Raw genomic sequence first — 57671 nt, forward strand, 5'->3', positions numbered from 1 at the left:
ATGGATGCCTGGTCACGTAGTCTCGAGCGACTCGAGGCGGAGTTCCCGCCCGAGGATGTTCACACCTGGTTGAAGCCGCTGCAGGCAGATCTGCGCGCTGACAGCCTGGTGCTGTATGCACCGAATGCCTTCATTGTCGATCAGGTGCGCGAACTGTACCTGCCGCGGATCCGCGAGCTGGTCACCCACTTTGCCGGTTTCGGCGACGTATTTCTTGAAATCGGCTCGCGTCCGCGGCCCGTGGACGCGCAGATCGCGCCGGTTTCCAGCCATTCGGCGCAGGCGCCAGTGCAGCCGCAGGTTCCCTTTGCCGGCAACCTGGACAACCACTACACCTTCGCCAACTTCGTGGAAGGCCGCAGCAACCAGCTGGGCCTGGCCGCAGCATTCCAGGCGGCGCAGAAGCCGGGCGACCGCGCGCACAATCCGCTGCTGCTGTACGGGGGCACCGGCCTGGGCAAGACCCACCTGATGTTCGCCGCCGGCAACGCGATGCGTCAGGCCAATCCGGCCGCCAAGGTGCTGTACCTGCGTTCGGAACAGTTCTTCAGCGCGATGATCCGGGCCTTGCAGGAAAAGACCATGGATCAGTTCAAGCGCCAGTTCCAGCAGGTCGACGCGCTGCTGATCGATGACATCCAGTTCTTCGCCGGCAAGGATCGCACCCAGGAAGAGTTCTTCCACACCTTCAACGCGTTGTTCGATGGCAAGCAGCAGATCATCCTGACCTGCGACCGCTATCCGCGCGAAGTCGAAGGCCTGGAAGCGCGCCTGAAGTCGCGGCTTGCCTGGGGCCTGTCGGTCGCCATCGAGCCGCCGGACTTCGAGACCCGCGCTGCGATCGTGCTGGCCAAGGCCCGCGAGCGTGGTGCCGAGATTCCCGATGACGTTGCGTTCCTGATTGCCAAGAAGATGCGCTCCAATGTGCGCGACCTCGAGGGTGCGCTGAATACCCTGACCGCCCGCGCCAATTTCACCGGCCGTGCGATCACCACCGAATTCGCCCAGGAAACCCTGCGCGACCTGCTGCGCGCCCAGCAGCAGGCGATCAGCATTCCCAACATCCAGAAAACCGTTGCCGATTACTACGGGCTGCAGATCAAGGATCTGCTGTCCAAGCGTCGGACCCGGTCGCTGGCCCGTCCGCGCCAGGTTGCCATGGCGCTGACCAAGGAACTGACCGAACACAGCTTGCCCGAAATCGGCGACGCCTTTGCCGGTCGCGATCACACCACGGTGCTGCATGCCTGCCGGCAGATCCGCACCCTGATGGAAGCCGACGGCAAGCTCCGCGAGGACTGGGACAAGCTGATCCGGAAGCTGAGCGAATGATGCACGTACGCCGATGAGGCGTCACCGCATAAAACGGTGCAGAATCCGGTAGCAAGCGCGGGACAGGGTGTGGATAAAAATGCCGTTGGATTTCCCGGAAGATTTATCCACAGCTTTCCCCACCCCTTGGGGGCTGGTAATGCAGAGGGTTTCGAAGCCTGAAACCCTTTTGTTTATAAAGACTTAGCTGTGTTTTCCAGCGATTCTGGCTCTACCAGCACCACCAAGCTTTTGATTTATTCCACATTTTTTTAAAGCATAGGGGCACGGAACCACATGCGTTTCACACTGCAGCGCGAAGCCTTTCTCAAGCCGTTGGCACAGGTCGTCAACGTGGTCGAACGCCGCCAGACCCTTCCGGTTCTGGCCAATTTCCTGGTGCAGGTGCAGAACGGCCAGCTGTCGCTGACCGGTACCGACCTGGAAGTGGAGATGGTGTCGCGGATCGCGGTTGAAGATGCCCAGGACGGCGAAACCACCATTCCCGCCCGCAAGCTGTTCGAGATCATCCGCGCCTTGCCTGATGGCAGCCGGATCACCGTCTCGCAGACCGGTGACAAGATCACCGTGCAGGCAGGACGCAGCCGCTTCACCCTGGCCACCCTGCCCTCCAACGACTTCCCGTCGGTGGACGAAGTGGAAGCCACCGAGCGTGTTGCGATCGGCGAAGCAACCCTGAAGGAGCTGATCGAGCGCACTGCGTTCGCGATGGCCCAGCAGGACGTGCGCTATTACCTCAACGGCCTGCTGTTCGACCTGCGCGGTGATGCGCTGCGCACCGTCGCCACCGACGGCCATCGCCTGGCCCTGTGCGAAACCGATCTGGCCAAGCCCAGCGGTTCCAAGCGCCAGATCATCGTGCCGCGCAAGGGCGTGACCGAGTTGCAGCGCCTGCTGGAAAGCGGTGATCGCGAGATCGAACTGGAAGTCGGCCGTAGCCACGTTCGCGTGAAGCGCGACGATGTCACCTTCACTTCGAAGCTGATCGACGGTCGCTTCCCGGACTACGAGGCAGTGATTCCGATTGGTGCCGACCGCGAGGTGAAGGTTGATCGCGAAGCACTGCGTGCCTCGCTGCAGCGTGCTGCGATCCTGTCCAACGAGAAGTACCGCGGCATCCGCGTGGAAGTTTCGCCGGGCAACCTGAAGATCAGCGCGCACAACCCGGAGCAGGAAGAAGCCCAGGAAGAGATCGAGGCCGACACCACGGTCAGCGACCTGGCCATCGGCTTCAACGTGAACTACCTGCTGGATGCCCTCTCCGCCCTGCGCGACGAAGAAGTGATCATCCAGTTGCGCGATTCCAATTCCTCGGCGCTGGTGCGTGAATCGAGCAGCGAGAAGTCGCGTCATGTGGTGATGCCGTTGCGTCTCTGACAGCTTCGCCGTTCCACGTGGAACACATGGACGCCCGGGATCTCCCGGGCGTCTTTTTTTTGTTCCACGTGGAGCATCGTTGCGAATGCTTACCGCCGCCCTTGGCGGCTCCTGCAGATGAGAGCATCCACGTTGCCCTGATGGGTTGTCGGCGCATGGAACCCACGGTCCCGGGAAGCCAGCTGTGGAATCCACATGCTGAGATGACGAGACACGTTGGATATGAGCACGCAGCGGGATCCGAACCAGCGGCTTCCGCCTGCGTGCTGACCTCTCTGTCCACAGGCCTCGTTTGTGGAATTTCGGCGCTTCCCTAGCTTCTAAATCTGGGTATAAATCAAAAGCTTGGTGGTGATGGTAGGGCCAGATTTCATGTAAAAGTAGGCTATGTGTCTGTTTTAAAAAGCTTTTATAGGGTTGAAACCCCCTGTATATAGGCCATCAAGCCTGGGGGGGAACCTGTGGATAGTTTTACAGCCGAGGAAAAGTGCCTTTTTTATCCACAGTTCGCCCACACCTTGTGTATAAGTCATACAGACCCGCTGTGGATTGCGTGGAACTGCCGCTTTGAATTTCTTGAAATCTGTGGAACCTGGCAGGGGCCTTGGTCGCAGATTTCAAGAAATCTGGGGAGCACTGACTGCAATCTCGGTGTGGAGTCAGGCCATGAGCCGGGGAAACCGTCTTCGGAATGGCGAAATCTGGACGCCTTGAGCCTTGGCTTCCTGCCGGATTTGAACGATTTCGGCCACTGTCTCCGGCCGCCTCCATGCCGGCAGGCCTCCGCCACGTGGAACCCGTGTTCTCCAAGGCTGCAACGCCCCGCTGATGCCGGTCCACGTCCGATCCACGCTGGCTGGCTTGACCAATGCAGTAAGCTGGGTGATTCCCCGCCCCTCTACCGCCATGTGCGGATGGTCTGTCGCATCCCATGCAGATTCGTCGTCTTGCCCTCCACCACTTGCGTCGTTTCGATGCGGTGGAGCTGTCGCCCCAGCCAGGGGTGAATCTGCTGACCGGTGACAACGGCGCTGGCAAGACCAGCGTCCTGGAAGCGTTGCATCTGATGGCCTATGGGCGGAGTTTCCGCGGGCGGGTACGCGATGGCCTGGTGCGTCAGGGCCATGAAGCCCTGGAAGTCTTCGTGGAATGGGACGAGCAACGCGGTGATCTGCCCGTGCAGAGGCGAAAAGCCGGGTTGCGGCATAGCGGGCAGGAGTGGAAGGGGCGGCTGGATGGCGAAGACGTCGCCCAACTCGGAAACCTGTGTGCCGCCCTGGCTGTGGTGACCTTTGAACCGGGCAGTCACGCCTTGGTGAGTGGTGGTGGCGAGCCGCGACGGCGCTTTCTGGATTGGGGCCTGTTCCACGTGGAACCAGACTTCCTTTCCTTGTGGCGGCGCTATTCGCGCGCGTTGAAGCAGCGCAATGCCCTGCTCAAGCAGGGCGGGCCGTCGCGGATGCTCGATACCTGGGATCACGAGCTGGCCGAGGCGGGAGAACCGCTGACCAGTCGTCGGCAGCACTACCTGGAGCGGCTGCAGTCCCGAACCATCGCCCTGGCTGAGGCATTGGCTCCGCAACTCGGAATCGTCGGCCTGAATCTGAGTCCCGGCTGGCGCCGGCACGAGGTTCCGCTGGCAGATGCCCTTCTGTTGGCGCGCGATCGCGACCGTCAGGCGGGTTACACCTCGCTGGGCCCACACCGGGCGGACTGGAGCGTGGCGTTCCAGAGCATCCCGGGGCGCGATGCGCTGTCACGCGGCCAGGCCAAGCTCACCGCCCTCGCCTGTCTACTGGCCCAGGCGGAGGATTACGCCGAGCAGCGTGGCGAGTGGCCCGTCATCGCGCTCGACGATCTGGCCTCGGAGCTGGATCGCACACACCAGGCCCGGGTACTGCACCGCCTGTTGGCGGCACCGGCGCAGATATTCATCACTGCAACAGAAACGCCTGCAGCACTGGAGACTCTGAGCAACATCACCCGGTTCCACGTGGAACATGCACAGATCGTGGCTGTGCCATAGTGGACACGGCAAGGCCGCTCAGCCCCGGCTGGTATAATTCAGGCTGCTATCCCTTCATTCTCGGCACATCGCTCAAAGCGGTGTCCGACCTGCGGAGCCTACGGCAAGCGCAATGACCGACGAACAGAACACCCCGGCAAACAACGGCAACTACGACGCCAACAGCATTACGGCCCTGGAAGGCCTGGAGGCTGTCCGCAAGCGCCCAGGTATGTACATCGGCGACGTCCATGACGGCACCGGCCTGCATCACATGGTGTTCGAGGTCGTCGACAACTCGATCGACGAAGCCCTCGCCGGCCATGCCGACCACGTGTCGGTGACGATCCATGCCGACGGCTCGGTCGGAGTGTCCGACAACGGTCGCGGCATTCCGACGGGCAAGCACGAGCAGATGAGCAAGAAGCTCGACCGCGACGTGTCTGCAGCCGAAGTCGTGATGACGGTCCTGCACGCAGGCGGCAAGTTCGACGACAACAGCTACAAGGTTTCCGGCGGCCTGCACGGCGTGGGCGTCAGCGTGGTCAACGCGCTGTCGCAGAAGCTGGTCCTGGATATCTACCAGGGCGGTTTCCACTACCAGCAGGAATACGCCGACGGCGCAGCACTGCATCCGCTCAAGCAGGTCGGTCCCAGCACCAAGCGCGGTACCACCCTGCGCTTCTGGCCGTCAGTAAAGGCTTTCCACGACAACGTGGAATTCCACTACGACATCCTGGCCCGTCGCCTGCGCGAACTGTCCTTCCTCAATTCCGGCGTCAAGATCGTGCTGGTGGACGAGCGTGGTGATGGCCGCCGCGACGACTTCCATTACGAGGGCGGCATCCGCAGCTTCGTGGAGCATCTGGCGCAGTTGAAGACGCCGTTGCACCCGAACGTGATCTCGGTAACCGGCGAATCCAACGGCATCACCGTGGAAGTGGCGCTGCAGTGGACCGACTCCTACCAGGAGACGATGTACTGCTTCACCAACAACATTCCGCAGAAAGACGGCGGTACCCACCTGGCCGGCTTCCGTGGCGCGTTGACCCGCGTGCTCAACAACTACATCGAGCAGAACGGCATCGCCAAGCAGGCCAAGATCAACCTGACCGGCGATGACATGCGCGAAGGCATGATCGCGGTGCTGTCGGTGAAGGTGCCGGACCCGAGCTTCTCCAGCCAGACCAAGGAAAAGCTGGTCAGCTCGGATGTGCGTCCGGCCGTGGAAAGCGCATTCGGCCAGCGCCTGGAAGAGTTCCTGCAGGAAAACCCGAACGAAGCCAAGGCCATCGCCGGCAAGATCGTCGACGCTGCCCGTGCCCGCGAAGCCGCGCGCAAGGCCCGCGACCTGACCCGCCGCAAGGGTGCGCTGGATATCGCCGGCCTGCCGGGCAAGCTGGCCGACTGCCAGGAAAAGGATCCGGCGCTGTCCGAACTGTTCATTGTCGAGGGTGACTCGGCAGGTGGTTCGGCCAAGCAGGGCCGCAACCGCAAGAACCAGGCGGTGCTGCCGCTGCGCGGCAAGATCCTCAACGTGGAACGTGCACGCTTCGACCGCATGCTGGCGTCCGACCAGGTGGGTACGCTGATCACCGCGCTGGGCACCGGCATCGGTCGCGACGAGTACAACCCGGACAAGCTGCGTTACCACAAGATCATCATCATGACCGACGCCGACGTCGACGGCGCGCACATCCGCACCCTGCTGCTGACGTTCTTCTACCGTCAGATGCCGGAGCTGATCGAGCGTGGTTATGTCTATATCGGCCTGCCGCCGTTGTACAAGATCAAGCAGGGCAAGCAGGAGCTGTACCTGAAGGACGATCCGGCGCTGGACAGCTATCTGGCCAGCAGCGCAGTGGAGAACGCGGGGCTGGTGCCGGCCAGCGGCGAGCCGCCGATCGATGGCCTGGCGCTGGAAAAGCTGCTGCTCGCCTACGCTGCCGCGCAGGACACGATCAACCGCAATACCCATCGTTACGACCGCAACCTGCTCGAAGCGCTGGTCGACTTCATGCCGTTGGAGCTGGAAAACCTGCGCAACGCAGGTCCCGGCGAAGGCTTGGACGCGCTGGCCAAGCACCTCAACCAGGGCAACCTCGGCAGCGCCCGTTTCACCCTGGAACTGCAGGAACCCAACGAGCAGCGTCCGGCTGCGGTGCTGGTCACGCGCAGCCACATGGGCGAACAGCACATCCAGGTGCTGCCGCTGTCCGCGCTTGAAAGCGGTGAGCTGCGTGGCATCCACCAGGCAGCGCAGCTGCTGCACGGTCTGGTCCGCGAAGGCGCGGTCATCACCCGTGGCGCCAAGTCGATCGAGGTCGAATCGTTCGCGCAGGCCCGCAACTGGCTGCTGGACGAAGCCAAGCGCGGCCGTCAGATCCAGCGATTCAAGGGTCTGGGCGAAATGAATCCGGAACAGCTGTGGGACACCACCGTCAATCCCGATACCCGTCGCCTGCTGCAGGTGCGTATCGAAGATGCGGTGGCCGCTGACCAGATCTTCAGCACCCTGATGGGTGATGTGGTCGAACCGCGCCGCGACTTTATCGAAGACAACGCGCTGAAGGTCGCCAACCTGGATATCTGACACAATCGGATGGTGGCCGGCGCGCGGGGAGGCGCGCCGGCTTTTGTCCCTTGATCGCAGGTAATCGATGTCCGCTTCCGCCCCGGTTTCCGCTCCGCCGCCGGTTCCACCGGCTACTGTCACGCCCCGCGCCTCCTCGCCGCTGGCGGGCTTCTTCATCGATCTGGGAATCGCGACAGTCGCCTTGTTCGGTCTGAGTGTCGTCTGCGGGGCGATATGGGGGCTCTACCGCAGCCTGCAGATCAGCGCGGCCAATGCGCAAGGCGCTGCCGCCGGTACTATCGCCTCTGTTGGCCAACCCGGTGCGCTGGGGCAGATCCTGATGGCAATGATCGCCACCGGTGGTGCGGCCCTGCTGGTCTACTTCTGGCGTCGCCCTGCCAATGCCGCCGAGCGCCAGCATTCGCGCCAGGCTCTGCAGCGACCTTCCACTTGGGGCTGGACTCTGCTGGTCGCCTTGCTGATCGTGCTGGGAAGCAACGGCATTGCCTTCCTTGCCAAGCAGATGGGCATCGAGCCGGTTCCCACCAATCTCGAACTGATGCAGAACGCGATTGCGCGTTTCCCTGTATTCCTGGCGCTGTTTGCAATCGTGCTGGCACCCGCCTACGAGGAACTGCTGTTCCGTCGCGTCCTGTTCGGGCGCCTCTGGCAGGCCGGGCGTCCATGGCTTGGCATTGTCCTCAGCAGCCTGGCCTTTGCCCTGGTCCATGAAGTGCCCGGGGTCAGCAAGAACTCCCTGCTCGGTACTGCCCAGCTCTGGCTGGTCTATGGCGGCATGGGCGCCGCGTTCTGCTGGCTGTACCGCCGCACCGGCACCTTGTGGGCGGCGATCGCCGCACATGCACTGAACAATGCCGTGGCGCTTGCGGCCCTGGTGTTTTTCGGGGCAACGTAAGGCGCTGTCCGCTTGACGAAAGATTAAGCAGACCCGTTACACACTGGGCTTCTGAACACGGGGGTGGGTCCATGAAACAACTGCTGCTGGCCATCGTCATCACCACTCTGGTCAGCGCCTGCGCGACCACCACTTCACCCACCGGCCGTCGGCAGATGGTGGGCGGTGTGTCGCAGGCGCAGCTGGACCAGCTGGGGGCGCAGGCGTTCGCCGAAACCAAGCAGAAAGAGAAGATCAGCAGCGACGGCCGCCAGAACGGCTACGTGCAATGCGTGGTCAACGCGCTCGTCGCACAGCTGCCGCCTCAGTACCGTGGCGTACGGTGGGAAACGGCGGTGTTCGTCGACAAGGAACCAAACGCCTTCGCCCTGCCCGGCGGCAAGGTCGGGGTCAACACCGGCATCTTCAGCGTTGCCAAGAACCAGGATCAGCTGGCAGCGGTGATCGGCCATGAAATCGGCCACGTGATCGCCCGCCACCACGAAGAACGCATCACCCGGCAGATGGGCGCGCAGACCGGATTGGCGGTGCTGGGGGCGCTGGCCGGCGCCTATGGCGGCGAAGGCGCAGCCAGTACGGTCAACCAGCTGGGCGGGATGGGGGCGCAGACCGCGTTCCTGTTGCCCGGCTCACGCACCCAGGAGAGCGAGGCTGACGTGATCGGTCAGCGGTTGATGGCCGAGGCCGGATTCAACCCCGCCCAGGCCGTCGATCTGTGGCAGAACATGATGGCCGCCAGTGGCGGTCGCAGCCCGCAATGGTTGTCGACCCACCCTGATCCGGCCAATCGGATCAGGGAGTTGCAGCGTGATGTGCCGGCGCTCGGCCCCGTCTACCAGCAGGCGCAGGCGGCCGGACGCCGGCCAAAGTGTGGCTGAGTGCGCAGATTCATGCTGTATTGCAGCACATAAAACGATTTCTCACGCCATCTGTTTCTGATACGTTTGGCGGCTCAGATTTTTCTGACAGTCCGACTTTGCCGCTACCGGCGGTTCGATCGAGGTGAACGATGATTTTCCGTAACCACAAAGCTGTGCTTTCCGTCCTCATCGCCACTGCCCTGACCGGCGCCGTGGTCACCGACGCGTTCGCGCAGTCCTCGCGTTCGTCCGAGCGTGGCAACCGTGGCGGCAAGCAGGCCAAGGCCGAAGTGCTGTTCCCGAACGCGACCCGCCAGGAACCGGCAGCGAAGTCGTCGGCCAAGCTGGGCAGCAAGCTGCAGAAGATGATTGACAGCTACAACAAGGAAAAGTTCCCGGAGACCCGCACGCTGGCCGACGAGATCCTGGCCACCGACGGCGCCAACGAGTACGACAAGTCGCTGGCCGCGCAGCTGGCATCGCAGGCCGCCTATCAGACCGACGACACCGCCGCGGCCATCGCGTACCTGAAGCAGGTGCTGCAGTTCAACGGCCTGGACAACAACGGCCACTTCCAGTCGATGCTGATGCTGGGCCAGCTGCAGATCCAGGAAGACAAGACCGCTGAAGGCCTGGCGACCCTGGACAAGTACTTCGCCGAGAGCAAGTCGACCAAGCCGGAAGAGCTGATCATCAAGGGCCAGGCGCTGTACCAGCTGGAGCGCTACCAGGAAGCGATCCCGGTGCTGAAGCAGGCCATCGCCGGCGCTGCCGAGCCGAAGGACAACTGGAACCAGCTGCTGATGGCCGCACTGTCCGAAGCCGGCCAGACCGGTGAGGCCGTGCAGGCCGCCGAGGCACTGGCGGCCAAGAACCCGAACGACAAGAAAGCGCAGCTGAACCTGGCCAACATGTACATGCAGGCCGACCAGATGCCGAAGGCCGCCGCGGTGATGGACAAGCTGCGCAGCAGCGGCCAGCTCACCGAAGAGCGCGAGTACAAGCAGCTGTACTCGATCTATGCCAACACCGAGAACAAGGAAAAGGACGTCATCGCGGTCATCAACGAAGGGTTGCAGAAGGGCATCCTGAAGCCGGATTACCAGGTCTACCTGGCGCTGGCCCAGTCCTACTACTACTCCGACCAGGTGCCGCAGGCGATCGACGCGTGGCAGAAGGCCGCCCCGCTCTCCAAGGACGGTGAGACCTACCTGAATCTGGCACGTGTTTTGCACAGTGAAGGTCGTGTCCCGGAGGCCAAGCAGGCCGCCCAGCAGGCGCTGGCGAAGGGCGTGAAGAACCAGGCGGATGCCAAGAAAATCATCAACCTGAAGTAAGTAGGAATAACGCCTGAACGCCTGCCCAGTTGATGCGCAAGCGCTCAGGATTGGTATAAGCTTGGAGGTTCCTGCGGTGTCATGCACCGCTGATCAGGGATCCCGCCCCCGGGATTCCGGCCCCACTATTGAGCTCTTGGCGCATGACGGAACAACTAGTCGTTCACCGGTACGAACAACCCGATGACAAGGGGCTGAGCTGGCCTCGCATCGTCGGTATCGCGTTTGTAATCGCCCTGCATCTGGCCGCCTTCATGATGCTCCTGATTCCTGCCGTGGCTCCCAAGGCCGTGGCGGAGAAGGAGCGCAACGTCATGGTGACCATCGTCGACGCACCGCCGCCGCCGCCACCGCCGCCGCCGCCGCCGCCGCCGCAGGACACCCCGCCGCCGCCGGTGAAGAATCTGTCGCCGCCGAAGCCGTCGCCCGTCCCGCCGCCGCCGCAGGCGCCGGTCGTCGACGTGCCGGAACCGCGCCCGAACGATATCGTCACCCCGCCGTCGCCGCCGTCGCCGCCGGCACCGCCGACCTCGATCGAGGCCAGCGTGGACATCTCGTCGAAGGCCATGAATCCGCCGCGCTATCCGCCGGCCGCCTTCCGCGCTGGTATCCAGGGCGAAGTGATCCTGATCATTGATGTCGATGCCAGCGGCAACGTCACCAATGTCACGGTGGAAAAGTCCAGCCGTAACCGCGATCTGGACCGTGCTGCGATGGAAGCTGCCCGCAAGTGGCGTTTCAACGCCGCCGAAGCTGGCGGTAAGAAGGCTGCTGGCCGCGTCCGCGTCCCGGTCAACTTTGCGCTGAACTGATGCGCCCGGGTGGCCGCCTGGCCACCCTCGCCTCCAGTTCGATTGTTTAGCTTAGCTACACCCTTTATCACCACACACAACAAAGGTAAGCGTCATGCTGCAGGAAATTTTCATCGCCGCTGCTGCCGGGGGCAATCCGTCCAACGCCCTGTCGCAGATGGGCTTCGAGCATCTGATCCACGAAATGACCACCAAGCCGGGTGATTTCGCGGTTTCCTGGGTCGTGCTGCTGACCCTGGTCGTCATGTCCGCCATGTCCTGGTACTGGACCGTCATCAACATCTTCCGTGCTACCCGCCTGAAGAGCGCCGCTGATCGCGTCGTCAGCCTGTTCTGGGACACCCCGAACGCGCAGGACGCCATCCGTGCAATGGAAGAGCAGCCGGCTTCGGAGCCGTTCTCGAAGATCGCACTGGACGCTGCACAGGCTGCTGCGCACCACCAGCGTGCTGAAGGCGGCGCTGTCGGCGGCGTGGGTGAGAACCTGAGCCGTTCGGAGTTCGTCGACCGCGCTCTGCGCCAGGCCGTGACCCGCGAAAGCAACAAGCTGCAGTCGGGCATGACCCTGCTGGCCACCGTCGGTGCAACCGCTCCGTTCGTCGGTCTGCTGGGTACCGTGTGGGGCATCTACGGCGCGCTGATCAAGATCGGTGCCACCGGCTCCGCTTCGATCGACGCCGTTGCCGGCCCGGTGGGTGAAGCACTGATCATGACCGCCATCGGTCTGTTCGTCGCGATCCCGGCCGTGTTCGCCTTCAACTTCTTCAGCAAGATCAACAGCGCGACCATCAGCAAGTTCGATACCTTCGCGCACGACCTGCACGACTTCTTCGCCACCGGTTCGCGCGTCCGCTAATTGCGACGCGCTGTACCCGCGAGAACGTAGTCACCAAGATCTAGACGGAGCCCGTTATGGCTTTCAGTAGTGGTAACAGCGGCGGCCCCATGGCCGACATCAACGTTACGCCCCTCGTGGACGTGATGCTGGTGCTGCTGATCATCTTCATCATCACGGCGCCGCTGATGTCCCACAAGGTCAAGGTGGATCTGCCGGAGGCCAATCTGGTCCAGAAGCCGGACGACACCAACGACCGCAAGGGTCCCATCACCCTGGCAGTCAAGGAAGACGGTTCGATCTACTGGAACGACGAAAAGATCGACAAGCAGACTCTCGAGTCGCGCTTGGCGACCGCCGCCCAGCAGACCCCGCAGCCGCCGTTGAACCTGCGTGGTGACCGCACCACCAAGATGCGTGTCATCAACGAGATGACCAAGGTCGCGCAGGAACAGGGCATGCTGGACGTCGGCTTCGTGGCGACCAAAGAGAAGGGGCAATAAGCCATGGCATTCAGTAGTGGTGGTGGCAAGGGCCCCATGGCCGACATCAACGTCACGCCCCTCGTGGACGTGATGCTGGTGCTGCTGATCATCTTCATCGTGACCGCGCCGATCATGACGTACCCGATCGCCGTGGACCTGCCGCAGCGCGTGCTCAACCCACCGCCGCAGCTGGTCGAACCGCCGCCGCCGATCGAGCTGAAGATCGACGCCAGCAACCAGGTCTCGTGGAACAACAGCCCGATCGGTACGCATGAACTGCAGCAGCGGATGGAGCAGGAGGTCCAGCGTGACCCGACCAACCAGCCGGAACTGCGGATCGATGCCAGCCCGGATTCGGAGTACGACGTGATGGCCAAGGTTCTGGCCGCCGCGAAGAATGCTCAGATGAAGAAGATCGGCTTCGTGCAGCAGTAAATCGCTACACCGCAATACATCAGTCATGACGCGACTGCAGACGCCCCTGGAAACGGGGGCGTCTTTTTTTGTGCGTGCGGGCATCTTCCCGGCAACGCCGTTGGCAATGAATGCCTCTGACCGGTGCCTGTCCCCGCTATGATCGGCGGATGCTCGCCCTCTTCGATTCCGTGCGCCATTGGCTTGATGGCATCGCCCACCTGGGAACGATCCTAGCGGTGGCCTACCTGCTGTATCTGCTGGCGTTGACGGGCTGGATCATGCTGCAGAAGCGCGAGCCGGTGGCCACGCTGAGCTGGATCCTGTCGCTGGCGCTGCTGCCCTACCTCGGCCTCTTCATCTACTACCTGCTGGGCCCACAGAAGGTGAAGCGGCAACGGCTGCGGCGCGGTCGCGCGCGCTCGGGCATGGAGCACTACAGCGATGTCTGCCCGCCCGATGCCGACTGCACCGAACTGGCCAAGATCGCGCAGGCGACCACCGGGCTGGCGCCAAGCACGGCCACCGAAGTGACCTGGCTGGTCGACGGCGCGGCCACCTACGCCGCGCTGCTGGAAGCGGTGGCACAGGCGCAGGACCATGTGCATCTGGAGTACTACATCTTCAATCCTGACCACGCCGGCACTGCGTTGCGGGATGCGTTGGTGGAACGGGCCAGCGCCGGCGTGCAGGTGCGGCTGCTGCTGGATGCGGTAGGTTCTTCGGCCGTGCGCCAGCGCTTCCTGCAGCCGCTGTTGAACGCCGGCGCTGAGGTGATCTGGTTCCATCCGCGGCAGTTGCTGAAGCCGTTCAAGCGACCCTGGTTGAACCTGCGTACGCACCGCAAGCTGGTGATCGTAGATGGCCGGCTGGCATTCACCGGCGGCATCAACATCACCGACGACGAAGACGAAAGCCGCAACCCGGATGCTTACCGCGATCTGCACATGCGCCTGCGCGGGCACGTGGTGCGCAGCCTGCAGCTGGTGTTCGCCGAGGACTGGCTGTACGCCAGCGGCCAGGACCACTCGCGGTTCGATATCGCCCGGCTGTGGCCCAGCGACATGCCCCTGCGCGGCGACGGCGCGATCAACGCGCAGGTGCTGGTGTCCGGCCCGGATTCGGGATGGGAGACCATCCATCGCCTGCACGTGGCCGCCATCCAGGAAGCACGTGAGCGGGTCTGGCTGGTCACCCCCTACTTCGTACCCGGCGAAGCGGCGCGGATGGCGCTGACCTCGGCCGCACTCGGTGGCCTGGACGTGCGCCTGCTGGTGCCGAAGATGAGCGACTCCTGGTTCGTGACCCAGGCCGCGCGCTCCTATTTCGACGAGCTGCTGCATGCGGGAGTGAAGATCTACGAGTACGGTCCACGCATGCTGCATACCAAGGCGTTCATCGCCGACGACGATGTCTGCATCGTCGGCAGCGCCAACTTCGATCACCGCAGCTTCCGCCTGAATTTCGAGCTGTCGATGATGATCAGCGACCGTGGCCGGGTGGCGGAACTGTCTACGTTGCTGCAGTCCGAATTCGAGCGTGCCACCCGCGTGCACGACCAGGCAGGACGCTCGCTGTGGCTGCACCGGTTGCCCGAAGCCTTCGCGCGATTGGCCTCGCCGCTGCTGTGAGGCAGCGCTACACTGCGGCGGTGGCCCGGGGAGACTGACAATGTACTGGCTGTACCTGCTGCTGGCGCTGGGCTGCTTCGCCTTTGCGCTGAAAACACCGAACATGGGCCTGATGTCGCTGGCCCTGCTGGGTACCCTCGCCTTCCTGCTGGCATGGGTGCGCGGGAGATACGCCGCACGCTTCGGCGACCTTCAGCGTGATCCGGCGACACTGGTGGACAGCGATGAACTCAGGCGTCTGCGCGAGCAGGCCAAGGTTGCTCCGGCCGACGGCAGCGACCCTCCCTCTCACTCCCCGTAGTCCCGTTCCATGACCCAGCTCAGCGTCAACGTCAACAAGATCGCCGTCCTGCGCAACTCGCGTGGCGGTGCCGAACCGGACGTGGTGCGTGCCGCCCAGGCCTGCCTGGATGCCGGCGCGCATGGCATTACCGTGCACCCGCGGCCCGACCGCCGGCACATCACCGCCGAGGACGTGCTGGCGCTGTCGGCGCTGACCCGTGCCCGTGGCGTGGAGTTCAACATCGAAGGCAACCCGTTCGCGCCGCCGCGTGAGGGCTACCCCGGGCTGCTGCCGCTGTGCGCGCAGACGCGCCCGGCGCAGGCCACGCTGGTTCCCGATGGCGATGGCCAGATCACCTCCGACCATGGCTTCGACTTCGAACGCGATGCGCAGCGGTTGCGCCCGCTGGTGGCCGAGCTGAAAGCGATGGGATGCCGGGTGAGCCTGTTCGTGGATGCCGGCAACCCGCTGCTGGAGCAGGCCGCCGATGTCGGCGCCGACCGCGTCGAGCTGTACACCGGCCCGTATGCCGAGGCCCATGCCGCCGGCGACGCCCGCGCCATGCTGGAACTGTTCGCCACCGCCGCGCGCCGTGCACAGGCCGTCGGCCTCGGTGTGAATGCCGGGCACGATCTGTCGCAGGACAACCTGCGTGACTTCCAGGCCGCCGTGCCGGAGGTGCTGGAGGTGTCGATCGGCCACGCGCTGATCGGCGAGGCGCTGTACGACGGCCTGGATGCCACGGTGAAGGGCTACCTGGCACTGCTTTAGCAGTGCGTGGGACTTCCCCGCTGGGTTGAAGCCCGAAGACGTGCGGCAGGTCCCCGTGTTCCGGCCTGGCAAGCGCCCCTGTAGCCGATGTTCCCATCGCAGCTGCTGAGACACCCGTGGCCCATGCTGGCCTGCCGCGGCGATGGCGCGTGCCCGGTCCCAAGCCATGCAACCCTGTGGACAAGTCTGGGGTCAACGTGCGGTCCCAAGTGCCTGCGCGCCTACAGCTACGTGAATCCTGGCCGCTTGCGCCACCTGTGGTTAGCAATAATACTAATATCCCGTAACGGCCGGAGGGCAACATGCAGCACCCCCCTCGCAACGCCCAGGCCGCCATCAAGGGCCGGGGTTCCACGTCCCATCTTGCGGGGCGTTTTGAAAGCACCGTCAGCGAAGCGGTGGACGACGGCTGGGCAGTGGACGACAGCGAGGAGTTCCTCGCCCCGCGCCTGCGCACGGAAGTACGCGCGGAGACCGCTCGCAGCATCATCAGCCGCAACAACTCCCCGGACGTCGGCTTCAGCCAATCGGTGAATCCGTATCGCGGCTGCGAGCATGGCTGCTCCTACTGCTTCGCCCGCCCTTCGCATGCCTATCTGAACCTGTCGCCTGGCCTGGACTTCGAGACCAAGCTGTTTGCCAAGACCAACGCGCCACAGCTGCTGCGCAAGGAACTGTCGAAGCCGGGCTACGTGCCGCAGCCGATCGCGCTGGGCATCAACACCGACGCCTACCAGCCGATTGAACGCAAGTTCAAGCTAACCCGCCAGCTGATCGAAGTGATGCTGGAGACGAAGCATCCGTTCTCGCTGATCACCAAGAACGCGTTGGTCGAGCGCGACATCGATCTGCTCGCACCACTGGCGGCGGAGAATCTGGTCAGCGTGCATTTCTCGGTGACATCGCTGGATCCGCATCTGTCGGCGAAGCTGGAGCCGCGCGCCTCGGCACCCCATGCGCGGCTGCGTGCGATGAAACGCCTGCACGAAGCGGGCATTCCGGTGGGCGTGATGGTTGCGCCGGTGATTCCGTGGATCAACGACAGCGAACTGGAAGCCGTGCTGGAGGCTGCGCATGATGCCGGCGCCAGCACTGCAGGCTACGTGCTGCTGCGCCTGCCGCTGGAAGTTGCACCGCTGTTCCGCGATTGGCTGGACACCCATCATCCCGATCGCGCCGCGCATGTGATGAGCACCATCCAGCAGCTGCGCGGCGGCAAGGATTACGACAGTCAGTTCGGCACGCGCATGCGCGGCCAGGGTGTTTACGCAGATCTGTTGAACAACCGCTTCAAGCTGGCGCGCAAGCGGCTGGGCTTCAACGCGCAGAACAGCCATTGGCCGAAGCTGGATTGCAGCCGGTTCGAGAAGCCGTTGCCGCCGAAGGTGGATACGCCGCAGGGTTCGCTGTTCTAGAGCACTGGACCGCTGTGCGATCTACCGGCAACAATCTGCACTTGGCCGGAGGGCCTGCAAACCAGGGAAGGGAGCAGATGGGTTACCTACGATCGGCGATGGCGCGATTCGGTCCGCATGGCGACGAATCGATTTGTCCATGAAGCGTCTACCTGCCCTGGGCTGTGGTGCGTTTCTGTTTGCCTGCAACGCCGATGCGGAAGCTGCCCGTGCGTTTGTGGTTGAAGACGCTGCCATGCGTGACCTCGCCTGCCTCGGGGTGGAGCCCCGCCAGCTGCTCTTTTCCTGTCACCAGATCGTTGCCGGCAACAATCGTGTGGTCGGGCTTAGACGATTCCGGTCTTCGTGGCGGATCGACCATTCCACATTCAGCAAGCTCACGATCCAGCTCCCTGCTGATGCGAAGGCAGGAGACCGATTCGCTGCCGCAGGCGATCGAGTACGGATGTTCCATAGCAGCGGTTCCAGCGCATTCGCCGGAAAGACCGGCTGCTACGGAGTACCCGTCGCAGGGCAGATCACCGTGGTCTCCACCGGAGATTTCGGCATCGAGATCCAGATCGACGCAACGTTCCGCGCCACAAGCCCACTGCAATGGCCGGGAGAGTGCGACGCACCGACGACGGTGTCAGAGCGTTTGAGAGCCTTGCCGCTGTCGCTGCAGCATCTTGATGCATGGACGGGAGCGCATGATCCGGACGCATCACCCTTCGATCAGGCACACCCCTCCAATCGCTTGCATGACTGAACTCAGATCAGCAGTTTCTACACGATGAAACGTACTTGCTGCCTTCCGGCCAGCGCTCTCATGCTCTGCCTTATGGCCCTGCAGGCGCAGGCCCGCGACATCCACGAATGCATCGTCGTTCCGCAGGCCGCGATCGTCACTGATATGCCGGGTGGACTGGACGAGTTCGAACAGCGACTGTGGATGGCGAATACAGGTCAGAGGGTGCGCAAGGGCACGGACACCCTCCTCCTGCTGCGCCTCTTCTCGGAGTCGCCGGGCGTGATCGATTCCCAGCAGTACATCAAGATCACGGGCAGCCTGAAGCGATACGCGCCTTCGTCGAAAGGGACGCCGGAGGTGGTGGATGCGCGCTTGACAAGTGGCGGCGCGGGCTTCGCGCACAAGGGAGACTACTGGCTGTCCGATTCAGCGGACGTCGAACTACATCAGCCGCACAAGGGCGATAGTCGGATCGAAGTCAAAGTGACGGCTGTTGGGTGGAACGGCTATCGAAAAGAAGACCGTTCCTTCTATCTCCAGTTCACCTGTCAACTGAAGGAAATCCCTGTCGAGAAGCTCAGTGCCTGGCAAGGAGGAAACGACGATCTCTGGGGATCCTTTGGACCCGCCAGATAGCTGAGCGTCATCAATCTGTACCCAGCAACCACTGCACGCTATGAAACAAACAAGCGCCAGCTACGGGGACTGGAGAGAGGGGAGTTCAGCATCGTGGATGCGGAACAGCTCCGCCTACTGGTTCAAGTCCATTTTTCCGGACCCATAAGCGCATGGCGTGAAGATCATCTACTGGCTCGGCATCGCGTTCCTGTGGATGCTTCCATTGAACGTTCTGCTGCTGACGGCCGGCACGTTGATGTCTGGCGACGCGATTGGAGAACAGGAATTCGTCGGCCTGGGTGTGGCCGTGTTCGGTGCCGTGGCGGGCGTGATTCTCTATTGCCACCGCCCGCGGTAGCGTCGAGTTGCTCCACCCCGCTCCAGATTCAGTCCAGCAAGCTCGACTTTACCGGGCAAGCGATATCGTCGGTCAGGCTCGACGATCACCCCCCAAACAACTTCTGCGCGCTCTGGAACAGGATCCAGCTGGTGGCGATGAACTTGTCGCCGCCCTGCGGCCGGTTGCCGCGATGGGTATGGGTGAACGCAGTCGGCGCGATCAGCAGGCTGCCGGTGCGCGGTGCGATCTTCCGGCCCTGGAACAGGAACTCGGTTTCGCCTTCGTCGAAGTCGTCGTTGAGGTAAAGCGTCCACAGCACATGCCGGTGCAGCGTCTCGGCCTGCGCGTCCTTCGGGTACAGCTCGCAGTGCCAGTACGGGTAGCCGCCCTCGCCCGCCGCATACCACTGCAGGTTGATCGCGCCCGGGCGCAGGCAGGTGCGCGCCAGATCCGCCAGCTGCTCCGGCGCCATGTCGGGGAAATCCTCGGCCGACAGGCGTCGCGGCTGGCCGTTGCTGTCCTGGATCTGCAACATCAACGGCGCGATCAATGCCTGTGGATAACGGCGTAGATAAGTCTGCAGACCCGCAAATACCGCCTGTTGCAGCTGCTGGTCCACATCCTGCCAGCCATCCACGCCGCTGATCCGCAGATCCTTGCTGTGCTTGAGTTCCGGGAACACACCGCTGCCCACTGCGCCGGGTTTCAGGCCCTGGCTTGCACGCATGCGCGCGACGATCGCAGCGCACACGTCGCTGGGGACGGCGTTGTGGATGACCTCGATGAAATCGACCGGGCCCGGCTCGTGCATGCGTGCATTCCTTCGACGGCAAGGGCTTGATGGTGCCGTTTGCAGCTGCTGCTGTCACCCTGCGGTCATGTCATCAATCTGCCATGACCGCTGTAGGGATGGCCGCTGTCAGACGCTCTTTGCGTCATGCTCCTGGTGATAACGCACGGCCTCGGCGACCTCTTCGCGCGAACCGAGGAACACCGGCACGCGCTGGTGCAGCTGGTCGGGTTGCACATCGATGATGCGCTCGCGACCGGTCCAGGCAGCGCCGCCCGCCTGCTCCACCAGCAGGCCCATCGGGTTGGCTTCGTACATCAGGCGCAGCTTGCCGGCCTTGCCCGGTTCCTTCTTGTCCCACGGGTAGATGAAGATGCCGCCGCGGGTCAGGATGCGATGCACGTCGGCGACCATGCTGGCGATCCAGCGCATGTTGAAGTTCTTGCCGCGCGGGCCTTCCTTGCCGGCCAGCAGATCTTCCACGTAGGCCTGCATCGGCGCTTCCCAGTGCCGCTGGTTGGACATGTTGATGGCGAACTCCTGGGTGGCCGCCGGGATCTGCATGTTCTCGGTGGTCAGCACGAACTCACCGGTTTCGCGGTCGAGGGTGAAGGCGTGGGTACCGTGGCCGACGGTCAGCACCAGCTGCGTGCTGGGCCCGTAGATGCAGTAGCCGGCGGCGATCTGCTTGCTGCCTGGCTGCAGGAAGGCGTCATCGCCGGGCAGTTCGACGTTGGTCGGGCAACGCAGCACCGAGAAGATGGTGCCGACGGAGACGTTGACGTCGATGTTGGAGCTGCCATCGAGGGGATCGAACAGCAGCAGGAAATCGCCACGCGGGTAGATGTCCGGCACCGGCTGGCTGTGGTCCATCTCCTCCGATGCGCAGGCGGCGAGGTGGCCACCCCAGGCGTTGGCCTCCAGCAGGATCTCGTTGCTGATGACATCCAGCTTCTTCTGCGCTTCGCCCTGCACGTTGCCGGTACCGGCCTCGCCGAGCACGCCACCGAGGGCGCCCTTGCTGACGGCGATGGAGATGCTGGTGCAGGCGCGGGCGACGACCGCGATCAGCTGGCGCAGGTCGGCGTTGATGCGGCCGGCGTGCTGCTGCTGGATCAGGAAGCGGGTCAACGAGGTACGGGACATGGGCGGGCAGGTCTCGGCAACGGGAAAACGCCTATTGTCGCTGGTCTGACTTGCGCGTGGGTGAGCGGGGGGAGGCGTAATCGTTTCCAGAGGCGTTGCGGTCGTGGCGCCTTCCCTTCGTCGAGGCGCGCGGGAGGGGGAGACAATGCAGGACACGCTGCAAGTACGTCCATGTAAGCTCGATGGCGCCTTGCTCGTGTGCGCTGTCCTGCGCACACGGCAAGACCGGGGTTGGGCATCCTGCCCAACCCGCCCGAGGCATGCCTCGCGCCCATGGCGCCAACGGTCCTGCATTGCCTCCCCCTCCCGCGCGCTTCAGGGTTGGCCGCGAGCGCGAAGGGTGTGGCAAGGCAGGAGCAAAAACAAAGGCGCCTTTCGGCGCCTTTGTTTTCACAGCTTGCTGGAGCGGTCGATCAGCCCTTGGCGACGGTGGCCACGGCCTTGGCGACGTATTCCAGGTTGTTCTGGTTCAGCGCGGCCACGCAGATGCGGCCGGTGCCGACGGCGTAGATGCCGAACTCGTCGCGCAGGCGCTCGACCTGTTCGCGGCTCAGGCCGGAGTACGAGAACATGCCCGCCTGTTCGTTGATGAAGCCGAACTGCGGGGCGCCAGCGGCGGCCAGCTTCTCAACCAGGCCCTGGCGCAGGGCGTGGATGCGCTCGCGCATCTCGGTCAGCTCCTGCTCCCACATCGCGCGCAGTTCCGGATTGGTCAGCACACCGGCAACCAGTGCTGCACCGTGGGTGGACGGGCTGGAGTAGATCGTGCGGATCACGCGCTTGACCTGCGACTGCACGGCCTTGGCGTCAGCGGCGGTCGGCGCGACCATCGACAGCGCACCCACGCGCTCGCCATACAGCGAGAACGACTTGGAGTACGAGTTGGCGACGATGAAGCTGTCGATGCCGGCCTCGGCGATGATGCGCACCGCGGCACCGTCCTGCTCGATGCCCTTGTCGAAGCCCTGATAGGCCATGTCGATGAAGGGGAACAGCTGGCGGTCCTTCAGCAGCTGTGCGACCTGCTTCCACTGGCTGACGGTGAGGTCGGCGCCGGTGGGGTTGTGGCAGCAGGCGTGCAGCAGCACCACAGTGCCCGCTTCCAGCTTGCCCAGGTCGGCCAGCAGGCCGTCGAAGTTGACGCCATGGGTGGTCGGGTCGAAGTAGGTGTAATCGACCACCTCGAAACCAGCGGCGCTGAACACGGCGCGGTGGTTTTCCCAGCTCGGGTTGCTGAGTGCGACGGTGGCGTGCGGCAGCAGCTTCTTCAGCACGTCGGCGCCGACGCGCAGCGCACCGCTGCCACCGACGGTCTGGGCGGTGGTGACACGGCCGGCGGCCAGCAGCGGCGAGTCCTTGCCGAACACCAGCTCACGGGTGGCCTGGGTGTACGCCGGCAGGCCATCGATCGGCAGGTAGCCGCGCGGTTTGGCTTCGTTGGCGAGCTGCTGCTCGATCTGCTTGACGGCGCGCAGCAGCGGAATGCGGCCGCTCTCGTCGTAGTAGATGCCCACACCCAGGTTGACCTTGGTCGGGCGGCTGTCGGCGTTGTACGCCTCGGTCAGGCCCAGGATCGGGTCGCCTGGGACCAGTTCCACGTTTGCAAAGAAGGACACGGCGGTACTCGTTCGGTAGACGGAAAGGGGGAGGAATTGCGCCACGCGGCTTGCGGCCTGTCGGCCGAAACCGACCCATCGTAACAAAGCCTGCCGGGGCTGGCCGCCGCCATCGTCATCCGCCTGCCCGTACCATGGCGTGCGTTGCCGCCCGATCCATCAACCTGAATCATGAATCCCAGCGCACGACGCCAATGCCTGCCGCTTTCCACCCTGCTGCTGCTGCCTTTGACGGTGACGGCCGAGCCATTGCCGACCGCCCTGCCGACGGTGCAGGTGCAGGCCGCGCGGGTGCCCGGCGTCGACCCCTTCGCTCTGCCCGCCAGCCTGGATACGGTGTGGATCGACGCCGACCGTACCGGCCCGGGCACGCAGCTGTCCGAGGCGCTGGGCGGAGTGCCTGGCCTGCTGGCCCGGGACCGGCAGAACTTCGCGCAGGACACCCAGCTGTCGATCCGTGGCTTCGGCGCTCGTTCGACCTTTGGCGTGCGCGGGGTGCGGGTGCTGATCGATGGGGTGCCGGCGACCATGCCCGATGGTCAGGGCCAGCTGTCGCACGCCAGCCTGCTCGGTGCCGAGCGCATCGAGGTGCTGCGCGGGCCGTTCTCGGCCCTGTATGGAAATTCGTCCGGGGGCGTGCTGCAGGTGTGGAGCGCGCAGGGCCAGGCCGGTGACCCGTGGCGGCTGCGGGTGAATGCCGGTGCCGACAACACGCTCAGCGTCGGCGCGCAGCTGCGCGGGGCGGGCTCTGGCGTCGACTACAACGTGGCCGCCAACCATTTCAGCACCGATGGCTGGCGTGACCACAGCCGCGCGCGGCGTGAATCGCTCAACGCGCGCCTTGGCACCGAGCTCGCTGGCGGCCGCCTGGAGTTGCTGCTCAATGCGCTGCACGCGCCCAACGCGCAGGACCCGCTGGGCCTGACCCGCGCGCAGGTGGCGGCCGATCCACGCCAGGCCACGGCGGTGGCTGAGCAGTACAACACCCGCAAATCGGTGCGCCAGCAGCAGGCAGGCCTGCGCTGGACCCGTGAAGCCGGTGCGCAGCGCTGGCAGCTGATGGGCTATGCCGGGCAGCGCGCGGTGACCCAGTACCTGCCGATTCCGCCGGGACCGCAGGCCAACCCATTGCATGCCGGTGGCGTGATCGACCTGGACGGCGGTCATGGCGGGTTGGACGCGCGCTGGGGCTGGAACGGCGATCTGTGGGGGCGCCCGCTGGACCTGGTGGTGGGCGTGAATGCCGATCGCCAGCGCCAGCACCGCACCGGCTACGAGAACTTCGTCGGCACCACCGTGGGGGTACGCGGCCGCCTGCGTCGCGACCAGATCGACATCGTGCAGAACGTGGACCAGTTCGCCCAGGCGTGGTGGCAATGGAGCCCGCGCTGGTCGCTGCTGGCCGGGGTGCGCCACAGCGCGGTGCGCTTCGAATCGGATGATCGCTACATCGTCGGGCGCAACCCGGACGACAGTGGCCGCCGTCGCTACCAGGCCACCACGCCAGTGGCGGGTGTCAGCTTCGAGGCAAGCCCGCAGTGGCGCCTGCACGCGGCGATCGGGCGTGGCTTTGAAACCCCGACGTTCAACGAGCTGGGCTACCGCGCCGACGGCCAGGCCGGGCTGGCGCTGGATCTGGCGGCCGCCCGCAGCCGCAGCGTGGAAGTGGGCAGCAAATGGCATGCGCAGGATGGAAGACAGCTCGATATCAGCCTGTTCCGTGCAGATACCGACGATGAGCTGGCCGTTGCCAGCAACACCAACGGCCGCAGCACGTACCGCAACATCGGCCGTACCCGCCGCCAGGGTGTGGAGCTGCAGTACCGGCAGCCGTTGGCCGAGCAGCTGGAGCTGCAGCTGGCCTGGACCTGGCTGCAGGCGCAGGTGCGTTCGCCCTATCTGGCCTGTGCGGCCAGCAATTGCGCAGTGCCCGACACCGTGGTTGCCGCTGGCAGCCGCCTGCCCGGCGTGCCCCGGCAGCAGGCGTATGCCCGCCTGCAGTGGTCGCCGGGGCAGTGGCAGTGGGGGTTGGAAGCTGCCGCCAGCAGCGATGTGGTGGTGAACGACATCGCCACCGAGCGCGCACCGGGATACGCGCTGCTGAACCTGGAAGCCGGTCGCCGCTGGACGCTGCAGTCGGGTGACCTGCGCGCATTCGCACGTATCGACAACGTGCTGGACCAGCGCTACATCGGCTCGGTGATCGTCAATGACGGTAACGGCCGGTTCTTTGAACCGGGGCCGGACCGCCGCGCCAGCGTTGGCCTGCAGTGGTCATGGCGTTAGGCGGGCCCCGGTAGCGCCGGCCCATGCCCGGCGAGCGCGCAGCGCGGACGTGACGGATCCGCCGGGCATGGCCCGGCGCTACCGCTCAATCCGGGGCCTTGGCGGGCACGAACGGCGAGGTGGGATCGCTGGCCGGGAAGGTCTCTTCCAGCGCCTCGTCCTGGTTGTCGCTGGCGTGCTGCTTGCGCTCGCGCCGCTTCAGCGGACTTTCCTGGCCACCGCGATTGCGGTCACCGCAGTCCTTGCGGTCCTGTGCGGCCTGTTCAGGCCGGCGCACGACGGGCAGTACGCCCTCGTCCGGTGTCGACATGCCGGCGCCACGGTCCTCGGCGTCGGCCAGATCGTGTTTGCCGCGCTGCTCGCCCGGCTCGGGGGTGTGGTTCTCACGCAGGGGGTCACGGGTGGTGGTCATGGGGCGTTCCTCCGGTAGGCCTCCACTAGAGCGCGGACGAAGTAAAGCCACTGCGAACCTGGCGTCATGAACATCTTTGTCACGACTGGATAACGGCGGCGCGCGTATTCCTGCCCACCCGCCCTGCTGCAGGAGCCGGCCATGCCCCGTCTTGAACGCCCCGCCCCGTCCGTGTTCAACGCCCTGCTGGATCCGCTTGGCCAGCGCAGCACGCAGCGCCGGACGCGCCGCCTGGAGGATCCGCAGGCGGTGGCGCAGGATTACCTGCAGTACATGCTGAGCGACTACGAGGAACGCCGCGGGCAGGGGCATCGCAACTGGCGCGATCTGTGCCCGGTGTACGCCTTCGCGCTGACCACCCATGCCGCTGACTGGCCGCGTGGCGGTGAGGCCGATACCAGTGGCGAACTGGCCGAGCACTGGGACCAGATGCGCGGACAGTCGCGCCTGAACTGGGCGCAGGCGCAGCCGGTGGTGGAAGATGCCTGGCGCGCGCTGGACCATATCCCCGCCGCTGCGGTGAGGCCGCTGCTGCAATAGTGCCGGTCGCTGGCAGGCATCGCCAGGATTCAAGGAGCTGCCGGCCAGCGGCCGGCACTACCGCATGGTCTGCACGTGGCCGACACAGTTGTTTCACGGTAGCCGGCTGAAGCTGGCTACCCCTGCTGAAACACAGGTGCGCATCATGGCCCGCCCGATCTGGACTGGTACGCTTTCCTTCGGCCTGCTCAACGTACCGGTCTCGCTGATGTCCGGCGAGCGCAAGGTCGACCTGCACTTCCGCATGCTGGATTCGCGCGATCGCAAACCGATCCGCTTCGAACGGGTCAACGCCGACACCGGCGAGGAAGTGCCGTGGAAGGACATCGTCAAAGCCTACGAGTACGACAAGGGCAGCTACGTCGTGCTGGAGGAAGACGATATCCGTTCGGCGGCGCCGGAAAGCCATGAAACGGTGGAGGTGGAAACCTTTGTCGACGCCAGCCAGATCGACCCGCGATACTACGAGAAGCCCTATCTGCTGGTGCCGGGTAAAAAGGCCGAGAAGGGCTACGTGCTGCTGCGGGAAACGCTGCGCAGCACTGGCAAGGTCGGTATCGCCCGGGTGGTGGTGCGCACGCGCGAGTACCTGTGCGCGGTGATGCCCAACGATGACGCGCTGGTGCTGATGATCCTGCGCTATCCGCAGGAACTGGTCGAGCCTGACGACTACAAGCTGCCCAGTGGAAAGCTTGCCGATTACCGCATCACCAGCAAGGAAACGGCGATGGCCGAGCAGTTGATCGAGTCGATGGCCGGTGACTGGGATCCTTCGCAGTACCACGATGAATTCCGCGAACGCCTGCAGCAGGTGCTGAACAAGCGCATCAAGTCCAAGGGCGGCACCACCCAGGTGGAGGACGAGCCGGCACCGCGCGAGGACGCAACCACCAACGTGGTGGACTTCATGGCGCTGCTGCAGAAGAGCCTGGATGCCAACAAGCGCACGCCGGCGAAGAAGGCGGCCGCGCGCAAGGCTCCAGCCAAGAAGGCAGCGGCGAAGAAGGCACCGGCAAAAAAGGCCGCAAAGAAGGCCGCCAGGAAGACCCCTGCGCGACGCAAGGCAGGTTGAGCCATGTCGTTGCATCAGTACCGCCGCAAGCGTCGGCTGGGCGGGGGGAGTGGACAGACCCCGGAGCCGGACGATGCACCGGCACGAGGCAATCCGAAGCGGCGGCCGGTCTTCGTGGTCCAACTGCACCACGCCAGCAGCCGCCACTACGATTTCCGCCTGGAAATGGATGGCGTGCTGAAAAGCTGGGCGGTGCCGAAGGGGCCGTCGCTGCGAGTGGGTGAGAAGCGCCTGGCGGTGGAGGTGGAAGACCATCCCCTGTCCTATGCCGGCTTCGAAGGTGATATTCCGCAAGGCCATTACGGCGCCGGCCACGTCGATGTGTTCGACCACGGCAGCTGGGCCTGCGAAGGTGATCCGTTGCAAGCACTGGCGGCGGGCAAGATCGACTTCGTGCTGCACGGGCAGCGCCTGGCCGGTGGCTGGAAGCTGGTACGCACGGCGATGAAGGGCCGCCAGGTGCAGTGGCTGCTGATCAAGCGCGATGACGCGCAGGCACGGGATGCGGAGGCGGACGATCTGCTGCACACGCCAGCGCTGAAATCCGCGAAGAGGTCCCGGGTTTCAGCGAAGGAGACGGCTCCAGCGCCACGTGCCGCACACCCACGCAAGGCCGATGCACGCTGGCATGCGCGCGCGCTGCAGCTGGACGGAGCGCGCGACAGAAGCTACCCGCACCAGTTCAAGCCACAGCTCACCGATCACCGCGACACCGCGCCCGATGGCGAGCGTTGGCTGCATGAGATCAAGTGGGATGGTTACCGGTTGCTGGCCGATCTGCACGAAGGTGAGGTGACGCTGCGCTCGCGCAATGGCCTGGACTGGACTGCCGATTTTCCCGAAGTGGTGCAGGCGCTGCAGGCGCTGCCGGTGCGCGATGCGCGTCTGGACGGGGAACTGGTGGTGCTGGACGACAACGGCCGCAGCGACTTCGCCGCGCTGCAGCGGGTGATCGACGGCAGCTCGAAGCAACCGCTGCGCTACATCGTGTTCGACCTGCCGGGCGTGGCCGGGGTCGACATCAGCCGTGCGCCGCTGCTGCAACGCAAGGCACTGCTGAAGGAACTGATCGGCGATACAGTTGGCACGCTGGCCTTCAGCGAGCACGTCATCGACCACGGCCCTGCCGTGTTCGAAGCCAGCGGCAAGGCGGGCTTCGAAGGCATCGTCAGCAAGCAGGTCGATGCGCCTTACGTGAACACCCGCGCACGCAGCTGGGTGAAAGTGAAGCATGAGGACACCGATGAATTCCTGATCATCGGCCACACCGCACCCAAAGGCTCGCGGGTGGGATTCGGTTCGCTGCTGCTGGCCACGCCGGACAAGGGCGGCCTGCGCTATGTCGGCCGCGTCGGTACCGGCTTCGACGATGAGGGGCTGCGCGCGCTGGCGGCCACGCTCGCGCCGCTGGCGGTGAAGGAGGCGGTGCTGCCGCTGCCGGCGCACGTGCCGTTGCGTGCGGCGAGCGTGCGCTGGGTCAAGCCGGTGACAGTGGCCGAGGTCGCGTTCCGCGGCTGGGGCAAGGAAGGGTTGCTGCGCCAGGCCAGCTTCAAGCGACTGCGCAGTGACAAGAAGAAGGAGGACCTGGCGATGAGTGCAACACCGGCCGATGACGGCGACGACGTTGCCATCACCCATCCCGAGCGCGTGGTGTTTGCGAAGAAGAAACTCAGCAAGGGTGATGTCGCCGACTACTACCGGCAGATGGCGCGCTGGATCCTGCCGGAAATCAGTGGGCGACCGCTGTCGCTGCTGCGCTGTCCCGACGGCGTAGGCAAGGCGTGTTTCTTCCAGAAGCACCATGGCCAGGGCCTGGGTGATGCGGTGCATGCGGTGCCGCTGCAGCAGAAGAGCGGGCGCGAGGACTACGTCTATATCGATGACGAGCGCGGCCTGCTGCAGCTGGTGCAGATGAACACCCTGGAACTGCATCCATGGGGCGCGACGGTGGCCGATCCCGAACATCCCGACCGGCTGGTGTTCGATCTTGATCCGGGTGAGGGCGTGAGCTGGGCCGACGTGAAGCGCGGCGCGCGCGATGTGCGCGATCGACTGCAGCAAACCGGGCTGCAGAGCTTCGTGCGGCTGTCGGGCGGCAAGGGCGTGCATGTGGTGGTACCCCTGCAACCCGCAGCCGACTGGGACGACGCGAAAGCGTTCTGCGAAGCGTTCGCGCAGGCGATGGCCGAACAGGCGCCGGACCGCTACGTGGCGACGATGAGCAAGGCCAAGCGCAGCGGGGTGATCTTCATCGACTGGCTGCGCAATACACGGGGAGCGACCAGCGTGTGCTCGTGGTCGCTGCGCGCGCGGGAGAGCGCGGGAGTCGCGGTGCCGCTGCGCTGGGAAGAGCTGGCGCGCGTGAGCGCGGCCGATGCGTTTCCGATGGACAAGGCGTTGGCACGGGCGAAGCGTTTGAAGGCGGATCCGTGGCAGGGCATCGACGCGCTGAAGCAGACGCTGCCGACGCTGCAGCGGTAGTGCCGGCCGCTGGCCGGCAACTGCAGGTTTGCTGGGCTTGCCGGCCAGCGGCCGGCACTACCCGTATCCGGAAATCGACGCGTTGAAGCAGCGGTTGCCGATGTTGCCTATGTCTGGACATTCACGGGCTGAAACAGCGACGTTGCAGTGGTAGTGCCGGCCGCTGGCCGGCAACTGCAGGATCATCGAGGTTGCCGGCCAGCGGCCGGCACTACCGGTATCCGCTCAGCGCCGATCGCGCGATGCGCGACGGCCGAACCACCAGCCCAGCAGCAACTGCACCGGCAGCGAGACCAGCAGGCCGATGACGAACCAGTGCGGGAAGTCGCCGCCCATCACCCACAGCCCATAGCCCGCGCCGAGCACCAGCAGTGACCAGATCGAGGTGCCATGCGCGCGTGGCCAGCACGGCGCGTAATACGTGGCGAAGGCAATGGCGGCGATGCCACCCAGCACGGTGAATGCCAGGTCCCAGCCGAGCTGGGCCTCGCTTCCCGGCGTCATGCGCAGCAGCGATGGCAGCCAGCCCGCGGCACTGCTGACCAGGGCCAGCGCGAGCAGCGCGCCGATCAGCGCGAGCAGGGAGAGAAAGACGGTCTTGAGCGTGCCGGGCATGCGTGCATTGTACGGCCGCCGGGGTGCGCGGCGCTGCCGGCAGATCGGCATGGCCGCCGTGCCCGTGGGAGAGGGAAACGGACACGGCGGCCATGCACAGGCGGGTCAGGCAGCGAAGTCGATCACCACGCGGCCTTCGATGGTGCCGGCGTGCATGCGCGCGAACACCTCGTTGACGTTCTCCAGGCGGTCGGTGCTGACCGTGGCGGCAACCTTGCCTTCGGCGGCGAACTGCAGCGATTCCTGCAGGTCCAGGCGGGTGCCGACGATCGAACCGCGTACGGTGACGCCGTTGAGCACCATGCCGAAGATGTCCAGTGGGAAGTTGCCCGGTGGCAGGCCGTTGAGCGAGACCGTGCCGCCGCGACGCACCATGCCCAGCGCCTGTTCGAAGGCCTTGGGCGAAACCGCGGTGACCAGCGCACCATGCGCGCCACCGATCTCCTTCTTCAGGAACGCGGCCGGATCGGTGGTGCGCGCGTTGACGGTGACCTGTGCGCCCAGGCGCCTGGCCAGGGCCAGCTTGGCGTCGTCCACATCCACCGCTGCCACGTTCAGGCCCATCGCGCGGGCATACTGCACGGCCATGTGGCCGAGGCCGCCGATACCGGAAATGGCCACCCAATCACCGGGCTTGGTGTCGGTGACCTTCAGGCCCTTGTACACGGTGACGCCGGCGCACAGCACCGGTGCGATCTCCACAAAGCCCACTTCCTTCGGAAGCAGGCCGACATAGTTGGCATCGGCCAATGCGTACTCGGCGAAGCCGCCGTTGACCGAGTAGCCGGTATTGCGCTGCGTTTCGCACAGCGTTTCCCAGCCACCCAGGCAGTGTTCGCAATGGCCACACGCCGAGTACAACCAGGGGATGCCGACCCTGTCACCTTCCTTGATGTGCCCTACCCCGCCTCCCACGGCCACGACGTGCCCCACGCCCTCGTGGCCGGGGATGAACGGCGGGTTCGGTTTCACCGGCCAGTCGCCCTCGGCGGCGTGCAGGTCGGTGTGGCAGACGCCGCAGGCCTCGATCTTGACCAGCACCTCGCCCGCCCCCGGGCGCGGTACCACGACTTCCTCGATGACCAGCGGCTTGCCGAACTCACGGACGACGGCGGCCTTCATGGTTCTGTTCATGCGTGCTTCTCCGTAGTGCGCTTGCAGACAGGATGGCGCCGGCCCCATGCCCGCGCCTTGATCCCGATCAATCCTCAGAAGAAGCCGAGCTTCTTCGGTGCGTAGCTGACCAGCAGGTTCTTGGTCTGCTGGTAGTGGTCGAGCATCATCCGGTGGTTCTCGCGGCCGATGCCCGACTGCTTGTAGCCGCCGAACGCGGCGTGCGCCGGGTAGGCGTGATAGCAGTTGGTCCATACCCGCCCGGCCTGGATTGCGCGGCCCACCCGGTACAGTCGCGCGGCATCGCGGCTCCAGACGCCGGCACCCAGCCCGTACAGCGTGTCGTTGGCGATCTGCAGCGCTTCTTCTTCGGTCCTGAACGTGGTCACCGACACCACCGGCCCGAAGATCTCCTCCTGGAACACGCGCATGCCGTTGTGGCCCTTGAACACGGTGGGCTGCACATAGAAGCCGCCGGCCAGGTCGCCACCGAGCGCGGCCTTGTCGCCACCAATCAGCACCTCGGCGCCTTCCTCGCGGCCGATGGCGATGTAGGACAGGATCTTCTCCAGCTGTTCGCCCGATGCCTGCGCACCCACCATGGTGTTCGGGTCCAGCGGATTGCCCTGGCGGATCGCCGCCACGCGTTCGAGCGCACGCTCCATGAAGCGTTCGTAGATCGATTCCTGCACCAGTGCGCGCGACGGGCAGGTGCAGACCTCGCCCTGGTTGAAGGCGAACATGACGAAACCTTCCACCGCCTTGTCGAGGAAATCATCGTCCTCGGCCATCACGTCGGCGAAGAACAGGTTCGGCGATTTGCCGCCCAGCTCAAGCGTCACCGGAATCAGGTTCTGGCTGGCGTACTGCATGATCAGGCGGCCGGTGGAGGTCTCGCCGGTGAAGGCGATCTTGGCGATGCGCGGGCTGCTGGCCAGCGGCTTGCCCGCCTCCAGGCCGAAGCCGTTGACCACGTTGAGCACGCCCGGCGGCAGCAGGTCGCCGATCACCTCCATCAGCACCAGGATCGACGCCGGGGTCTGCTCGGCAGGCTTGAGCACCACGCAGTTGCCGGCGGCCAGCGCCGGCGCCAGCTTCCAGGCCGCCATCAGCAGCGGGAAGTTCCACGGGATGATCTGCCCGACCACGCCCAGCGGTTCGTGGAAATGGTAAGCCACGGTGTCGTCGTCGATCTGCGACAGGCTGCCCTCCTGCGCACGCAGGCAACCGGCGAAGTAGCGGAAGTGGTCGGCCATCAACGGCACGTCGGCGTTGAGTGTCTCGCGGATCGGCTTGCCGTTGTCCCAGGTCTCGGCGTGGGCCAGCAGTTCCAGGTTCTGTTCGATGCGATCGGCGATGCGGTTGAGCAGCAGCGCACGGTGGGCGGCCGATGTGCGGCCCCAGGCGTCCTTTGCGGCGTGCGCGGCATCGAGTGCGGCGTCGATGTCCTCGGCGTTGGAGCGGGCAACTTCAGTGAACACCTGGCCGTTCACCGGCGAGATGTTGTCGAAGTACTGGCCGCTGCGCGGGGCGATCCATTCGCCACCGATGTAATTGCCATAGCGCGGCTTGAACAGGGAGCGCGGATCTGTGGCATGCGGGCGGGTGGACGGTACGGCGTTCATGGCGGCTCCTATGGTGGGCATGGTGCATCCACCGGCGCAAAGACGATGCCAACTGTGGCCTGCTGCGCTGCATCACGCCTTCATCGCCCGGCTGTCGGTCATCCTGTCGCGCGCCCTGCGGCAGCGCAGCAGGCGCGGTCGTTGCAGGCCGACGCGGGGTGTGCTGTTAATCGGGACAGGTCCCGCAACAACTGTCGCAATGTGCGACACAGGAGGCTGTCGGTGTCCCCGCTTGCTCCCGATCCCCGCCTGGGAAGTGCCCGGCGCAGTTTCTTCGAGCGCGGCGCTGCGCCCGTCGGCGCGGTGCCCGAGGCGATCCTGCATTCCTGGCAACGCTGCCAACGGCACGGCCTGCTGGTGGATGCGCAGCCGGCCGCCGAACCATTGACCGACAACCGCCTGCGCGAACTGCGCCAGCGCCGCGAGCGCCTGTGGCGACAAGCGCGCCCGGAGCTGGATGGACTGGCTGCGGAAATGACCCACAGCGGCAGCATCGTGCTGCTGACCGATGAAGACGGCTGGATCCTCGACGCCGAAGGCAGTGCCGGTTTCCTCGACAAGGCGGGTCGTGTCGCGCTGATGCCGGGCATGCGCTGGGACGAGGGCACGGTCGGCACCAACGCGATCGGCACCGCGCTGGTGGACGGGCGCGCGCTGCAGGTGCGTGGCGGCGAGCACTACTTCGCCCCGCACGGCATCCTCACCTGTTCGGCCGTGCCGATCCTGGATCCCTACGGGCAATGCCTGGGTGTGCTCGATGTGTCCGGCGACGCGCGGCTGCCACACGTGCACGCGCTGGCGCTGGTGCGGCAGGCGGTAGCGCAGATCGAGCACCGCGGTTTCGCCGACGGCCTGGCCGACTGCGAGCTGCTGCGCCTGCATCATCAACCCGCGCTGCTGGGCAGTGCGCGCGAAGGCGTGCTCGGCTTCCGCGGCGGTCGCCTGGTCGCGGCCAATCTTGTTCGGGCTGGATCGCCAGGACATCGGCCGCACGCCGTACGAAGCGCTGTTCGAACAACCGCTGTCGCGGCTGGCAGATGACGGCGTGCTGCTTGATCGCCAGGGCCGTCGTCTGTACGGCGTGCGCGAGGCCCGTGCGTCGCGACGCAGTGTGGCTACGCCAGAGCCGACCGCGCCGTTGCCGGCGAGTGCGCAGGGCCCACTGTTCGATACCGGGCAGCAACAACAACTGGCCACCGCAGGACGCGTGCTGCAGGCCGGGTTGCCGGTGCTGCTGCAGGGCGAGACCGGCACCGGCAAGGAAGTCTTCGCGCGGGAACTGCACGCACGCAGCACGCGTGCGGGAAAGCCCTTCGTCGCGGTGAACTGCGCGGCGCTGCCGGAAGGCCTGATCGAAGCAGAGCTGTTCGGCTACGAGGAGGGTGCCTTTACCGGTGCGCGCCGGCAGGGCAGCCCGGGCCTGCTGCGGCAGGCCGAGGGCGGTACGTTGTTCCTCGATGAGATCGGCGACATGCCGCTGGCGCTGCAACCGCGCCTGCTGCGCGTGCTGCAGGAACGCGAGCTGTCACCGCTGGGCGGCGGCAAGCCGGTGAAACTGGATTTCGCACTGGTCTGCGCCAGCCACTGCGAACTGCCGCAGGCGGTGGATGCCGATCGCTTCCGTGCGGATCTGTATTACCGCATCGCCGACCACGTGGTGACCCTGGCGCCGTTGCGGCAGAACCCCGATCGCGCTGCCGTGGTGGATGCCCTGTGGCAGCAGCTGGGACAGGGCCATGCGTTGTCGTCGCAGGCCCGCGCGGCGCTGGCCGCCCATGCCTGGCCCGGCAACCTGCGCCAGCTGAGTGCCTGCCTGCGCACGCTGGCCGCACTGGCTGAGCCGGGGCAACCGGTGGGCCCGCAGCTGCTGCCCGCGGACGTACGTGCTGGCACGCCCACCGCGCCAGCAGTGCCTGCCAGCGGGGCATTGGAGGAAATCGCCGAGGCGGCCATGCGCCAGGCGCTGGCCGAGTGCCAGGGCAACGTCAGCGCGGCCGCCAAGCGGCTGGGGATCAACCGCAGCACCCTGTACCGCCGGCTGGGTACGCCACGCGGCTGAGCGGATGCGCTGGCGCCGGGTCTGTGCCCGGCTCCAGCAGGGGCCGAGGGATCAGCCCGCCAACACCGCGGCCTCGCGTGCCAGGCGCTCGACGCTGTCCCAGTCGCGGGTCTGCATCAGCGCGGCGGTGGTCAGCCACGAACCGCCCACGCACAGCACGTTGGGCAGATGCAGGAACTGGCTGGCGGTCTGCGCACTGATGCCGCCGGTCGGGCAGAAGCGCACATCGCCGAACGGGCCGTGCCACGCCGACAGCATCGCCGCACCACCGGCCTGCACCGCCGGGAAGAACTTGAAGGTGTCCAGGCCGTGTTCCAGGCCGACGATCAGCTCCGAACCGGTGGCCACGCCAGGCAGGTAGGGCAGATCGGCATCGCGCGCGGCGGCATACAGCCGTGGGGTCGCCCCGGGCGACACCGCAAAGCGGCCGCCGGCCTGTTTCACCGCCTGCATCTGCGCGGCATCGAGCACGGTGCCGGCACCAATCACCGCATCCGGCACGGCCTCGACCATCGCCTTGATGGCTTCCAGCGCGCGCGGCGTGCGCAGGGTCACCTCGATCACCGGCAGGCCGCCACGGAACAGCGCCTGCGCGACCTGTACCGCATCGTCGATGTCATCGGGGGTGAACACCGGAATCACCGGTGCCAGTTTCAGTACCGCACGAACGCGTGGATCAGCGCCGGACATCGAATCGCTCCTCGCCCACCAGGGCCAACACATCAGCTTCGCTGACGGGATTGAAATCGCCGGGAATGGAATGCTTCAGGCCCCCGGCGGCCAGGCCGAAGCGCACGGTGGCGTCGGCATCGAAGGCCGACAGGATGCCATGCAGGATGCCTGCCGCGAAGGCATCACCGCCGCCGATGCGGTCGACGATGCCCTGCAGCTGGCGTACCGGGGCCTGTGCGCGGGTGCCATCGCGGCCCAGCAGCAGCGCGCCCAGCGCATGGTGGTCCACGCTCAGCGTCTGCCGCTGGGTGCAGGCCATCCACTGCAGCTGCGGGAACGCTTCGAACGCGGCCGCTGCCGCCGCTTCCACACGCGCGACCACGTCGGCCTGTTCGAAACGCTGGCCGAGGATGACTTCGATATCGCGGTAGTCGGCGAAGACGATGTCGGCCTGCGCGAACAGTTCGTGCAGGATCGCCCGCGCATCGCCACCCCAGCGTTGCCACAGCTTCGGCCGGAAGTTGCCATCGAAGGACACGCGCACGCCCAGTGCACGCGCAGCGCGCGCTGCGGCCAGGGTGGCCTGCGCCACGTCCGCGCCCAGCGCCGGGCTGACCCCGGACAGGTGCAGCCACTGCGCGCCCTGCAGCAGTGCGGGCCAGTCGTAGTCGGCGGCGGTGCTGTTGGCGAATGCCGAATCGGCACGGTCGTAGACCACTTCGCTGGCCCGTTGCACCGCGCCGGTGGTCAGGAAATACAGACCCATGCGGCCTTCGGCATCTTCGCGCACGCCGCGCGTATCCACCCCATGCCGGCGCAGTTCGGCCAGCGCATGCGCGCCGAGCGCGTTGCCGGCGACGGTGCTGACCATGGCCACGTCATGTCCAAAGCGGGACAGCGAGACAGCCACGTTCGCCTCGGCGCCGCCGACATGCACCTGCAGCTGCGGCGACTGCAGCAGCAGTTCGCGACCGGGCGCACCCAGGCGCAGCAGCAGTTCCCCGAAACACACGATACGACCCATTTCTGCTCCTTCACGCGTGCCGCCCGCATGTGACACTGGGCGGCGTGGTAGTGGACCACGCGTGGGGCGTGGAATTGGCTAGCGGTGTCATTTCAATCCCGCCCATCCTTGCCCTTAGCCTACCAAACTGTTGGAAGCATTGTCCTGCAAGCGTCTTGGAGACATTTCAGATCTGTTGCGGTGCAAGATGCCGGATCGGGAACGTGCTGTTAACGTCCGGCCTGACCAGCGGTGTCATCCCGCTGAAACAGCCGCGATACCAGACCTTTGGGAGAGGGGAAAGGCATGCATTCTCGGAACCATGAAAAAAAGACACCGGTTACCTTGCTCGCGTTGGCCGTCGCACTGGCCCTGGCAGGCAACGCCGGCGCGCAGCAGCAGAGCGCCAACCCGAACGCCACCGACCTGGATACGGTCACCGTCACCGGCTACCGCGCCAGCGTGGAGAAGGCGCTGGACATCAAGCGCGGCGAAGCCGGCGTGGTCGATGCCATCGTTGCCGAGGACATCGGCAAGTTCCCGGACCTGAACCTGGCCGAGTCGCTGCAGCGCATCCCGGGCGTGGTCATCACCCGCGAGGCCGGCGAAGGCCGCAACATCTCGGTGCGTGGCCTCGGCCCGGAATTCACCCGCGTGCGCATCAATGGCATGGAAGCGCTGACCACGGTCGGCGCCGGTGACCAGAGCGGCGGCACCAACCGCGGCCGTGGCTTCGACTTCAACGTGTTCGCCTCGGACCTGTTCTCGCAGCTGCTGGTGCGCAAGACCGCCTCGGCCGACGTCGAGGAAGGCTCGCTGGGCGCCACCGTCGATCTGCGCACCGCGCGTCCGTTCGACTACGACGGGTTCACCTTCGCCGCCAGTGGCCAGGCCAGCTACAACGCGATGGCCGAGAAGGCCGATCCGCGCATTGCCGCGCTGGTCTCCAACACCTTCGCCGATGGCACCTTCGGCGCGCTGCTGTCGGTGGCCTATTCCGAGCGCCAGGCGCTGGAGGAAGGCTCCAACACCGGTCGCTGGGCCAACGGCCCGAGCAACGGCAACTTCGCCGCGTCCTCGCCGTTCGCCGCCGCGCGTGGCGCCGATGTGTTCCATCCGCGCTTCCCGCGCTACGTGCAGATGGAGCATGAGCAGAAGCGTCTGGGCGTGACCGGTTCGTTGCAGTGGAAGCCGAACGACGCCACCGAGATCTCGCTGGATGCGCTGTACTCGAAGATCGACGCAACGCGTGACGAGCACTACATCGAGGCGATTTCCTTCAGCCGCGGCGCCAATGCGAGCGCACGCCTGTCGGGCAAGCCGACCACCATCGTCAAGAACGGCGAGATCCGCGACAACGCACTGCTCTACGGCGAATTCGACAACGTCGACATCCGCACCGAGAACCGCCACGACGAGTGGAGCACCGAGTTCAAGCAGATCGCGCTGAACGGCCAGCACCGCTTCGGTGATGACTTCACCCTGTCCGGCAAGATCGGCATCTCGCGCTCCAAGCACGAGAACCCGGTGCAGACCACCGTCATCATGGACAAGTACGACGTCGACGGTTACAGCTACGACTACCGTGGCAACAGCCGTGCGCCGATCCTCAACTACGGCATCGACCCGACCAATCCCAACGGCTGGGAACTGGCCGAGATCCGCCTGCGTCCGCAGTACGTGGACAACGACTTCGACACCGGCCAGATCGACTTCAACTGGAACATCAGCCCGGGCTTCCGCCTGAAGGGCGGCGTGCTGGCCAAGGACTACACGTTCAAGACCGTCGAACTGCGCCGCGCCAGCGAACTGGCCGTGCCCAACTTCGCCGGCGGCAACAAGATCGTGCCGGTGAACCTGACCGAGCAGGCCGGACTGAAGGGCATCAACGGCAGTCCGTCGAACTGGGTCGTGCCCGACCTGGATGCGATCGCCGAACAGCTCGACATCTACAGCAACAGCGGCACCTTCGCCGTCGCCCCGCGCGCCAACAACGTGCGCAGCGTCGAAGAGAAGGACCGTGGCGCCTACCTGATGGGCGAGTTCTCCACCGAACTGGGCTCGCTGCCGTTGTCGGGCAATTTCGGTGTGCGCTACGTGCGCACCAAGCAGTCGGCCACCGGGCAGTCGACGCTGGCCAACGGCACCGTCGAAACCACGGTCAGCCGTACCTACGATGACACCCTGCCCTCGTTCAACCTGGTGGCCGAAGTCACCCCGGACTTCCTGATCCGGCTGGGTGCGGCCAAGGTGATGAGCCGTCCGGGGCTGGGCAGCCTGACCCCGGGCGCGACGGTGGCCGTGGCCGGTGGTGCACGCACCATCTCCAGCGGCAACCCGGTGCTGGATCCGATCCGCGCAACCAATGTCGACCTTGGTTTCGAGTGGTACTTCGCCGAGGGCGCAATGGCCGGCATCGGCCTGTTCTACAAGGACATCGAGAGCTTCGTACAGACCACCCGCGAAGTGCGTCCGTACAGTGACAGCGGCCTGCCGGCTTCGCTGCTGGTCGGCACCGGCGCCTCGGCCACCGATGACTTCACCTACAGCAAGCCGGTCAACACCCCGGGCGGCGAACTGCACGGCGTGGAGGCCAACTACACCCAGCCCTTCACCTTCCTGCCGGGCAAGTGGGCCAACCTGGGCATGCAGTTGAACTACACCTGGGTGGAATCGAAGATCCAGTACATCAACGCGGCCGGGCAGCCGGTGATGAAGACCGACCTGACCGGCCTGTCGAAGTCGTCGTGGAACGCTACGCTGTTCTATGAAGGCGAGAAGTTCGCCGGGCGCATCTCGGCCACCAACCGCGATGACTACCTGACCCAGGCACCGGGCCAGGAAACCGGCTTCAACCTCGATGGCTACCACGGAATGACCGGTACCACGGTGTTCGATGCATCCATCCGCTACAAGATCAGCGACCAGCTGGAACTGAGCCTGGAAGGCATCAACCTGACCAACGAAGCGTCCGACGAGTGGGTGTACTCGCCGCTGACCGGGCGCCTGCCGCTGCAGTACACCGAGACCGGCCGCCAGTACCTGCTGGGGCTGCGCTACAAGTTCTGAGCAACGCCGACGGCGTGCCACCCGGCACGCCGTCGTTCGCCACGACCGCTGCTGCGCCGCAAGGTGCCGTCGCGGCGTGGCCTTGCTACGGTCCGGCGGCCCTCGCCGGCCGTCGCCCGTTGAAAGGAAACGCCTGATGCCGCACCGCTCGACCCTGTCCCGCTGCCTGTTGCTGGCGGTGGCCCTGGCTGCCGGCCCCGCGATGGCCGCCGCCGATGCGCCCACGCTGCTGTTCCATGTCGATGCCGGCAAAGGCCTTGAGGCCGTGGTGGCGCAGGGTGAGGCGGTGCCGAACTTCCGCGACAAGGTCGACATCGTCGACGACGGAGCGCGCGGCAAGGCCATCCAGTGGCAGGACGACGGCGTGCTGGCCTGGGATGCACCCGGCAACATCCTCGCCCAGCGGGGCACCCTCGCCTTCGACTGGCGCGCGCGCTACGCGGTGGGCGAAGCACCGTTCGTGATCTTCCGCGTCGGCTATGCCGACCACAGCAGCTGGGACATGGCCTGGCTGCGCATCGACTGGAACGGGCATGGTTTCGATGCGTTCGTCACCGATGCCAACCTCGCCCGCACGCGCGTGTCGTTCCGCATGGACACGCCGCCACGTGCGGACCAGTGGCTGCACCTGGCCTTCGCCTGGGACGAAGACCAGGGTGTACGCCTGTTCGTCGATGGCCGCGAGGTGGCGCGTGTGCAGGCCAGCGGCGATTACGATGCCGCGCTGGACCAGCTCGGCCTGGCCGGGCGGGTGATGGCGCCCTACCAGGTGCAGAGCCGCTACAACTTCCTGCGTGGCAGCGATTTCCAGCACATCCGCGTGTATGACCGCATGCTCGATGCTGCGGCCGTCAGTGCGCTCGCGCGCGGCAAGGCCGCCGAAAGCGCCGTTGCCAGCGCTGCCGATGACCGTGCATGGCTCCATCGCTTCGGCTGGGAAGGCGCGCCGCCACCGCCATTGACCGCAGCCAGCACGCGCATCCGCAAGATCGAATTCGACGATGCCCGCGACCTCAAGGCGTGGATGTGGAAGGCCACCGACGGCATCGCCGAGACCACCTGGCCCGGTGTCTACAACCGCTCGCGCCTGCCCGGCCGCAACGACTACTTCCAGTTGCCGGACTGGAACACGTATGTGGAAAGCGGCCAGCACCTGGACCTGAGCGTGCCGGCCGGCGAGACCGTCAACCGGGTGGAGATCCGCGGCGCGGCCTTCGGCACGCTGGCCCATGGCCGCGATGCCGCGCACGCCACCCAGGTGCTGGCCACGCGTCCGCAGGGTGTGGTGCGCAGCGTGGACGACATCCCGGCACAGACCGGTGGCGTGCTGCGCTTCAGCAACGTTGAACAGGAAACGCCGATCCAGGAGATCTGGGCGTATGGCGTGAGCGAAGGTGCCGAGCCCGATGGCACGGTCAAGCAGACCTATGTCATCGACAGCCAGGCACTGCCGGACTACACCAACCTGGACACACTGCGCCGCTACATCGAAGGCCGCTACCCGGCGGCCGAACGCAGCACGGTGATGGCGCTGCCCAAGGGGGCGGGCTCGCGCCGGCGCCCGGCCGATTCGTTGCCAACGCAGCCCAAGCCCATCGTGCACGTGCTGATTCCTTCCGGCGTGGGCGATGCGCCGGCCAACCAGCCGTTGATCCGCAGCTGGGCCTACAGCTGGGAGAACATGCATGACGGCCTGGATGGCGTGGCCATCGATATTCCCGCGCTCGACCTGCCGGCCACGCACGATGGCCTGATCCCGCTGAACCTCCGCATCAAGGATCCGATCTGGCCGGCGCGCGACATGATCGATGTATCGGTCTCGGTGCAGCCGGGGCAGAAGCGCACGCTGTGGCTGGACCTGCGCGACCGCATCCTCACCGCCGACAGCCTGTGGTTGAGCATCGCCTCGGCTGCGCCCGGCTTCGACGCCAAGGCACTGGACGGTGCGCAGGTGCGGCTGGTGTTCAAGCCACGCGCCGATGCGCTCAAGGAGCATGTGGCCGACCGCTTCAACCAGGTGCGCGACAACTGGGGTTTCCTCGTGGAGGAACACACCACCTCCAAGCGCCAGCGCCTGTACGCGCGCGTCTACGCAGACCTGAGCGATCTGCTGCGCGTCGACCCGGACCACGAACTGGGCCGGTTGTACTGGAACTACATCAGCTACAACAGCCAGGGGCGACCGCCGTACACCGCGCCGGAGGTGCCCAAGGGCGTACCGGCGTGGGCCTTCCACCAGGTGCAGGACCTGGCGCAGGTGCGGCAGTTCGTCGACTGGTGGATCGATCAGCGGCAGGTGGCCTACGGCGATTTCGGTGGTGGCATCTCCGATGATTCCGACCTGACCCAGCAGTGGCCCGGCCTTGCCCTGATGGGCGTGCAGCCGGACCGTCTGAATGCCTCGCTGACCGCATTGTCCGACGCGGTGTACCGCAACGGCATGTTCAGCAATGGCCTGAGCACCATCGAGACCGACGAGCTGCATGCCTACGAGGAAGGCATCAACACCAACAGCGCGATGCTGTACCTCAACTGGGGCGATCCGCTGACCCTGGAACGGCTGATGGAAACGGTGAAGGCGTTCGACGAGCGCATCATCCTGCGCAACACGCAGGGCCATGTGCTGTTCTCCAGCAACTGGTTCGGTGGCAACAAGGTCTACCGCGAACCCAACTGGCAGTGGCAGAAGCCGTACTCGTTCCCGGTGCTGCACCCGGCATTCCTGCTGGGCCAGTACAACGCCGACCCGACCGGGCGCCGGCTGGTGATCGGCCTGGCCGATGGCTATCTGGCCCACGCCGGCACCGACGACAAGGGCCGCTTCACCCTGCCCAACGAGATCAACTGGGCCACGGGTGCGACCCGCGGCGGCGAACTCAACAACGGTTCCGGCAGCGGTGACACGATGCACACCTTCTGGGCGGCATGGCGCTGGACCGGTGATGCGAAGTACCTGCAGGCACTGGACTATCGCGTGCAGCGCGGCGGCCCCGGCGCGCTGGCCAACCTTGGCGAGAACTATGTAGAGGCACTTGGCCGGCAGCAGGACTGGTACCCGCTGCTGACCGCCGAGGCCGATGCCGGAAAGACCGGTTTCGCCAGCCTGATGGCATGGCAGGCCAGCGGCGAGCGGAAGTACATCGACGCGCTGCATGCCGAGGGCCTGCAGGCCAAGGCACAACGCGCGTACATGAACACCGAGGGCCATTGGTGGTCCGACCGGGTGGAAGCACCGAGCGAGTTCCTGCAGCGTGCGCGGCTGGGCGGCATCGCCCTGAAGCGCAACCAGAGCTGGCCCGGGCACACCGTCAGCTGGCGCTTCGATCGTGAGGGCGCCGCGGAACAGGTGGCACTGCTGGTGCATGCGCCCTCGCGTGAGCGCTTCACGATCACCAGCCACAACCTCGGCGCGCGCGTGATCGCCGCCGACATGACCGGCTGGAACGTGGGCAGCGGTTCCTGGCGCGTGCGCAGTGGCATGGACGCCGATGGCGATGGCCGCATTGACGGTAGGCCACGCGAGCGCACGGTGCAGCTGGAGACGAGTGCGTCGGTACCGATGCAGTTCCAGCCGGGTCGCACCGAGCTCTTCGAATTCGAGCGTGTGTCTGCGGGCACGCCGGTGGAAATGCGTCCGGACCTGGGCGTGGGCCGTGGCGATGTGCGGGTGGACGGGCGCCAGGTACACGTGACCGTGCACGGCCTTGGGCATGTGGCCAGCGGTGTGGGCGTGGCGATACTGGAAGATGCGCGGGGCCGCGAGATCGCACGCACCGAAGTGCCAGCGATCGCAGCACCGACCGACCTGCTGCCGAAGACGGCGGTGGTGTCGTTGCCGTTGCCGGCAGGGGAACGCGGCGGCCTGCGCGTGCGTGTTGCGCTGGCCGATGGCGGAGAGGAAGTCACGCGGCTCAACAATGTGGTGGATGTGCCGCGATGAATTCCGCGTTCCGCCGGGCATGGCCCGGCGCTACCGATGAATCGGTGGGCCACAAGCCCTGATAGATAGCGCCGGGCCACGCCCGGCGGAACGCAATCAGGACGCCTCGGTTGAATCGGTGGGCCACAAGCCCTGGTAGCGCCGGGCCATGCCCGGCGGAACGCAATCAGGACGCCTCGGTCTCCATCACCTTCACCCGGCGCTGGTACCAGCCGTCATCCAGCGGATCGAACACCGCGCTGCGCTCCATCACGCCCTGGTAGACGTGCACGGACACTGCCACGTCCTCGTCGCTGGCGTTGCGCAGTGTGTGGTACTCGTGCGGCGGAATCAGGCTGCCGGCGCTGCCACGGTGCCCGTACAGCGTGTCCTGCGCAGCGAAGCGGTGACGCTCGCCACGCTGTTCCAGCAGCGCGTACGGGGTCACGATCAGCTCGCCCTGCCACACGCCCTCCACGCACCACATCGCATCGTGGTCGTGCAGTGGCGTGCCCTGCCCCGGGCCCCAGCACATCGCGATCACGCTGTAGCCCAGCGTGGCGCTTCGGTACAGTTCACGGCGCGCGTAATGGCCGTCCACGGGGCGACGTACGCAGGGCGGCAGCTCGATCAGCGGATCGACGATGGCTTCCCGCAGCACCCGCTGCAGCGCACCGGTGATCGCCTGCGGATCGACCAGGCAGACGGCGGCATCAATCCCTTCAATCAAGCGCTCGCGGCCGGTGAACGGCGGTGGCGTGAACATCGCTTCCATGAACCGACTCTAGCCGAGGCGGGTTAACAGAATGTTTGCACCGCGGTGTCATCACTGCGTGCCGCGCTGCACGAACGGCACTTTTGCATAGAGCGCACGCTCGCCGGCACGTGGATCGTCAACCACGTGGCTGTGCCGATCGAACACCATCGTCTGCCGTTGTGGCACGCCGTAGGGAGCCCATTGCGACATTCCCGCGTGATTGGGATCGCCGGTACGCGCAAAGGCGATCAGCGCATCGCTCATCGTCGCTGCGAGTGCTCGGGCGTCTTCACCACCGCCGGTACGCGCGCCCGGCAGGCCGGCGTTGTCGAACACCAGCGGAATATCCAGCGTATGGAAGGCACGCAAGCGTCCGTCTTCCACCGGGGATGGCCAATCGAGCTGGTAGGCCCAGGTGGGTGCGGCCCCGGTTGTCTGCCGAGCGCGTGCTTCCAGTTCCTCCACCGCACCACGCCACGAGCGGCCGGCGGTGGTGGCCGCGAAGAACACCTCTGAGGGCGTGTAGTGCGGATACAGGCGTCGATATTCTGCGATCACTACCGAGGGCAGCAGATCGACGAACTGCTGCTTCTCCAGCTGCGCCGGCAGATTCTCCCAGGTCAGCGTGAAGTTGGCCGGGTCGTTGCCAAGGAACGCGCGCGTCTCATCGCGGGTGTTGCCGATCACCATCGGAATCGACGCGGACTGCGCCGGTGCCTGTGGCCAGAACGGGTGCACCGGCAGCACCACCTCATCCAGTACCGGGCCGAAGTACAGCGCGCTGCTTTCCACCCGCGAGGGATCGCGGGCGCGGGTGGCGGCCAGCAGCTCGGTCGCCGGCAGTCGCAGCAGCGCCTGCAGGTCGCGCGCGTCCACGGCTTCCATCGCAATCGAAGCCCGTTGCGCCGCCGCACGTGGACCGGCGGCGGTCACCTGCTGCCCGCTCATCGTCCACGCGCGCTGGAACAGGCCTTTCGCTGCGGGCATCGCCATCAGCGTGGCGATCTTGGCGCCGCCACCGGATTGCCCGAACACGGTGATGTTGCCGGCGTCGCCGCCGAACACCGCTGCATGCTCGCGCACCCACTGCAGCGCCTGCACCAGGTCGAGCTGGCCGACGTTGCCGGAGGCCGCATAGCGCGGATCGCCGAGCGCGCCCAGGTACAGGTAGCCGAAGGTGTTCAGGCGATGATTGACGGTGACCACCACCACGTCGCCGCGTCTGCACAATGCGCTGCCGTCGTACAGCGGATCGCTGCCAGAGCCGTTGTTGAAGCCACCGCCATGGATGTAGACCAGGATCGGCCGCTTGCCGCCGTCGCCCAGTGCCGGCGTCCAGACGTTGAGGAACAGGCAATCTTCGCTGCCCGGCCCGTCCGCTCCGCTCTGTGGCGCAGATGCGGCGTATTCCAGGGCGTCGGCGATACCACGCCAGCCCGTCTCGCGCCGTGGCGGCTGGAAACGGTAGGCGGAGGTGTCAGCGCCATAACGCAGACCACGGAACACGTGCACGCCGTGCTCGCGCTGGCCACGCACGCGGCCGGCACGCAGGCGTGCCACCACCTGTGTGTCATCACGTGGCCCAGGCACCGCGGCGGCAGGAAGTGCTGCGAGGGTGGCCGTGGCCAGCGCCCAGCGTGCACTGTCGCGCAGGAAACGGCGGCGCTGCAGGTTGGCATCCCCCTGGTTCAATGTGCCGCCTCCGTCGCCTGCAGCCAGCGTTGTGCCAGCAGCGGCCACACGGCCAGCGTTGAATCAGGCGGCATGCGCATGCCGAAGCCATGGCCGCCATGGGCGAACAGGTGCAGCTCGTGTTCGACACCCGCCTTGGCCAGTGCCTGCGCCATCACCTCGCTGTTGTGCACGTTGACCACCCGATCGTCGTTGGCATGGATCAGCAGCGTCGGCGGCATGTCCGCGCGTACGTGCTGCTGCATCGAATACTGCGCGGCCAACGCCGCATCGGGCTGCTCGCCCAGCAGGCGTCCGCGTGAGCCGCTGTGCGCATGCGCGCCCATGTCGATCACCGGATACACCAGCACCGCGCGTGCGGGACGCGCGCTGAGGCGATCGATGGCATCGCGTGGCGGGTAGACCGGCGCATCGAAACCGGTGGCCAGCCGTGCGGCGACATGGCCGCCGGCGGAGAAGCCCATCACCGACACGCTGTCGGCATCCAGCCTGCGCCGTGCGGCCTGGTCGCGCACCACGCGCAGTGCGCGCTGCGCGTCGGCCAGTGCCGCCTGGCGGTCGCGGCCGGCCTGCGGCAGGCGGTAGCGCAGCACGAACAGGGTGTAGCCGGCACGGTCCACCCACTCCGGCACCAGCGCGCTGTCCTCCTTGTCGATCACCACGCGCTGGTAGCCGCCACCGGGAATCACCAGCAGCGCGCGGCCGTTGGCACGGGCCGGCGTGTGCACCAGCAGGTAGGGCGCATCGACCTGGTCGATGAAGCGATCGGGGTGGGCTGGATCATCGCTGCGCTCGACCACACGCGCCGGCCGCGCCGTGCCCGTTTCACCGGGGACCTGCCCCGCCGGCCACAGCGGCAGCTGCTCGCCGGCAAGCTCCCGGCCCAGGTGTTCGCCTGCGCGCAACGGCACATCGGCCGCGGACGCGGGGATGGTCAGCAGCAGGCCTGACAGCAACAACAGCACACGGGAAAAACACATGGTGGAAAGGGCTCCAACGGGGAGACAACAGAGTGGCCGAGGTCACCGGAAAGCGCTCGTGATGCGCTGCGGCTTGCACGATGACACCGGTTTACCATATACACCTCCTGCAGACGCTGTCGATGGGCAGTGCAACAACGCCAGAGGGAGACCGTTCTTGAGCAACGAACACGGCATACATGGGCAGACGCCGGCGCCGGACGATGCGGCCGCGATCGCCCACGCTTTCACCACCGCGCGCCGCAGCGGCCAGGCCCTGCCAGGCTTCCCGGGCCTTGTCCCGCCTGACCTGGTGGCTGCCTACCAGGTGCAGGATCTGGCCATTGCCAGCTGGGATGACCAGGTGGTGGGCTGGAAGGTCGGCTACATCGCCGCCGAGCGCCGCGATGCGTCCGGGGACGACCGCCTGCTGGGCCCGGTTTTCTCGCGTCAGCTACAAAATGCTACCGGTGGAACAGTGGACATTCCGGTGTTCGTCGGCGGCTTCGGCGCGGTCGAGGCGGAGTACGTGCTGGAGCTGTTGGAGGACGCTCCCGCCGCACAGCTGCACTGGACGCCCGAGCAGGCTGAAGCGCTGCCGGCGCGCCTGTACATCGGCGTGGAAGTGGCCAGCAGCCCGCTGGCGACGATCAACGAACTCGGCCCGCGCGTGGTGGTGTCCGACTTCGGCAACAACAACGGCCTGGTGCTGGGGCCGGAGATCGCCGATTGGACCGCCCGCGACGAAACCGACCTGCGCGCCGAAACCCTGATCGAGGGCGAGGTGGTCGGCACGGGTGGTGCCACCCGGCTGCCCGGCGGCCTGCGCGCGGCGTATGCGTTCGCGTTGTCCCGTTCGGCGCTGCGCGGCCGGCCGTTGCGACGGGGCGACCTGATCGCCACCGGCAACGCCACCGGTATCCATGACATCACCGTGGGGCAGACGGCGCTGGTGCGGTTTGCCGGCTTCGGCGAAATTGCCTGCAGGGCCGTGCGGGCCGGGTAACCGCCGCACGATCCGGTGAACACGCGCGGGAGGGCGCAGATGATCACACGACGACATTTCCTGGCCGGCGGCGCTGCTGCGCTGGCCACCCCGATGCTCGCGGCCTGTGGCCGCGGGCCCGCCGATGCCATCGACGGCGGCCAGCTGCTGACGGCCACCGACGTGCACGTGGCCGACTATCCCACCGTGACCGCGGTGAAGTGGATCGGCGAAACCCTGCAGCGCGAAAGCAACGGTCGCCTGCGCCTGCGGCAATACCATTCCGGCCAGCTCGGTCGCGAATCGGAAGCGATCGACATGGCCCGTTTCGGTGCCATCGACATCACCCGCGTGTATGCCGGTGCATTGAACAACGCCTTCCCGCTCACCCAGGCGCTGTGCCTGCCGTACGTGTTCGAGTCGGTGGCGCACCAGCGCGCCGCACTGGATGGCGGCATTGCCGATGCGGTCCTGCGTGGTTTCGAGAGCCGCGACCTGGTCGGCCTGGCCATCTATGATTCCGGCGCACGCTGCTTCTACAACACCAAGCATCCGATCGTGCAGCCCGGTGATCTGCACGGGCTGAAACTGCGTGTGGCGTCCTCGGACATCTTCATCCAGCTGATGCGCCTGCTCGGCGCCAACCCGACGCCGATGTCGCTGGGCGATACGTTCTCCGGCATGGAGACGCACATGATCGACGGCGCCGAGAACAACATGCGCAGCTTCCACTCCAGCCGCCACTTCGAGGCCGCGCACTACTGGTCGCAGAGCGATCACTCGTATGCGCCGGACGTGCTGTTGATGTCGCGCGCCAGTTTCGAGCGCCTGCAGCCGGCCGACCGCCAGCTGCTGCTGGAGACCGCGCGCGCCTCGGTGAAGGTGATGCGCGAGCAATGGGATGCGTCCGAAGATGCCGCGCGCCGCGCGGTGCTGGCCTCGGGCGTGAAAGCCAACGAGGTGGACCTGCCCGCCTTCCGTGCCGCCGCCCAGCCGCTGCTGCAGCAGTACCTGCAGCAACCCGAGCTGGCTGCGCTGGTCGCCCGCATCCGTGCCGCCGCCTGAGGACACTGCCATGACCGAGACGACGATTTCCACCGGACCAGGCCCCGGCCAACGCCTGCTGGACCGCATCGCCGACATCGCCATCCATGTTGCCGTGGCCGCGCTGCTGGGGCTGGTGGTGGTGCAGGGCTGGCAGGTATTCGCCCGCTACGTGATCAACGATTCGCCCAGCTGGACCGAGCCGGTGACCCTGCTGCTGCTGGCCACCGCCATGAGCCTGGGCGCGGCCTGCGGCGTGCACACCAATCGCCACTTCGGCTTCTTCCTGCTGCACGCCTACATGGGCCCCGGGCTGCGCCGGGTGGTGGATGTGTTCACCCAGCTGGTGGTGGCCGTGCTGGGCGGCTTCATCGCGTTCTGGTCGGCCGACCTGCTGCTCGATGGAATGGACATCAAGACCGCAGGCGCCAACCTGCCGCAGAGCATCAACTACCTGCCGCTGGCCGTGGGCGGTGCGCTGATGCTGTTGTTCGCGCTGAACCGTGCATGGAAAGCGCTGCATGCCGCGGCAGCCGACGCCGACGACGCTGAAGGAGATCGTTGATCCATGGGCATCACCATCCTGTTCTCTGTTTTTGCCGCGCTGCTGCTGTTGGGCGTGCCGGTGGCCTACGCGCTGGCCGCCGCTGCGCTGGCCACCCTGCTCTACCTGGACATTCCCAGCATCGTGCTGGTCCAGCAGATCTCCGCAGGTACCGGTTCGGCCTCGTTGATTGCCATTCCACTGTTCATCTTCGCTGGCGAGATCATGATGCGCGGCGGCATCTCCGAACGCCTGATCGCCCTGGCGTCATCGCTGGTCGGGCGCATGCGCGGCGGCCTGGGCCAGGTCTCGATCCTGTCCTCGCTGTTCTTCGGCGGTGTATCCGGCTCGGCCATCGCCGATGTGTCGGCGGTGGGCGGCACGATGATTCCGCAGATGGTCAAGCGTGGCTACGACCGCGATTTCGCGGTCAACGTCAGCATCACCGCTGCGCTGGTGGCGCTGCTGGTGCCGCCGTCGCACAACCTGATCCTGTTCTCGGCCGCCGCCGGTGGTGGCCTGTCGATCGCCGACCTGTTCGCCGCCGGCATCGTGCCGGCGCTGCTGATGACCCTGGCGTTGATGATCACCGGCTACGTGGTCGCGCGTCGCCGTGGTTATGGCGTGGAAGTGTTCCCGGGCTGGCGCGCGGTGCTGCTGCGCATCGTCTCCGCCCTGCCCGGCCTGGGTCTGGTGGCGCTGATCTTCGTGGGTATCCGCGCCGGCATCTTCACTGCGGTGGAAAGCGCGGCCATCGCCGTGGTCTACGCCCTGCTGGTCACCACCGTGCTGTACCGGCAGCTGCGCTGGCGTGAGTTCTTCGACACCGTCATCCATGCCGCGCGCAGCACCGGCGTGATCCTGTTCGTGATCGCCACCGCGGCGGTGTTCGGCTGGCTGCTGGCCTACCTGCAGGTGCCTGCGGCGGCGGTGGACTTCCTGCAGTCGTTCGCGCACAGCCAGTTCATGGTGCTGCTGATGATCGTGGTGATGCTGCTGCTGCTGGGCACCTTCATGGACCTGGCACCGATGATCCTGATCTGCACGCCGATCTTCCTGCCGGTGGCCAAGGCCTATGGCATCGATCCGATCCACTTCGGCCTGGTGCTGGTGCTGACCGGTGGCCTCGGCCTGGTCACGCCGCCGGTGGGCTCGGTGCTGTTCATCGGAACCGCCATCGGCAAGATCAGCGTCGGCCAGAGCATGCGCACGATCTGGCCGTTCTGGTTTGCCGCGCTGGGCGTGCTGCTGATCGTCACCTTCTTCCCGTCGCTGTCGCTGTGGCTGCCCGCCGCGCTGCGCGCCTGATGACCGGAGGAAATCACATGACACCGACGCTGCACCGCACTGCTGCAACCGCCCTGCTCGGCCTGCTGCTGGCCGCGCTGCCTGCCCTGGCTGCCGACCCCGCGCCCGCGCAGTGGAAGCGCGGCATCGAGCACCAGCGCCAGGGCGACCTTGGCAACGGTACCTTCCTCAACCCGGTGCTGGCCGGTGACAGGCCCGATCCGTCGGTGCTGAAGGACGGCGAGGATTACTACCTCACCCTGTCTTCGTTCGACGCCTACCCCGGCCTGCCGATCTGGCACTCGCGCGACCTGGTCAACTGGCAGCCGCTCGGCCATGCGATCACGCAGAACGTAGGCGCGATCTGGGCGCCGGACATCGTCAAGCACCAGGGCCGCTACTTCATCTACTTCCCGGCGCGCACCGGTGAGCGCCGCAGCAACTTCGTGGTCTGGGCCGATGACATCAAGGGCCCGTGGAGTGCGCCGATCGACATCGGCCTGGGCGGCTACATCGACCCCGGCCACGCGGTTGGCGAGGACGGCAAGCGCTACCTGTTCCTCAGCGGCGGCGACTACGTGCAGCTGGCCGATGACGGCCTGAGCGTGGTGGGTACGCCCAAGCATGTGTACGACGGCTGGCGCTACCCGGAAAGCTGGGACGTGGAGGCCTACGCGCAGGAAGGCCCGAAGGTCCACTTCCGCGATGGCTGGTACTACATGACCACTGCGGTGGGCGGCACCGCCGGCCCGCCGACCGGGCACATGGTGATCACCGCGCGCTCGCGCTCGATCCACGGCCCGTGGGTGAACGCGCCGAACAACCCGATCATGCGCACCCGGTCGGCCGCTGAACCATGGTGGTCGCGTGGCCACGCCACGGTGATCGAAGGCACCGATGGCCGCTGGTGGATGATGTACCACGGCTACGAGAACGGCTTCTGGACGCTGGGCCGGCAGGCGCTGCTGGAACCCATCGAATGGACCGCCGATGGCTGGTTCGTGGCCAAGGGCGGCGATCTCGGGCAGCCGCTGCGCAAGCCATCGGGCAGCGCGCTGGCACCGCACGGCATGGCCCTGTCCGATGCTTTCACCGGCCGTACGCTGGGCCCGCAGTGGGCGTTCTTCAACCCCGCACTGGATGAATACCGGCGCCTGCGCTTCAGCGGCGACGGCCTGGTGCTGCAGGGCAAGGGCAGCACGCCGCGCGATGCCTCGCCGCTGACGACCATTGCCGGGGATCCGGCCTACCAGTTCGAGGTGCAGATGGAGATCGCCCCCGGCGCGGTGGGCGGTGCCCTGCTGTTCTACAGCGACCGCCTGTATGTGGGCGTGGGCAGCAACGGCGAGCAGTTCGTCATGCACCGCTACGGCGAGGAGCGCCCCACCCGGCTGGCGGCCAGCGCCAAGGGCGGCCGGCTCTGGCTGCGGGTGACCAACAACCGCCACATCGTCACCATCCATTCCAGTGCCGATGGCCAGACCTGGCAGAAGTATCCGGTTCAGATGGAAGTGTCCGGTTACCATCACAATGTGGCCGGCAAGTTCCTGGCACTGAAACCGGCCCTGTATGCGGCCGGCAACGGTGCGGTAACCTTCCGCAGCTTCCGCTATCGCGCGCTGGACTGAGCGCGCGCTGGAATCCCCAGGCTTATCGGGTTCACTACATGTCAGTGCGCAACAAGAACGATGCCGCTAGGCCGGCATTGGCAAAGGGCAAGGCAGCCACGATCAACGACATCGCGCGACTGTCGGGTGTATCCAAGAAAACGGTTTCAAGGATCATCAACAACTCGCCTCTGGTGCGCAAGGACACGCGCGACAAGGTGGAAGCGTTGATGCGCGAAGTCGGCTACACCCCCGACCCGCTGGCCCGTGGCCTGGCCTTCCGCCGCTCGTTCCTGATCGGCATGGTCTACGACAACCCCACCGCGCAGTACATCGTGGACATGCAGTACGGCGCGCTGGATGCGCTGCGTGGCTCCAGCTTCGAACTGGTGGTGCACCCCTGCGACAGCCGCAGCCCGGGCTACATCGACGGCGTGCGCCGCTTCGCCCAGCAGCAGAAGCTGCATGGGGTGATCCTGGTGCCGCGTGCGTCCGAGGACCAGGCGCTGGCGGACATGCTGGACGAGATCGGCTGCCGCTTCACCCGCGTGGCTGCGCTGCCGCTGGATGAAACCTCGCAGATGGTGGTCACCCACGACCGCGACGGTGCCGCCGAAGCGGCCGATTACCTGCTTTCGCTGGGCCACCGTGACATCGCCCTGGTGACCGGCCCGAGTGCATACCGCTCGGCGCACGAACGCACCGCCGGCTTCATCGAGGCGCTGTCGCAGCGTGGCATCGAGCTGCCGAAGGATCGCATCATCGAGGCCGGCTACACCTTCGAATCGGGTGTGGCCGCCGCCGAGAAACTGCTGCTGGGCAAGCGCCGGCCGACGGCGATCTTCACCGGCAACGATGAAATGGCCGCCGGTATCTACAAGGTCGCGCTGCGTGCGGGCATCAACATTCCGCGCCAGCTGTCGATCGTCGGTTACGACGACAGCCCGCTGGCCTCGCGCCTGTGGCCGTCGCTGACCTCGGTGCGCCGGCATACCCGCGACACCGGCCGCACCGCTGCGGCCATGCTGATCCAGCCCGAAGGCCAGCCTGCGCTGCAGATCGCCAGCGTGCGCCCGCACCTGATCGTGCGCGATTCCTGCCAACCGCCCGAGGACTGATTCCGCAGGAATCAATCCTGTAGGTCACGACCGTTGGTCGTGACACCTTCACGGATCAGTCCGGTAGGTCACGACCAACGGTCGTGACACTCCACCCGCCCTCCCCCCATTGATCGCACCTGCCGATGCCGTCCAACCACCATCGTGCAGCGCAAAATGACACCGGTTTCCTGTCTGGCTAGAATCGACCGTGAACCGTGCCGGGGCCGAACCATCGGCCCGCCCCCTGCTCTGGAGAAGCCATGTACTGCAAGACCCATTACGCCACCCATCCCGACGCCATCAAGGGCGCCAGCAACGATCAGCTGCGCGAGCTGTACCTGCTCGATGGCCTGTTCAACGCCGATGCGGTGACCCTGAAGTACACCCACTACGAGCGCTTCGTGCTGGGCGGTGCGGCGCCGGTCAACGGCCCGCTGTCGCTGCCGGCGCAGACCGAACCGGCGTCGGCCGCTGGCCATCCGTTCCTGGAGCGTCGCGAGCTGGGCATCATCAACGTCGGCAGCGGCACCGGTACGGTCACCGTCGATGGCACCGTGTACACGCTGGGGCCGAAGGATGGCCTGTACGTGGCGATGGGCAGCAAGGACGTCGTCTTCGCTTCGCAGGACGCCGCCAACCCGGCGCAGTTCTACCTGGCCTCGACCCCGGCGCATGCGCGCTTTGAAACCAAGCAGCTGTCGATCAAGGACGCGGTGGCACTGGATCGCGGCGCGCTGGAAACCAGCAACGAGCGCACCATCTACCAGTACATCGTGCCGGCCACCTGCCAGTCCTCGCAGCTGCTGCTGGGCCTGACCGTGCTCAAGCCGGGCAGCGTCTGGAACACCATGCCGCCGCACCTGCACGACCGCCGCAGCGAGGTCTATTTCTACTTCGACCTGGGCGACAGCGACCGCGTCTACCACTTCATGGGCGAGCCGGACGCACAGCGCCACATCGTCATCCAGAACAACGAAGCGGTGGTGTCGCCGCCGTGGTCGATCCACATGGGCGCCGGCACCAGCAACTACGCCTTCATCTGGGCGATGGGTGGCGAGAACCTGGATTACACCGACATGCACGTGCTGGACATCTGCCAGCTCAAGTAAGCGCCGGGCGGCCACCGCGCACGCCGTGCCGGTGGCCACCTGCCCCGCATCACGCACGCCTCTACCAAGGAACGCATACGCAATGACCAATCCCTTCAGCCTGGAAGGAAAAGTCGCTCTGGTAACCGGTGGCAATACCGGCCTGGGCCAGGGCATCGCGGTGGCGCTGGCTGCCGCAGGCGCCGATGTCGCCGTGGCCGGCATCGCCCCGCCCACCGAAACGATCGAGAAGATCACCGCGCTGGGCCGCCGCTGCCTGGCGGTGGAAGCCAACCTGATCAGCATCGAGCCGGTCGAGCGCGTGGTGCGCGAAACGCTCGAAGGCCTGGGCGGGCTGGACATCCTGGTCAACAACGCCGGCCTGATCCGCCGCGCCGACGCAGTGGACTTCAGCGAGCAGGACTGGGACGACGTGATGAACGTCAACATCAAGTCGGCTTTCTTCATCTCGCAGGCCGCCGGCCGCCATTTCATCGCCCAGGGCAGCGGCAAGATCATCAACATCGCCTCGATGCTGTCGTTCCAGGGCGGCATCCGCGTACCGTCGTACACCGCCAGCAAGAGCGGCATCGCCGGCATCACCCGCCTGCTGGCCAACGAGTGGGCGGGCAAGGGCGTGAACATCAACGCGATCGCACCGGGCTACATGGCCACCGACAACACCGCCGCGCTGCGCGCCGACCAGGACCGCAACAAGGCGATCCTCGAGCGCATTCCGGCCGGCCGTTGGGGTACGCCGGAAGATCTGGCCGGCGCGGCGGTGTTCCTGGCCTCGTCGGCGTCGGATTACATCAACGGTGCGGTGTTGCCGGTCGATGGTGGCTGGCTGGCGCGGTAATGCTTGGTTTTCGGTAGTGCCGGCCACTGGCCGGCATTTCCACCGACGCTCAACGCATCCATGAAGTTGCCGGCCAGCGGCCGGCACTACCAGGGCCCGGCCATGCGGAAGCTGTTGTTGCTGTTGCTGCTGTCGAGCGCCGCCGCGCATGCGGCGCCGGTGCGGTTGTTCATTGCCGGTGACTCCACTGCGGCCGAATACGGGCCCGAGCGTGCGCCGCAGGCGGGGTGGGGCCAGGCGCTGCAGAGCTACCTGGATCCGGCGCGCTTCGAAGTGCGAAACCACGCCAAGGGTGGGCGCAGCACGCGCAGCTTCATCGACGAAGGACGCCTGGATGCCATTGGGCGCGAACTGCGTCGCGGCGATGTGCTGCTGATCCAGTTCGGCCACAACGATGCGAAGTTCGAAGACCGGACGCGTTATACCGATCCGGACAGTGACTACCCGCGGATGCTGATGCGCTACGTGCAGGTGGCGCGTGACAAGGGTGCCACGCCGGTGCTGGTCACGCCGGTGGCACGGCTGCTGTACGACTTCGGTTCGCTGCTGGATACGCACGCGCGTTACACGTTGGCGATGCAGCAACTGGCCACACGCGAGCACGTGGCACTGATCGACCTCAACGACCGCAGCATGCGCTGGATCCGCGCGCTGGGCGAGCAGGGTGCACGCCCGTACTTCCTGTTCGTGCCCGAGCAGAAGAAGGCCGACGGCACCCATTTCAGCGTGGCCGGTGCGAATGCCGTGGCGTGCCTGGTGCTGCGCGAGGCGGTGCAGGTTCTGCCGGCGCTGCAGCCTGCACTGGTGCGCGATATCGACTGCGATGTAATGGGGGTGGGGCAGGGCGGCGATCCTGCGCGTGCCTCGCAGGTGGTGCACGAAGACACGCTGGCGCGCGCACAACCGGGCCCACATGGCGGCGCCGGGCCGACCACGGCGTACCCGTTCTTCGCCGATGCGCAGGGCCTGCCGTTCGTGCTGCGCAAGCGCGTGCTGCACAAGGGCGCGGGCATCGGCCTGCATCCGCAGCACAAGGATGAGATCTACTACATCGTGAGCGGGCAGGGCAGCTATGTGCTGGACGGAAAACAGCACGACGTGCGTGCGGGGCATGCGTTGCTGACGCGCAAGGGCAGCAGCCATGCGCTGCAGCAGGTAGGTGATGAGGATCTGGTGGTACTGCTGGCGTATCCGCGGTAACTGAAACGCAGCCGAGCGTGCGCTCGGCTCTACAACGGCTCCGGGCCGAAATGCTTCAAACCCAACCGGGCCAAGTCTTCCGGCCGCGCGAAATACGCTTCATCGAAGGCATGCAGTGCCTCCTGCTCCTGCTCGGTCATCGCGCCATACAGGTCGGTCAGTTCCTTGATCGCCGGGTCGTCTTCCAGCCGGTCCAGCAGACCACGCATGCCGGCCAGGATCGCGTGCGTCTGCGTTGCGCCCATCGCCTGCAACGCGCGCAGCGCCAGCTGGCAGGTCGGGTCGCCCCAGTTGCACAGGAACTGCATGAAGCCGCCGTTGTTGATGTCCGCTTCCATCCGCCACAGCGCCACCAGCTGCTGGTCGTCATCGGACAGCGCATCAAGCGACCACGCGGCCGCCTTCAGGCGCGCCAGCGCGGCTTCATAGCGGTCATCCCACACCTGGTTCGGAACATCGACCACGCCGCGTTCCTGCGCCGGCAGCAGCGCGGGCCAGTTCACGCCCAGCCCATCGGTCGTGAGCACCCACTGCGCACGCTGTTCAGCCGTGGCCTCGAACAGCGCAGGCGCCCAGCGCAACGGCTGGCGGGTGCGGCGGCCATCGGCCAGGGTCATCAGGATGAAGTCGTCGTTGAAGGCGACGTCGGTTACGCGCAGCGAAGCAAATGCATCAGTCATGCCGTGCAGGATAGCGGAGACCCAGGATTGGCCCCCTAATCTTCAAAAGCTGCAGACGCTTTTGAAGTTTAGCCGGACCTCGGCTGTCGCCTCACACATCCCCACCATCAGCCCAGCCTTCGCCCGTACCCGCCTGGAACACGCGGTCGTCGGCCTGCACGTCACCGGCCGGCAGGTGCGCCTGGTCGGCCAGCGCGGCATAGATCGGGGTGAAGTCCGGCGACGTCGCCTGCATCAGCTGCTCGAAGCTGTCGATGACGAAGTAGGTCTTCTGGAAGGTGTCGATGCGGTAGCGCGTGCGCATGATCCGCTGCAGGTCGAAACCGATGCGGTTCGGTGCGGCCGACTCCAGCGAGTACAGCGATTCGCCCTTCGACGAGACGATGCCGGCACCGTAGATGCGCATGCCTTCGGGCGTGTCGATAAGGCCGAACTCCACCGTGTACCAGTACAGGCGGGTCAGGTTCTGCAGCGCCTCCGGGCCGATCGCATGTGCTTTGACGCCGCCGCGGCCGTAGGCCTCCATGTAGTTGGCGAACACCGGGTTCATCAGCAGCGGCACGTGGCCGAACAGGTCGTGGAACAGGTCCGGTTCGGCGATGTAGTCGATCTGGTCGGGGCGGCGGATCCACCATGTCACCGGGAAGCGGCGGTTGGCCAGGTGGTCGAAGAAATCCAGTTCCGGCAGCAGGCCTTCCACGCCGACCAGGGTCCA

The 57671-nt window shown here is 66.0% G+C and carries 49 protein-coding genes (1 of these 49 running past the window's edge); 35 read left to right on the top strand and 14 right to left on the bottom strand.

Going from position 1 to position 57671, the window contains the following annotated elements:
• The 18 genes from dnaA to CLM74_RS00090 all read left to right on the top strand — a co-directional run bounded on the left by dnaA (position 1) and on the right by CLM74_RS00090 (position 18754).
• Positions 1–1332, top strand: a complete 1332-nt coding sequence (gene dnaA / locus CLM74_RS00005; RefSeq protein WP_025875573.1) for a chromosomal replication initiator protein DnaA — start codon at positions 1–3, stop codon at positions 1330–1332.
• A gap of 276 nt (positions 1333–1608) precedes the next feature.
• A complete protein-coding gene (gene dnaN, locus CLM74_RS00010) occupies positions 1609–2709 on the top strand; it encodes a DNA polymerase III subunit beta (RefSeq protein ID WP_005411731.1) in 1101 nt (366 codons plus the stop codon).
• Positions 2710–3640: 931 nt separating this feature from the next.
• Positions 3641–4735: a DNA replication/repair protein RecF gene (gene recF, locus CLM74_RS00015; protein ID WP_033832639.1), complete on the top strand. Its 1095-nt coding sequence runs from the start codon at positions 3641–3643 to the stop codon at positions 4733–4735.
• A 112-nt stretch (positions 4736–4847) separates the two neighbouring features.
• Positions 4848–7307: a DNA topoisomerase (ATP-hydrolyzing) subunit B gene (gyrB, locus tag CLM74_RS00020; RefSeq protein WP_105163181.1), complete on the top strand. Its 2460-nt coding sequence runs from the start codon at positions 4848–4850 to the stop codon at positions 7305–7307.
• A gap of 67 nt (positions 7308–7374) precedes the next feature.
• Positions 7375–8205, top strand: coding sequence for a CPBP family intramembrane glutamic endopeptidase (locus CLM74_RS00025; RefSeq protein WP_105163182.1), 831 nt, complete (start codon positions 7375–7377; stop codon positions 8203–8205).
• A gap of 71 nt (positions 8206–8276) precedes the next feature.
• Positions 8277–9083: a M48 family metallopeptidase gene (locus tag CLM74_RS00030; RefSeq protein ID WP_025875555.1), complete on the top strand. Its 807-nt coding sequence runs from the start codon at positions 8277–8279 to the stop codon at positions 9081–9083.
• Positions 9084–9214: 131 nt separating this feature from the next.
• Positions 9215–10402 (top strand): tetratricopeptide repeat protein, encoded by a 1188-nt coding sequence (locus tag CLM74_RS00035; protein ID WP_033832641.1) that lies wholly within the window; start codon positions 9215–9217, stop codon positions 10400–10402.
• Between the two features lie 254 nt (positions 10403–10656).
• Positions 10657–11214 (top strand): energy transducer TonB, encoded by a 558-nt coding sequence (locus CLM74_RS00040; protein ID WP_025875553.1) that lies wholly within the window; start codon positions 10657–10659, stop codon positions 11212–11214.
• Between the two features lie 94 nt (positions 11215–11308).
• A complete protein-coding gene (gene exbB, locus CLM74_RS00045) occupies positions 11309–12070 on the top strand; it encodes a TonB-system energizer ExbB (protein WP_025875552.1) in 762 nt (253 codons plus the stop codon).
• A gap of 56 nt (positions 12071–12126) precedes the next feature.
• Positions 12127–12552, top strand: a complete 426-nt coding sequence (locus CLM74_RS00050; RefSeq protein WP_033832642.1) for a biopolymer transporter ExbD — start codon at positions 12127–12129, stop codon at positions 12550–12552.
• 3 nt (positions 12553–12555) lie between these two features.
• Positions 12556–12969: a biopolymer transporter ExbD gene (locus tag CLM74_RS00055; RefSeq protein ID WP_025875547.1), complete on the top strand. Its 414-nt coding sequence runs from the start codon at positions 12556–12558 to the stop codon at positions 12967–12969.
• Between the two features lie 149 nt (positions 12970–13118).
• The gene (gene cls, locus CLM74_RS00060; RefSeq protein WP_105163183.1) at positions 13119–14579 is read left to right on the top strand and encodes a cardiolipin synthase; all 1461 of its coding nucleotides are present in this window, start codon (positions 13119–13121) and stop codon (positions 14577–14579) included.
• 40 nt (positions 14580–14619) lie between these two features.
• On the top strand, positions 14620–14880 hold the full coding sequence (locus tag CLM74_RS00065; RefSeq protein ID WP_025875543.1) for a membrane protein: 261 nt from the start codon (positions 14620–14622) through the stop codon (positions 14878–14880).
• A 9-nt stretch (positions 14881–14889) separates the two neighbouring features.
• Complete coding sequence (locus tag CLM74_RS00070; protein ID WP_105163184.1) at positions 14890–15633, top strand: pyridoxine 5'-phosphate synthase; 744 nt, start codon at positions 14890–14892, stop codon at positions 15631–15633.
• Between the two features lie 302 nt (positions 15634–15935).
• A complete protein-coding gene (locus CLM74_RS00075; RefSeq protein WP_105163185.1) occupies positions 15936–17048 on the top strand; it encodes a PA0069 family radical SAM protein in 1113 nt (370 codons plus the stop codon).
• A gap of 139 nt (positions 17049–17187) precedes the next feature.
• The gene (locus tag CLM74_RS21410; protein ID WP_133119372.1) at positions 17188–17796 is read left to right on the top strand and encodes a hypothetical protein; all 609 of its coding nucleotides are present in this window, start codon (positions 17188–17190) and stop codon (positions 17794–17796) included.
• 72 nt (positions 17797–17868) lie between these two features.
• Positions 17869–18414: a hypothetical protein gene (locus tag CLM74_RS00085; RefSeq protein ID WP_234003404.1), complete on the top strand. Its 546-nt coding sequence runs from the start codon at positions 17869–17871 to the stop codon at positions 18412–18414.
• Between the two features lie 157 nt (positions 18415–18571).
• Positions 18572–18754, top strand: coding sequence for a hypothetical protein (locus CLM74_RS00090; RefSeq protein WP_199776063.1), 183 nt, complete (start codon positions 18572–18574; stop codon positions 18752–18754).
• Positions 18755–18839: 85 nt separating this feature from the next.
• On the opposite strand, the gene CLM74_RS00095 is transcribed toward CLM74_RS00090, so the two are convergent.
• From CLM74_RS00095 to CLM74_RS00105, 3 genes are all read right to left on the bottom strand, one after another.
• Positions 18840–19547: a 2OG-Fe(II) oxygenase gene (locus tag CLM74_RS00095; RefSeq protein ID WP_099786339.1), complete on the bottom strand. Its 708-nt coding sequence runs from the start codon at positions 19545–19547 to the stop codon at positions 18840–18842.
• Between the two features lie 108 nt (positions 19548–19655).
• Entirely contained in the window at positions 19656–20672 is a 1017-nt protein-coding gene (locus CLM74_RS00100) for a class 1 fructose-bisphosphatase (protein WP_093820351.1), read from the bottom strand.
• A 413-nt stretch (positions 20673–21085) separates the two neighbouring features.
• Positions 21086–22288, bottom strand: coding sequence for an amino acid aminotransferase (locus CLM74_RS00105; protein WP_025875527.1), 1203 nt, complete (start codon positions 22286–22288; stop codon positions 21086–21088).
• A 171-nt stretch (positions 22289–22459) separates the two neighbouring features.
• Here CLM74_RS00105 and CLM74_RS00110 point away from each other — a divergent pair, with 171 nt between their 5' ends.
• The gene (locus CLM74_RS00110; RefSeq protein ID WP_105163187.1) at positions 22460–24574 is read left to right on the top strand and encodes a TonB-dependent receptor; all 2115 of its coding nucleotides are present in this window, start codon (positions 22460–22462) and stop codon (positions 24572–24574) included.
• A gap of 85 nt (positions 24575–24659) precedes the next feature.
• On the opposite strand, the gene CLM74_RS00115 is transcribed toward CLM74_RS00110, so the two are convergent.
• Positions 24660–24986, bottom strand: a complete 327-nt coding sequence (locus CLM74_RS00115) for a hypothetical protein (RefSeq protein WP_025875523.1) — start codon at positions 24984–24986, stop codon at positions 24660–24662.
• Positions 24987–25127: 141 nt separating this feature from the next.
• Between CLM74_RS00115 and CLM74_RS00120 the strand changes: the two genes are divergently transcribed.
• The 3 genes from CLM74_RS00120 to ligD all read left to right on the top strand — a co-directional run bounded on the left by CLM74_RS00120 (position 25128) and on the right by ligD (position 29079).
• A complete protein-coding gene (locus CLM74_RS00120; protein ID WP_025875521.1) occupies positions 25128–25526 on the top strand; it encodes a hypothetical protein in 399 nt (132 codons plus the stop codon).
• A gap of 145 nt (positions 25527–25671) precedes the next feature.
• A complete protein-coding gene (locus CLM74_RS00125) occupies positions 25672–26598 on the top strand; it encodes a Ku protein (protein WP_088100886.1) in 927 nt (308 codons plus the stop codon).
• 3 nt (positions 26599–26601) lie between these two features.
• Positions 26602–29079, top strand: a complete 2478-nt coding sequence (gene ligD / locus CLM74_RS00130; protein ID WP_105163188.1) for a DNA ligase D — start codon at positions 26602–26604, stop codon at positions 29077–29079.
• Between the two features lie 225 nt (positions 29080–29304).
• On the opposite strand, the gene CLM74_RS00135 is transcribed toward ligD, so the two are convergent.
• The 3 genes from CLM74_RS00135 to adh form a co-directional block, all read right to left on the bottom strand.
• The gene (locus CLM74_RS00135; RefSeq protein WP_025875515.1) at positions 29305–29694 is read right to left on the bottom strand and encodes a hypothetical protein; all 390 of its coding nucleotides are present in this window, start codon (positions 29692–29694) and stop codon (positions 29305–29307) included.
• Between the two features lie 105 nt (positions 29695–29799).
• Positions 29800–30828 (bottom strand): alcohol dehydrogenase AdhP, encoded by a 1029-nt coding sequence (adhP, locus tag CLM74_RS00140; RefSeq protein ID WP_025875513.1) that lies wholly within the window; start codon positions 30826–30828, stop codon positions 29800–29802.
• A gap of 74 nt (positions 30829–30902) precedes the next feature.
• A complete protein-coding gene (adh, locus tag CLM74_RS00145; protein WP_032978459.1) occupies positions 30903–32432 on the bottom strand; it encodes an aldehyde dehydrogenase in 1530 nt (509 codons plus the stop codon).
• A 222-nt stretch (positions 32433–32654) separates the two neighbouring features.
• Between adh and CLM74_RS21795 the strand changes: the two genes are divergently transcribed.
• Both CLM74_RS21795 and CLM74_RS21800 read left to right on the top strand, forming a co-directional pair.
• Complete coding sequence (locus CLM74_RS21795) at positions 32655–33473, top strand: GAF domain-containing protein (RefSeq protein WP_325051186.1); 819 nt, start codon at positions 32655–32657, stop codon at positions 33471–33473.
• Complete coding sequence (locus CLM74_RS21800; protein WP_325051187.1) at positions 33391–34491, top strand: sigma 54-interacting transcriptional regulator; 1101 nt, start codon at positions 33391–33393, stop codon at positions 34489–34491. The genes CLM74_RS21795 and CLM74_RS21800 overlap by 83 nt, the downstream gene beginning before the upstream one ends.
• A 51-nt stretch (positions 34492–34542) precedes the next feature.
• Here the strand turns inward: CLM74_RS21800 and eda are convergent, their stop codons facing one another.
• Entirely contained in the window at positions 34543–35181 is a 639-nt protein-coding gene (gene eda / locus CLM74_RS00155) for a bifunctional 4-hydroxy-2-oxoglutarate aldolase/2-dehydro-3-deoxy-phosphogluconate aldolase (RefSeq protein ID WP_099844519.1), read from the bottom strand.
• On the bottom strand, positions 35168–36187 hold the full coding sequence (locus CLM74_RS00160) for a sugar kinase (RefSeq protein ID WP_080150218.1): 1020 nt from the start codon (positions 36185–36187) through the stop codon (positions 35168–35170). Before CLM74_RS00160 ends, eda begins: the two co-directional genes overlap by 14 nt.
• A gap of 285 nt (positions 36188–36472) precedes the next feature.
• Between CLM74_RS00160 and CLM74_RS00165 the strand changes: the two genes are divergently transcribed.
• Both CLM74_RS00165 and CLM74_RS00170 read left to right on the top strand, forming a co-directional pair.
• A complete protein-coding gene (locus CLM74_RS00165) occupies positions 36473–39235 on the top strand; it encodes a TonB-dependent receptor (RefSeq protein ID WP_105163189.1) in 2763 nt (920 codons plus the stop codon).
• A 136-nt stretch (positions 39236–39371) separates the two neighbouring features.
• Entirely contained in the window at positions 39372–43175 is a 3804-nt protein-coding gene (locus CLM74_RS00170) for a LamG-like jellyroll fold domain-containing protein (RefSeq protein ID WP_105163190.1), read from the top strand.
• 166 nt (positions 43176–43341) lie between these two features.
• Here CLM74_RS00170 and CLM74_RS00175 read toward each other — a convergent pair whose 3' ends face one another.
• From CLM74_RS00175 to CLM74_RS00185, 3 genes are read right to left on the bottom strand one after another with little or no spacing between them, the layout of a single operon-like run.
• Complete coding sequence (locus CLM74_RS00175; RefSeq protein WP_105163191.1) at positions 43342–43929, bottom strand: cysteine dioxygenase family protein; 588 nt, start codon at positions 43927–43929, stop codon at positions 43342–43344.
• 51 nt (positions 43930–43980) lie between these two features.
• Positions 43981–45603 (bottom strand): carboxylesterase family protein, encoded by a 1623-nt coding sequence (locus CLM74_RS00180; RefSeq protein ID WP_105163192.1) that lies wholly within the window; start codon positions 45601–45603, stop codon positions 43981–43983.
• The gene (locus CLM74_RS00185; protein WP_105163193.1) at positions 45600–46583 is read right to left on the bottom strand and encodes an alpha/beta hydrolase; all 984 of its coding nucleotides are present in this window, start codon (positions 46581–46583) and stop codon (positions 45600–45602) included. The genes CLM74_RS00180 and CLM74_RS00185 overlap by 4 nt, the downstream gene beginning before the upstream one ends.
• A gap of 175 nt (positions 46584–46758) precedes the next feature.
• On the opposite strand from CLM74_RS00185, the gene CLM74_RS00190 reads away from it, so the two are divergent.
• The 9 genes from CLM74_RS00190 to CLM74_RS00230 all read left to right on the top strand — a co-directional run bounded on the left by CLM74_RS00190 (position 46759) and on the right by CLM74_RS00230 (position 56276).
• Positions 46759–47568: a 2-keto-4-pentenoate hydratase gene (locus CLM74_RS00190; RefSeq protein ID WP_199776090.1), complete on the top strand. Its 810-nt coding sequence runs from the start codon at positions 46759–46761 to the stop codon at positions 47566–47568.
• Positions 47569–47607: 39 nt separating this feature from the next.
• Positions 47608–48612 (top strand): TRAP transporter substrate-binding protein, encoded by a 1005-nt coding sequence (locus CLM74_RS00195; protein WP_025875493.1) that lies wholly within the window; start codon positions 47608–47610, stop codon positions 48610–48612.
• A 10-nt stretch (positions 48613–48622) separates the two neighbouring features.
• On the top strand, positions 48623–49156 hold the full coding sequence (locus CLM74_RS00200) for a TRAP transporter small permease (protein ID WP_105163195.1): 534 nt from the start codon (positions 48623–48625) through the stop codon (positions 49154–49156).
• A gap of 3 nt (positions 49157–49159) precedes the next feature.
• The gene (locus CLM74_RS00205) at positions 49160–50443 is read left to right on the top strand and encodes a TRAP transporter large permease (protein ID WP_025875489.1); all 1284 of its coding nucleotides are present in this window, start codon (positions 49160–49162) and stop codon (positions 50441–50443) included.
• A 17-nt stretch (positions 50444–50460) separates the two neighbouring features.
• Complete coding sequence (locus CLM74_RS00210) at positions 50461–52050, top strand: family 43 glycosylhydrolase (RefSeq protein ID WP_105163196.1); 1590 nt, start codon at positions 50461–50463, stop codon at positions 52048–52050.
• 38 nt (positions 52051–52088) lie between these two features.
• Positions 52089–53147, top strand: a complete 1059-nt coding sequence (locus CLM74_RS00215) for a LacI family DNA-binding transcriptional regulator (protein ID WP_105163197.1) — start codon at positions 52089–52091, stop codon at positions 53145–53147.
• Positions 53148–53389: 242 nt separating this feature from the next.
• Positions 53390–54238, top strand: coding sequence for a 5-dehydro-4-deoxy-D-glucuronate isomerase (gene kduI, locus CLM74_RS00220; RefSeq protein WP_032978442.1), 849 nt, complete (start codon positions 53390–53392; stop codon positions 54236–54238).
• Positions 54239–54320: 82 nt separating this feature from the next.
• On the top strand, positions 54321–55076 hold the full coding sequence (gene kduD, locus CLM74_RS00225) for a 2-dehydro-3-deoxy-D-gluconate 5-dehydrogenase KduD (RefSeq protein WP_033832661.1): 756 nt from the start codon (positions 54321–54323) through the stop codon (positions 55074–55076).
• Positions 55077–55178: 102 nt separating this feature from the next.
• Complete coding sequence (locus CLM74_RS00230; RefSeq protein WP_032978573.1) at positions 55179–56276, top strand: GDSL-type esterase/lipase family protein; 1098 nt, start codon at positions 55179–55181, stop codon at positions 56274–56276.
• 29 nt (positions 56277–56305) lie between these two features.
• Here CLM74_RS00230 and CLM74_RS00235 read toward each other — a convergent pair whose 3' ends face one another.
• Complete coding sequence (locus CLM74_RS00235) at positions 56306–56956, bottom strand: DUF4375 domain-containing protein (protein WP_105163198.1); 651 nt, start codon at positions 56954–56956, stop codon at positions 56306–56308.
• 91 nt (positions 56957–57047) lie between these two features.
• Positions 57048–57671, bottom strand: partial view of a phenylalanine 4-monooxygenase gene (gene phhA, locus CLM74_RS00240; RefSeq protein ID WP_025875475.1) — the 3' portion only. The gene runs 270 nt beyond the window's last position; only the last 624 of its 894 coding nucleotides appear in the window; the start codon falls outside the window, past its right edge; it ends in the stop codon at positions 57048–57050.

The organism is Stenotrophomonas sp. MYb57, assembly GCF_002966815.1.
Lineage (GTDB): Bacteria > Pseudomonadota > Gammaproteobacteria > Xanthomonadales > Xanthomonadaceae > Stenotrophomonas > Stenotrophomonas indicatrix.

Bases quoted from the DNA above. Each gene is read 5' to 3' on its own strand.
- CLM74_RS00055 (WP_025875547.1), top strand. From the start codon at position 12,556: ATGGCATTCAGTAGTGGTGGTGGCAAGGGCCCCATGGCCGACATCAAC.
- CLM74_RS00025 (WP_105163182.1), top strand. From the start codon at position 7,375: ATGTCCGCTTCCGCCCCGGTTTCCGCTCCGCCGCCGGTTCCACCGGCT.
- CLM74_RS00175 (WP_105163191.1), bottom strand. From the start codon at position 43,929: ATGGAAGCGATGTTCACGCCACCGCCGTTCACCGGCCGCGAGCGCTTG.
- CLM74_RS00125 (WP_088100886.1), top strand. From the start codon at position 25,672: ATGGCCCGCCCGATCTGGACTGGTACGCTTTCCTTCGGCCTGCTCAAC.
- CLM74_RS00120 (WP_025875521.1), top strand. From the start codon at position 25,128: ATGCCCCGTCTTGAACGCCCCGCCCCGTCCGTGTTCAACGCCCTGCTG.
- CLM74_RS00065 (WP_025875543.1), top strand. From the start codon at position 14,620: ATGTACTGGCTGTACCTGCTGCTGGCGCTGGGCTGCTTCGCCTTTGCG.
- CLM74_RS00070 (WP_105163184.1), top strand. From the start codon at position 14,890: ATGACCCAGCTCAGCGTCAACGTCAACAAGATCGCCGTCCTGCGCAAC.
- CLM74_RS00230 (WP_032978573.1), top strand. From the start codon at position 55,179: ATGCGGAAGCTGTTGTTGCTGTTGCTGCTGTCGAGCGCCGCCGCGCAT.
- CLM74_RS00030 (WP_025875555.1), top strand. From the start codon at position 8,277: ATGAAACAACTGCTGCTGGCCATCGTCATCACCACTCTGGTCAGCGCC.
- CLM74_RS00100 (WP_093820351.1), bottom strand. From the start codon at position 20,672: ATGTCCCGTACCTCGTTGACCCGCTTCCTGATCCAGCAGCAGCACGCC.
- CLM74_RS00115 (WP_025875523.1), bottom strand. From the start codon at position 24,986: ATGACCACCACCCGTGACCCCCTGCGTGAGAACCACACCCCCGAGCCG.
- CLM74_RS00185 (WP_105163193.1), bottom strand. From the start codon at position 46,583: ATGTGTTTTTCCCGTGTGCTGTTGTTGCTGTCAGGCCTGCTGCTGACC.
- recF (WP_033832639.1), top strand. From the start codon at position 3,641: ATGCAGATTCGTCGTCTTGCCCTCCACCACTTGCGTCGTTTCGATGCG.
- CLM74_RS00110 (WP_105163187.1), top strand. From the start codon at position 22,460: ATGAATCCCAGCGCACGACGCCAATGCCTGCCGCTTTCCACCCTGCTG.
- CLM74_RS00235 (WP_105163198.1), bottom strand. From the start codon at position 56,956: ATGACTGATGCATTTGCTTCGCTGCGCGTAACCGACGTCGCCTTCAAC.
- exbB (WP_025875552.1), top strand. From the start codon at position 11,309: ATGCTGCAGGAAATTTTCATCGCCGCTGCTGCCGGGGGCAATCCGTCC.
- eda (WP_099844519.1), bottom strand. From the start codon at position 35,181: ATGTCCGGCGCTGATCCACGCGTTCGTGCGGTACTGAAACTGGCACCG.
- CLM74_RS00160 (WP_080150218.1), bottom strand. From the start codon at position 36,187: ATGGGTCGTATCGTGTGTTTCGGGGAACTGCTGCTGCGCCTGGGTGCG.
- CLM74_RS00215 (WP_105163197.1), top strand. From the start codon at position 52,089: ATGTCAGTGCGCAACAAGAACGATGCCGCTAGGCCGGCATTGGCAAAG.
- adh (WP_032978459.1), bottom strand. From the start codon at position 32,432: ATGAACGCCGTACCGTCCACCCGCCCGCATGCCACAGATCCGCGCTCC.
- CLM74_RS00135 (WP_025875515.1), bottom strand. From the start codon at position 29,694: ATGCCCGGCACGCTCAAGACCGTCTTTCTCTCCCTGCTCGCGCTGATC.
- CLM74_RS00200 (WP_105163195.1), top strand. From the start codon at position 48,623: ATGACCGAGACGACGATTTCCACCGGACCAGGCCCCGGCCAACGCCTG.
- dnaA (WP_025875573.1), top strand. From the start codon at position 1: ATGGATGCCTGGTCACGTAGTCTCGAGCGACTCGAGGCGGAGTTCCCG.
- CLM74_RS00075 (WP_105163185.1), top strand. From the start codon at position 15,936: ATGCAGCACCCCCCTCGCAACGCCCAGGCCGCCATCAAGGGCCGGGGT.
- CLM74_RS00195 (WP_025875493.1), top strand. From the start codon at position 47,608: ATGATCACACGACGACATTTCCTGGCCGGCGGCGCTGCTGCGCTGGCC.
- cls (WP_105163183.1), top strand. From the start codon at position 13,119: ATGCTCGCCCTCTTCGATTCCGTGCGCCATTGGCTTGATGGCATCGCC.
- CLM74_RS00050 (WP_033832642.1), top strand. From the start codon at position 12,127: ATGGCTTTCAGTAGTGGTAACAGCGGCGGCCCCATGGCCGACATCAAC.
- CLM74_RS00040 (WP_025875553.1), top strand. From the start codon at position 10,657: ATGATGCTCCTGATTCCTGCCGTGGCTCCCAAGGCCGTGGCGGAGAAG.
- CLM74_RS00170 (WP_105163190.1), top strand. From the start codon at position 39,372: ATGCCGCACCGCTCGACCCTGTCCCGCTGCCTGTTGCTGGCGGTGGCC.
- adhP (WP_025875513.1), bottom strand. From the start codon at position 30,828: ATGAACAGAACCATGAAGGCCGCCGTCGTCCGTGAGTTCGGCAAGCCG.
- ligD (WP_105163188.1), top strand. From the start codon at position 26,602: ATGTCGTTGCATCAGTACCGCCGCAAGCGTCGGCTGGGCGGGGGGAGT.
- gyrB (WP_105163181.1), top strand. From the start codon at position 4,848: ATGACCGACGAACAGAACACCCCGGCAAACAACGGCAACTACGACGCC.
- CLM74_RS00035 (WP_033832641.1), top strand. From the start codon at position 9,215: ATGATTTTCCGTAACCACAAAGCTGTGCTTTCCGTCCTCATCGCCACT.
- CLM74_RS00095 (WP_099786339.1), bottom strand. From the start codon at position 19,547: ATGCACGAGCCGGGCCCGGTCGATTTCATCGAGGTCATCCACAACGCC.
- CLM74_RS21410 (WP_133119372.1), top strand. From the start codon at position 17,188: ATGAAGCGTCTACCTGCCCTGGGCTGTGGTGCGTTTCTGTTTGCCTGC.
- kduI (WP_032978442.1), top strand. From the start codon at position 53,390: ATGTACTGCAAGACCCATTACGCCACCCATCCCGACGCCATCAAGGGC.
- CLM74_RS00085 (WP_234003404.1), top strand. From the start codon at position 17,869: ATGGCCCTGCAGGCGCAGGCCCGCGACATCCACGAATGCATCGTCGTT.
- kduD (WP_033832661.1), top strand. From the start codon at position 54,321: ATGACCAATCCCTTCAGCCTGGAAGGAAAAGTCGCTCTGGTAACCGGT.
- CLM74_RS00165 (WP_105163189.1), top strand. From the start codon at position 36,473: ATGCATTCTCGGAACCATGAAAAAAAGACACCGGTTACCTTGCTCGCG.
- CLM74_RS00210 (WP_105163196.1), top strand. From the start codon at position 50,461: ATGACACCGACGCTGCACCGCACTGCTGCAACCGCCCTGCTCGGCCTG.
- dnaN (WP_005411731.1), top strand. From the start codon at position 1,609: ATGCGTTTCACACTGCAGCGCGAAGCCTTTCTCAAGCCGTTGGCACAG.
- CLM74_RS00205 (WP_025875489.1), top strand. From the start codon at position 49,160: ATGGGCATCACCATCCTGTTCTCTGTTTTTGCCGCGCTGCTGCTGTTG.